Annotated in this window: 52 protein-coding genes (2 of these 52 running past the window's edge); 19 read left to right on the top strand and 33 right to left on the bottom strand. The window is 71.6% G+C overall.

Annotated elements, in window-relative coordinates; all coding sequences use genetic code 11:
• Positions 1–728: the 3' portion of an SAM-dependent methyltransferase gene (locus AB0J74_RS07685; protein ID WP_363445780.1), read on the top strand. The gene continues 430 nt to the left of window position 1, outside the view; only the last 728 of its 1,158 coding nucleotides appear in the window; its start codon lies beyond the left edge, outside the window; its stop codon occupies positions 726–728.
• Here AB0J74_RS07685 and AB0J74_RS07680 read toward each other — a convergent pair.
• Positions 725–1,123 (bottom strand): hypothetical protein, encoded by a 399-nt coding sequence (locus AB0J74_RS07680; protein ID WP_363445778.1) that lies wholly within the window; start codon positions 1,121–1,123, stop codon positions 725–727. The two genes, AB0J74_RS07685 and AB0J74_RS07680, sit on opposite strands and share 4 nt — an antisense overlap.
• A gap of 347 nt (positions 1,124–1,470) precedes the next feature.
• Between AB0J74_RS07680 and AB0J74_RS07675 the strand changes: the two genes are divergently transcribed.
• Entirely contained in the window at positions 1,471–1,878 is a 408-nt protein-coding gene (locus AB0J74_RS07675) for a helix-turn-helix domain-containing protein (RefSeq protein ID WP_363445776.1), read from the top strand.
• A 3-nt stretch (positions 1,879–1,881) separates the two neighbouring features.
• Here the strand turns inward: AB0J74_RS07675 and AB0J74_RS07670 are convergent, their stop codons facing one another.
• From AB0J74_RS07670 to AB0J74_RS07660, 3 genes are read right to left on the bottom strand one after another with little or no spacing between them, the layout of a single operon-like run.
• Entirely contained in the window at positions 1,882–2,871 is a 990-nt protein-coding gene (locus AB0J74_RS07670) for a hypothetical protein (protein WP_363445774.1), read from the bottom strand.
• Positions 2,864–3,082: a heavy-metal-associated domain-containing protein gene (locus AB0J74_RS07665; protein WP_363445773.1), complete on the bottom strand. Its 219-nt coding sequence runs from the start codon at positions 3,080–3,082 to the stop codon at positions 2,864–2,866. The genes AB0J74_RS07670 and AB0J74_RS07665 overlap by 8 nt, the downstream gene beginning before the upstream one ends.
• Positions 3,083–3,103: 21 nt before the next feature.
• Complete coding sequence (locus AB0J74_RS07660) at positions 3,104–3,415, bottom strand: metal-sensitive transcriptional regulator (RefSeq protein ID WP_363445771.1); 312 nt, start codon at positions 3,413–3,415, stop codon at positions 3,104–3,106.
• Between the two features lie 121 nt (positions 3,416–3,536).
• Between AB0J74_RS07660 and AB0J74_RS07655 the strand changes: the two genes are divergently transcribed.
• A complete protein-coding gene (locus AB0J74_RS07655) occupies positions 3,537–4,478 on the top strand; it encodes an NlpC/P60 family protein (RefSeq protein WP_363445769.1) in 942 nt (313 codons plus the stop codon).
• Here the strand turns inward: AB0J74_RS07655 and AB0J74_RS07650 are convergent.
• The 10 genes from AB0J74_RS07650 to AB0J74_RS07605 form a co-directional block, all read right to left on the bottom strand.
• Entirely contained in the window at positions 4,475–6,571 is a 2,097-nt protein-coding gene (locus AB0J74_RS07650) for a DEAD/DEAH box helicase (RefSeq protein WP_363445767.1), read from the bottom strand. The two genes, AB0J74_RS07655 and AB0J74_RS07650, sit on opposite strands and share 4 nt — an antisense overlap.
• 40 nt (positions 6,572–6,611) lie before the next feature.
• Positions 6,612–8,204 carry an asparagine synthase-related protein gene (locus tag AB0J74_RS07645; RefSeq protein WP_363445765.1) on the bottom strand — a complete coding sequence of 531 codons (1,593 nt, stop codon included), beginning with the start codon at positions 8,202–8,204 and terminating at the stop codon, positions 6,612–6,614.
• 9 nt (positions 8,205–8,213) lie between these two features.
• A complete protein-coding gene (locus AB0J74_RS07640) occupies positions 8,214–9,107 on the bottom strand; it encodes a DUF5715 family protein (RefSeq protein ID WP_363445763.1) in 894 nt (297 codons plus the stop codon).
• 514 nt (positions 9,108–9,621) lie between these two features.
• Complete coding sequence (locus AB0J74_RS07635) at positions 9,622–10,407, bottom strand: hypothetical protein (RefSeq protein WP_363445761.1); 786 nt, start codon at positions 10,405–10,407, stop codon at positions 9,622–9,624.
• A gap of 121 nt (positions 10,408–10,528) precedes the next feature.
• On the bottom strand, positions 10,529–11,644 hold the full coding sequence (locus AB0J74_RS07630) for a branched-chain amino acid ABC transporter permease (protein ID WP_363445759.1): 1,116 nt from the start codon (positions 11,642–11,644) through the stop codon (positions 10,529–10,531).
• A complete protein-coding gene (locus tag AB0J74_RS07625) occupies positions 11,641–12,531 on the bottom strand; it encodes a branched-chain amino acid ABC transporter permease (RefSeq protein WP_363445757.1) in 891 nt (296 codons plus the stop codon). The genes AB0J74_RS07630 and AB0J74_RS07625 overlap by 4 nt, the downstream gene beginning before the upstream one ends.
• Entirely contained in the window at positions 12,531–13,259 is a 729-nt protein-coding gene (locus AB0J74_RS07620) for an ABC transporter ATP-binding protein (RefSeq protein WP_363445755.1), read from the bottom strand. Before AB0J74_RS07620 ends, AB0J74_RS07625 begins: the two co-directional genes overlap by 1 nt.
• Positions 13,256–14,008, bottom strand: coding sequence for an ABC transporter ATP-binding protein (locus tag AB0J74_RS07615; RefSeq protein WP_363445753.1), 753 nt, complete (start codon positions 14,006–14,008; stop codon positions 13,256–13,258). Before AB0J74_RS07615 ends, AB0J74_RS07620 begins: the two co-directional genes overlap by 4 nt.
• A gap of 11 nt (positions 14,009–14,019) precedes the next feature.
• Positions 14,020–15,213, bottom strand: coding sequence for a substrate-binding domain-containing protein (locus AB0J74_RS07610; RefSeq protein ID WP_363445751.1), 1,194 nt, complete (start codon positions 15,211–15,213; stop codon positions 14,020–14,022).
• Between the two features lie 82 nt (positions 15,214–15,295).
• A complete protein-coding gene (locus AB0J74_RS07605) occupies positions 15,296–16,411 on the bottom strand; it encodes a glycerophosphodiester phosphodiesterase (protein WP_363445749.1) in 1,116 nt (371 codons plus the stop codon).
• A 68-nt stretch (positions 16,412–16,479) separates the two neighbouring features.
• Between AB0J74_RS07605 and AB0J74_RS07600 the strand changes: the two genes are divergently transcribed.
• Both AB0J74_RS07600 and AB0J74_RS07595 read left to right on the top strand, forming a co-directional pair.
• Positions 16,480–17,814 (top strand): potassium transporter TrkG, encoded by a 1,335-nt coding sequence (locus tag AB0J74_RS07600; protein WP_363445747.1) that lies wholly within the window; start codon positions 16,480–16,482, stop codon positions 17,812–17,814.
• A complete protein-coding gene (locus AB0J74_RS07595; RefSeq protein WP_363445746.1) occupies positions 17,807–18,472 on the top strand; it encodes a TrkA family potassium uptake protein in 666 nt (221 codons plus the stop codon). The genes AB0J74_RS07600 and AB0J74_RS07595 overlap by 8 nt, the downstream gene beginning before the upstream one ends.
• Here AB0J74_RS07595 and AB0J74_RS07590 read toward each other — a convergent pair.
• The 7 genes from AB0J74_RS07590 to AB0J74_RS07560 form a co-directional block, all read right to left on the bottom strand.
• Positions 18,469–20,079, bottom strand: coding sequence for a serine/threonine-protein kinase (locus AB0J74_RS07590; RefSeq protein ID WP_363445744.1), 1,611 nt, complete (start codon positions 20,077–20,079; stop codon positions 18,469–18,471). The genes AB0J74_RS07595 and AB0J74_RS07590 overlap by 4 nt on opposite strands.
• A gap of 86 nt (positions 20,080–20,165) precedes the next feature.
• A complete protein-coding gene (locus AB0J74_RS07585; RefSeq protein ID WP_363445742.1) occupies positions 20,166–21,710 on the bottom strand; it encodes a fused MFS/spermidine synthase in 1,545 nt (514 codons plus the stop codon).
• A gap of 25 nt (positions 21,711–21,735) precedes the next feature.
• Positions 21,736–22,755 carry a hypothetical protein gene (locus tag AB0J74_RS07580; protein ID WP_363445740.1) on the bottom strand — a complete coding sequence of 340 codons (1,020 nt, stop codon included), beginning with the start codon at positions 22,753–22,755 and terminating at the stop codon, positions 21,736–21,738.
• A gap of 109 nt (positions 22,756–22,864) precedes the next feature.
• A complete protein-coding gene (locus tag AB0J74_RS07575) occupies positions 22,865–23,635 on the bottom strand; it encodes an inositol monophosphatase family protein (RefSeq protein WP_363445738.1) in 771 nt (256 codons plus the stop codon).
• Positions 23,636–23,680: 45 nt separating this feature from the next.
• A complete protein-coding gene (locus AB0J74_RS07570; RefSeq protein WP_363445736.1) occupies positions 23,681–24,133 on the bottom strand; it encodes a response regulator in 453 nt (150 codons plus the stop codon).
• Complete coding sequence (locus AB0J74_RS07565) at positions 24,130–25,764, bottom strand: ATP-binding protein (protein ID WP_363445734.1); 1,635 nt, start codon at positions 25,762–25,764, stop codon at positions 24,130–24,132. Before AB0J74_RS07565 ends, AB0J74_RS07570 begins: the two co-directional genes overlap by 4 nt.
• Complete coding sequence (locus tag AB0J74_RS07560; RefSeq protein WP_363446584.1) at positions 25,761–26,939, bottom strand: fused response regulator/phosphatase; 1,179 nt, start codon at positions 26,937–26,939, stop codon at positions 25,761–25,763. Before AB0J74_RS07560 ends, AB0J74_RS07565 begins: the two co-directional genes overlap by 4 nt.
• A gap of 181 nt (positions 26,940–27,120) precedes the next feature.
• Here AB0J74_RS07560 and AB0J74_RS07555 point away from each other — a divergent pair, with 181 nt between their 5' ends.
• Positions 27,121–29,514, top strand: a complete 2,394-nt coding sequence (locus AB0J74_RS07555; RefSeq protein ID WP_363445732.1) for a M28 family peptidase — start codon at positions 27,121–27,123, stop codon at positions 29,512–29,514.
• Between the two features lie 80 nt (positions 29,515–29,594).
• Here AB0J74_RS07555 and AB0J74_RS07550 read toward each other — a convergent pair whose 3' ends face one another.
• The 4 genes from AB0J74_RS07550 to AB0J74_RS07535 form a co-directional block, all read right to left on the bottom strand.
• Positions 29,595–31,043, bottom strand: a complete 1,449-nt coding sequence (locus AB0J74_RS07550) for a hypothetical protein (RefSeq protein ID WP_363445730.1) — start codon at positions 31,041–31,043, stop codon at positions 29,595–29,597.
• Between the two features lie 77 nt (positions 31,044–31,120).
• Entirely contained in the window at positions 31,121–31,375 is a 255-nt protein-coding gene (locus AB0J74_RS07545) for a Smr/MutS family protein (protein ID WP_363445728.1), read from the bottom strand.
• Positions 31,372–31,737 carry a tetratricopeptide repeat protein gene (locus AB0J74_RS07540; protein ID WP_363445726.1) on the bottom strand — a complete coding sequence of 122 codons (366 nt, stop codon included), beginning with the start codon at positions 31,735–31,737 and terminating at the stop codon, positions 31,372–31,374. The genes AB0J74_RS07545 and AB0J74_RS07540 overlap by 4 nt, the downstream gene beginning before the upstream one ends.
• A 19-nt stretch (positions 31,738–31,756) precedes the next feature.
• Positions 31,757–32,509, bottom strand: coding sequence for an ROK family protein (locus AB0J74_RS07535; protein WP_363445724.1), 753 nt, complete (start codon positions 32,507–32,509; stop codon positions 31,757–31,759).
• 81 nt (positions 32,510–32,590) lie between these two features.
• On the opposite strand from AB0J74_RS07535, the gene AB0J74_RS07530 reads away from it, so the two are divergent.
• Genes AB0J74_RS07530 through AB0J74_RS07510 form a run of 5 tightly spaced genes read left to right on the top strand, consistent with a single transcriptional unit; the run spans position 32,591 to position 37,063 of the window.
• Positions 32,591–34,213: an ABC-F family ATP-binding cassette domain-containing protein gene (locus tag AB0J74_RS07530; protein ID WP_363445722.1), complete on the top strand. Its 1,623-nt coding sequence runs from the start codon at positions 32,591–32,593 to the stop codon at positions 34,211–34,213.
• Between the two features lie 37 nt (positions 34,214–34,250).
• Complete coding sequence (locus tag AB0J74_RS07525; RefSeq protein ID WP_363445720.1) at positions 34,251–34,577, top strand: metalloregulator ArsR/SmtB family transcription factor; 327 nt, start codon at positions 34,251–34,253, stop codon at positions 34,575–34,577.
• 54 nt (positions 34,578–34,631) lie between these two features.
• On the top strand, positions 34,632–35,201 hold the full coding sequence (locus AB0J74_RS07520) for an NAD(P)H-dependent oxidoreductase (protein ID WP_363445718.1): 570 nt from the start codon (positions 34,632–34,634) through the stop codon (positions 35,199–35,201).
• A 24-nt stretch (positions 35,202–35,225) separates the two neighbouring features.
• Positions 35,226–36,221: an ATP-binding cassette domain-containing protein gene (locus AB0J74_RS07515; RefSeq protein WP_363445716.1), complete on the top strand. Its 996-nt coding sequence runs from the start codon at positions 35,226–35,228 to the stop codon at positions 36,219–36,221.
• Complete coding sequence (locus AB0J74_RS07510; RefSeq protein ID WP_363445714.1) at positions 36,218–37,063, top strand: ABC transporter permease; 846 nt, start codon at positions 36,218–36,220, stop codon at positions 37,061–37,063. The genes AB0J74_RS07515 and AB0J74_RS07510 overlap by 4 nt, the downstream gene beginning before the upstream one ends.
• 314 nt (positions 37,064–37,377) lie before the next feature.
• On the opposite strand, the gene AB0J74_RS07505 is transcribed toward AB0J74_RS07510, so the two are convergent.
• Together AB0J74_RS07505 and AB0J74_RS07500 are read right to left on the bottom strand one after the other, a co-directional pair.
• On the bottom strand, positions 37,378–40,545 hold the full coding sequence (locus AB0J74_RS07505) for an AAA family ATPase (protein ID WP_363445712.1): 3,168 nt from the start codon (positions 40,543–40,545) through the stop codon (positions 37,378–37,380).
• 38 nt (positions 40,546–40,583) lie between these two features.
• A complete protein-coding gene (locus tag AB0J74_RS07500; protein ID WP_363445710.1) occupies positions 40,584–41,804 on the bottom strand; it encodes a hypothetical protein in 1,221 nt (406 codons plus the stop codon).
• 76 nt (positions 41,805–41,880) lie between these two features.
• Here AB0J74_RS07500 and AB0J74_RS07495 point away from each other — a divergent pair, with 76 nt between their 5' ends.
• The 5 genes from AB0J74_RS07495 (at position 41,881) to AB0J74_RS07475 (ending at position 47,899) form a co-directional block, all read left to right on the top strand.
• Positions 41,881–43,071, top strand: coding sequence for a citrate synthase (locus tag AB0J74_RS07495; RefSeq protein WP_363445708.1), 1,191 nt, complete (start codon positions 41,881–41,883; stop codon positions 43,069–43,071).
• 113 nt (positions 43,072–43,184) lie between these two features.
• Positions 43,185–44,780: an ATP-binding cassette domain-containing protein gene (locus AB0J74_RS07490; RefSeq protein ID WP_363445706.1), complete on the top strand. Its 1,596-nt coding sequence runs from the start codon at positions 43,185–43,187 to the stop codon at positions 44,778–44,780.
• Between the two features lie 9 nt (positions 44,781–44,789).
• Complete coding sequence (locus AB0J74_RS07485; RefSeq protein WP_363445704.1) at positions 44,790–45,185, top strand: TOBE domain-containing protein; 396 nt, start codon at positions 44,790–44,792, stop codon at positions 45,183–45,185.
• Between the two features lie 10 nt (positions 45,186–45,195).
• Positions 45,196–47,211, top strand: a complete 2,016-nt coding sequence (locus AB0J74_RS07480; RefSeq protein WP_363445702.1) for an FAD-dependent oxidoreductase — start codon at positions 45,196–45,198, stop codon at positions 47,209–47,211.
• A gap of 103 nt (positions 47,212–47,314) precedes the next feature.
• Entirely contained in the window at positions 47,315–47,899 is a 585-nt protein-coding gene (locus AB0J74_RS07475) for a TetR family transcriptional regulator (RefSeq protein WP_363445700.1), read from the top strand.
• Between the two features lie 691 nt (positions 47,900–48,590).
• On the opposite strand, the gene AB0J74_RS07470 is transcribed toward AB0J74_RS07475, so the two are convergent.
• Positions 48,591–48,887: a DUF1905 domain-containing protein gene (locus AB0J74_RS07470; RefSeq protein ID WP_363445698.1), complete on the bottom strand. Its 297-nt coding sequence runs from the start codon at positions 48,885–48,887 to the stop codon at positions 48,591–48,593.
• 95 nt (positions 48,888–48,982) lie between these two features.
• Here AB0J74_RS07470 and AB0J74_RS07465 point away from each other — a divergent pair, with 95 nt between their 5' ends.
• Positions 48,983–49,957 (top strand): aldo/keto reductase, encoded by a 975-nt coding sequence (locus AB0J74_RS07465; RefSeq protein WP_363445696.1) that lies wholly within the window; start codon positions 48,983–48,985, stop codon positions 49,955–49,957.
• Here AB0J74_RS07465 and AB0J74_RS07460 read toward each other — a convergent pair.
• Positions 49,954–50,913 (bottom strand): ATP-dependent DNA ligase, encoded by a 960-nt coding sequence (locus tag AB0J74_RS07460; protein ID WP_363445694.1) that lies wholly within the window; start codon positions 50,911–50,913, stop codon positions 49,954–49,956. The genes AB0J74_RS07465 and AB0J74_RS07460 overlap by 4 nt on opposite strands.
• A 180-nt stretch (positions 50,914–51,093) precedes the next feature.
• Positions 51,094–51,447: a hypothetical protein gene (locus AB0J74_RS07455; RefSeq protein ID WP_363445692.1), complete on the bottom strand. Its 354-nt coding sequence runs from the start codon at positions 51,445–51,447 to the stop codon at positions 51,094–51,096.
• A 151-nt stretch (positions 51,448–51,598) separates the two neighbouring features.
• On the opposite strand from AB0J74_RS07455, the gene AB0J74_RS07450 reads away from it, so the two are divergent.
• Both AB0J74_RS07450 and AB0J74_RS07445 read left to right on the top strand, forming a co-directional pair.
• Positions 51,599–52,231 carry a TetR/AcrR family transcriptional regulator gene (locus AB0J74_RS07450; RefSeq protein ID WP_363445690.1) on the top strand — a complete coding sequence of 211 codons (633 nt, stop codon included), beginning with the start codon at positions 51,599–51,601 and terminating at the stop codon, positions 52,229–52,231.
• A 71-nt stretch (positions 52,232–52,302) separates the two neighbouring features.
• Positions 52,303–53,823, top strand: coding sequence for an MDR family MFS transporter (locus AB0J74_RS07445; RefSeq protein WP_363446582.1), 1,521 nt, complete (start codon positions 52,303–52,305; stop codon positions 53,821–53,823).
• A gap of 83 nt (positions 53,824–53,906) precedes the next feature.
• Here AB0J74_RS07445 and AB0J74_RS07440 read toward each other — a convergent pair whose 3' ends face one another.
• The 3 genes from AB0J74_RS07440 to AB0J74_RS07430 form a co-directional block, all read right to left on the bottom strand.
• Positions 53,907–54,755: an aldo/keto reductase gene (locus AB0J74_RS07440; protein ID WP_363445688.1), complete on the bottom strand. Its 849-nt coding sequence runs from the start codon at positions 54,753–54,755 to the stop codon at positions 53,907–53,909.
• 82 nt (positions 54,756–54,837) lie between these two features.
• Complete coding sequence (locus AB0J74_RS07435) at positions 54,838–55,707, bottom strand: aldo/keto reductase (protein ID WP_363445686.1); 870 nt, start codon at positions 55,705–55,707, stop codon at positions 54,838–54,840.
• Positions 55,708–56,614: 907 nt separating this feature from the next.
• On the bottom strand, positions 56,615–56,786 hold the final stretch of the coding sequence (locus AB0J74_RS07430; RefSeq protein WP_363445684.1) for a hypothetical protein. 356 nt of this gene lie beyond the right edge of the window; only the last 172 of its 528 coding nucleotides appear in the window; its start codon lies off the right edge, out of view; it ends in the stop codon at positions 56,615–56,617.

Raw genomic sequence — 56,786 nt, 5'->3', positions numbered from 1 at the left:
TCGGCGGCAGCGCCGCCAAGCGGCGGCAGGTCGACGCGTTCCTGCGGGCGCTGGCCGCGACGCTGCCCACCGAGGGGCTGCCGAGCCCGTTGCGGGTCGTTGACCTGGGTTGCGGCAACGCCTATCTGACCTTCGCGGCCTTCCGCTATCTCACCGCGCCGGTCGACGCCGGAGGCCGGGGGCTCGACGTCGAGATGGTCGGCGTCGACGTACGCGAGGACCAGCGGGACCGGAACAACGGGCTGGCCGAGAAACTGGGCTACGCCGACCGGCTGCGGTTCGCCGCCGGCACGATCCTGGAGGCGGCCGTCGAGCCGGCCCCGCACCTGGTGCTCGCCCTGCACGCCTGCGACACCGCCACCGACGAGGCGCTGCACCGGGCGGTCGGTTGGGGCGCCGAGTGGATCCTGGCCGCGCCCTGCTGCCACCACGACATCGCCGCGCAACTGCGGCAGAAGCCGGCACCCGGCCCGTACCAACTGATCACCGCTCAAGGGATCCTGCGCGAGCGATTCGCGGACGTGCTGACCGATTCGCTGCGCGCCGCCCTGCTGCGCGGGCAGGGCTACAAGGTCGACGTGACGGAGTTCATCGACTCGGCGCACACGCCGCGCAACCTGCTGCTGCGGGCCCGGCTCACCGGCACACCTACACCCCGCACCGAGTACGACGAGCTGGTCACCACCTGGCAGGTGCGGCCGCGGCTGGCACAGCTGCTGAACAGCTAGCGCCGGCGCTCGCGGTCGCCGCCCTCGCGGGTGGCCCAGCCGCCGGAGTCGTCGGGCACCGCGCTCGGAAAGCGCAGCACGTTGCCGGGGTCATCGGCGCCCTGTGCGGCAAACGCGGACCAGGAGATCTCGACGAGCATCTTGCGTGTCTCGGCATGCCGGTCGGCGGCATTGGCCTGCAACGCCAGCCGAATGCCGAGGGCCACGCCGGCCAGCGTGGTGGTGATCGCGCCGGCCGTGGCGAACAGATGCCACCCGCCGACCTGGCCACCCTGGATCGCGAGGATCAGCAGCCAGGCCCAGAAGCCCAGCGCGAATATCCCCGCCTTTACGACGAAGAAGAGGCTTATCGCGCCCGGTCGATAGGGAGCCGGGCGGTCTTCTGGTGGGGCCATAGTCGCATCCCGTCGTTCTTTGCTCTCGGGGCGTGAGCATAGACGACGGGTAACGGCCTCGTAAGACGGTGAAACGGGGGACGCCCGCGGTGTGGTGTCTCGCCGACCCCCCGCCGGCGGGACACCACACCGACACGCCACAAACCCAGAGCTCGTGGCCACAGCGCCGGACCAGGCGGGGCGGAACGCCATGAGCGGGTCCCGCGGACGGGGCCGGGTCCGGTACCCGGTGACTCTAGAACAGTCCCGCGGATGGGACTAATAGGCCGAACGGCCCGTTGCAATCTCGGCCGCGCGGGTTACCCTTTCCGGTGACGATTCTCGACCGCGGGGAGGGCGACAGGCCGATGGCCACAGATGACTCGCCGCAGGCAGCGTTCGCACGCTTCGTCCGGCGGGCCGTCGACGATGCCAAGAACGCCCGCGGTTGGACGGTCAACGACCTGGCTTCCGAGACAGGTGTCGGTCGATCCACGTTGTTCCGCTGGCTGGCCGGCGACTGGCACGACTATCCCGAGCTCGCCAAGGTGCAAAACTTCTGCGCCGCACTCGACGTGCCGGTGTCGGCGGCGTTCCGGGCGCTCAACATGCCGGGCCGCAGCCCGGGCGTGACCGCCCGGCCCAGCCGGGTCGACAAAGACCTCCAGGTCATCCTCGACCGGCTGACCGACCCCACGGTCTCCACCGCGGAGAAGCGGCACATCCGCGAGGCCCTGCGCCGCCTGGCCACCCGGCCGATCCGCAAGTCCGCGTAGGCCCTAAGCGATCTTCATGGTGAACGACGCCGTGTGCACCTGGCCGGCGACCTGGAAGTCGAAGAACGCCCGGTAGCTGCCCGGGCTCGGTGCGGCCAGCCAGAACTTGACGGTCCCGGGCACCCGCTGCTCGTCGGGGTGCACGTGCAGATAGCCGAGGTCGCCCTGGCGGAGCACGACCAGGTGCCCGTACGAGCCGAGGTAGGGCTCGAGATCGGTGACCGGGCTGCCGTTGCGGAACACCCGGAACTGCAACGGTTGGGTCGCGCCCACGGTCGGGGTGCCCTCGAAGGTGACGGTGAACTCACCGGCGGTCGCCTCGCGTGCCGCGGCGGGCAGGGCGACGGGAGCGTAGTCGCCGGCCACCACCAGGTCGGTGCCGAGCGTCGCGGCGATCTGCGCGCCCGTCGGGTCGACCACGGTGAAGTCGGCGAACGCCCGCCACAGGCCCGGCGAGCCGAGCGTCAGCGGGATGCTCCAGGTGCCGTCGGCCGCCATCGTCGGGTGCAGGTGCTGATAGCCGGACAGGTCGCGGCGGGCCACCACCAGGTGCATCTGCTTCTCGTGGACGACCGCGAACTGCTTGACCGGCTGCCGGTCGGTGCCCTGCACGGTGAACCGGAACGGGGCGGCCTTGCCTGCGGCGAAGTCGGTGGCGGCCGGGACCAGGGTGTAGCCGCTGCCGCTCAGGCTCAGCCCGCCCAGGTCGGCGCCGGCCGTCGCGGTCATCCCGCCGGCGGCACTGTGATCGTGCGGTGCGGTGCCGGGCGCGTGGGTGTGGTTGGCCGGGTCCATGGTCATGCCGGCGGCGGCGCCGGCACCGTCGGCGGGTGCCGAACCGTCGCTGGTCAGCTTGCCCAGGCCGAAGCCGCCGACCAGCGCGAAGACCAGGCCGGCGACGAACAGGCCGACGCGCAGCCCGGAGCGGTCGGAGCCGTCGGTCGGTGGCGGCGCCGCGGCGCCGCGGGTCTTGGTCGGCGCGGCCTCAGGCATCGGCGGTGGCCAGCTCGTAGCCGGCCTCGTCGACCGCGGCCCGCACGTCGCCGTCGGCGAGGGGTGCGTCGCTGGTCACCGCGACCGCGCCGGTCGCCAGGTCGATCCGCACGTCGGTGACGCCCGGCAGGGCACTGAGCTCACCGGTCACCGCACTGACGCAGTGCGAGCAGGTCATGCCGGTGACGGTATAGGTCGCGGTGCTGGACATGAGAAAGCCTCCCGGGGCGGTTCAGGAGCGGACGAGCCGGGCGATCGCGTCGGACGCCTCTTTGACCTTGGCGGACGGGTCGCTGCCGTTTTCGGCCGCCTCCATCACGCAGTGGGCGATGTGCCCTTCGAGCAGGCCGACGGCCACGGCCTGGAGGGCCTTGGTCGCGGCGGAGATCTGAGTGAGGACGTCGATGCAGTAGGTGTCCTCTTCGACCATCCGATGGACGCCGCGGACCTGCCCCTCGATCCGCTTCAGGCGACCCAGCAGGGCCTGCTTGTCGGCGGCATACCAGTAGGGACCGGACGCGGAGGTCTCGTCGTTCGTGGTCATGACCCGAATATACCCCCCGGGCGTATCCCCTGGCCAGCCCGATATGCCCGGATCGTGGCTTCTGCCGGGGGCAAATCGTTAACCGTGCGTGCCGATCATCACACGAGGTGCGCGCCGCGCATTGACCACGGCCGCCGCCGTGCTCGCCCTGCTCGGTCCGCTGGCCGCGCCGGCCGCCGCCGAGCCGAATGCCGACCAGCTCAAAAAGCGCCTGCAGGCCGCCACCGAGCAGCTCGAAAGCGTCGTCGAGCAATACAACGACCTGCGCCTGGAGGTCAAGCGCGGTCGGGCCGAGGCCGAGCGGGTGCGGGCCCGGATCGCGCCACTGGAGCAGGCCGCGCAGGCCCGCAGCGCCGAGGTGGGAACCCTGGCCGCGGCCGCGTACCGGGCCGGGCGCGCGGCGAACGTGATCGGGCTGCTGGACGCCGGTTCGCCGCAGGAGTTGGGCAGCCGGCTCGCCATGCTGGAGGCCTTGGGAACCCGGCGCAGCCGGGCGATCGAGTCGCTGGCCACGGCCAACCGCGAGGTGACCGCGGCACAGGAGACGCTCAACACGCTCGCCGCCAAGGAGCAGGTGCAGGGCAACAAACTGCTGGCCAAAAAGCGGCAGATCGAGGGCGAGATCGCCCGGCTCGACGAGATGCGCTTCGACCTCGGCATCACCGACCCGGGGCCCATCCTGGCCAACCCGCCGCCGCTGCCGCCGGGCGCCGCGAGCACCGCCGTCCGGTTCGGCTACGCACAGCTCGGCAAGCCCTACGTGTGGGGCGCGTCCGGCCCCGAGGGCTATGACTGCTCCGGCCTCACCGCGGCCGCCTGGGCCGCCGCCGGGATCAGCCTGCCGCACAACGCGCGGGCCCAGTACGGCGCGGTCAACCACATCGGCCGCGGCCAACTGCGCCCCGGCGACCTGGTCTTCTACTACGGCAACATCCAGCACGTCGGGTTGTACGTGGGCGGCGGCCGGATCATCCACGCGCCCCAGTACGGCGAGCGGATCCGCTTCGACCGGGTCGACTACCAACCCGTCCACGGGTACGGGCGCCCCGGCAGGAGAAGCTAGCCGGCGACCGCCAGCGCGAACGGCAGCACGGCCGGCGCGCCCGCGGCCCGCAGCGCTCGGGTCACCAGGGTCATCGTCCAGCCGGAGTCGACGAGGTCGTCGACCAGCAGCACCGGACCGTCCACGGCGGACAGTGCCGCAGCCAGGTCGGGCCCGATCTCGAACGCGTCGTGCAGGGCCCGGACCCGCTGCGCGCTGTTGCCGCGGGCGCCGCCACCGGACGGCGGCGCCTGCGGCCCCGGCTCGACCAGCCCGAGCATCCGCAGTCGGCCGATCTCGGCGATCCGGGCGGCCAGCGAGGCGACCAGGGCGGGACGGCGCCGCGACGCGATGCCGACCACCGCGACCGGCCGCCGCTCCCACGGGTCGGAACCGCGCGACCAGTCCTTGAGCACCTCGACCACCGCGCCGGTGACGTCGTCGGGCACGGGCCCGTCGGCTGCGTCCGGGCTGACCAGCTCGCGCAGCCGGCCGCCCCAGCCAAGGTCGGAGAGTCGCCCGACCGCCCGGCCCGGCGCCGCCTGGTCGGCTGGCGAGATCTTGCCGCGCACCTCGTCGAGCCCGGTCGGCCAGAGCTTCTTCGGCGCGATGTCGACCCCGGCCCGGCCGAGGAACGCGTTCGCGGCGGCCAGCGCCGGCGCCGACACCTCGGCCGTGACGAACGGGCCGGCGCACCGGTCGCAGCGGCCGCACGGCGCCGCACCGGGATCGTCGAGCGTGCGGCGCAGGAACTCCATCCGGCAGCCGGTCGTCGCGACGTACTCCCGCATGCTGTCCTGCTCGCGGGTCCGGGCCGCGGCGACCCGCTGCAGCCGGGCGGTGTCGTAGACCCACGGCTCGCCGGTGGCCACCCAGCCACCGCGCACCCGGCGGACCGCGCCGTCGACGTCGAGCACCTTGAGCATCATCTCGAGGCGGGTGCGGCGCAGGTCGACCATCGGCTCCAGCGCCTGCGTCGACAGTGGACGGCCGGCGGCCTCGAGCGCGTGCAGCACCTCGCGCACCTGCTGCTCGGGCGGGAACGCCAGCGAGGCGAAGTAGCGCCAGATCGCCGCGTCTTCCCGGCCCGGCAGCAGCAGCACGTCGGCGTTGCGCACGGCCCGGCCGGCCCGGCCGACCTGCTGGTAGTAGGCGATCGGCGACGGTGGCGCGCCGAGGTGCACGACGAAGCCGAGGTCGGGCTTGTCGAAGCCCATGCCCAGCGCCGACGTCGCGACCAGCGCCTTGAGCTTGTTGTCGAGCAGGTCCTGCTCGGCCTGCTGGCGGGCGGCGTCGTCGGCCTGCCCGGAGTAGCTGGCCACCGAGTAGCCGCGCTGGCGGAGGAACTCGGCGGTCTCGGTCGCCGCCGCGACGGTCAGCGTGTAGACGATGCCGGAGCCGGGCAGCGTGTCGAGATGGTCGGCCAGCCAGGCCAGCCGCGCCGCGGGCGACTCCAGCGACAGCACGCCGAGGCGCAGCGAGTCGCGCTCCAGCGGGCCGCGCAGCACGAGCGCGTCGCCCAACTGCTCGGCCACGTCGTCGGTGACCCGCTGGTTGGCGGTCGCGGTGGTGGCCAGCACCGGGGTGCCCGCCGGCAACTCGGCGAGGAAGGTGCGCAGGCGGCGGTAGTCGGGGCGGAAGTCGTGGCCCCAGTCGGAGACGCAGTGCGCCTCGTCGACGACCAGCAGGCCGGTGGTGGACGCCAGCTTGGGCAGCACGTTGTCGCGGAAGTCGGGGTTGTTGAGCCGCTCTGGGCTGATCAGCAGCACATCGACGGCGCCGGCGGCGATGTCGGCGTGGATCGCGTCCCAGTCGTCGAGGTTGGCCGAGTTGATCGTGCGGGCGTGGATGCCGGCGCGCTCGGCCGCCTCGACCTGGTTGCGCATCAGGGCGAGCAACGGCGAGACGATCACGGTGGGCCCGGTCGACCCGGCCGAGCGCAGCAGCGCGGTCGCGACGAAATAGACGGCGGACTTGCCCCAGCCGGTGCGCTGCACGCACAGCACCCGGCGTTTCTCCTCGACCAGCGCCGAGATCGCCCGCCACTGGTCTTCGCGCAGCCTCGCGTGGTCGCCCGCGAGCCGGCGCAGGATCTCTTCAGCCCGCTCCCTCACCCGGACAGTTCTACCAGGGGTGAGGGAGCGGCCGCTCAGATCAGTAGGGCGCTCGCGCGCCGGTGAACCAGCGCAGCGCCCCTGCGAAGTCGCGGGCGTGCTCCATCAGCGTGTAGTCGTGCCGCACGGCCGACTCGCGGATCGCCGCGTCGAGGTCGTTGTTGCACTTCATCAGCACGCTGTCGAAGTCGCGCCGGATCGGTTCGAGCAGCCCGTATCCGAAGGAATGGTGCACCCGGGCGTAACGGGCCTTGTAGAGCCGGGCCCGCTCGTGCAGGCCCGACGAGTAGGACATCGGGTTCTTCGGCCGCTGCCGGATGTAGTCGGGCAGGATGTCAGCGAACGCCTCCCGCAAGATCCACTTCTCCTTGCCGCTGCGCATCTTCAGCGACAGCGGCATCCGCATCGCGAGTTCCACCACGGCCAGGTCCAGGAACGGCACCCGGGCCTCCACGCCCTGCCCCATGCTGGTGCGGTCGACGCGCTGCAACTCCGTACGACACAGGTTGCGGATCTTGTGCAGGAAGAGCCGGCGGGCCGCGGCCGGGCCGACCTCGTGATACATCGGGTAGCCGCCGAACAGCTCGTCGGAGCCGTCGCCGGTGAGCACCACCTTGACGCCGGTCTCGTGCACCCGGCGGAACAAGGGCACCGAGACGACGGCGTTGATGATGTCGCCGTACTCGGAGAGCTCGCCCATCCGGATCGCTTCCCGGATCTCGCCCATCCGCACGTCGCGCGGCCGGAGCTCGACCACCTCGTGGTGCACACCGAGGTCGCGGCAGAGCCGCTTGGCATAGTCGAGGTCCGGGCTGCCCGGCGCGCCGACCGTGAAGGCGACGCAGTCGGGGTGCATCTCGCGCACCTGGAGCAGCGTCAGCGAGCTGTCCAGGCCGCCGGAGAGCACCACACCCACGGTCAGGTCCGTGTCGACGCGGCAGCGGATGCTGTCCTGCAAGGCGGCCCGCATCAGCTTGGCCGCCTCGTCCGGGTCTTCGATCGGCACCTGGTCCTCGCCGAGCCGGAGCAGGTCGACATACGGCGTCAGCCGCGGCCCGGTGACCGGCGTGGCCCAGCCGTGGTGGCCGGGCGGCACCTCGGTGACCCGCGCACCGACCGGCACCAGCGCCTTGACCTCCGACGCGAGGTGGATCCGCCCGCCGCGCCGCGACCAGTAGAGCGGCTTGACCCCGAGCGGGTCGCGGGCGATGAACACGCGCCCGGTGGCCCGCTCGACGATCGCGAACGCGAACTCGCCGCGCAGCTTGCCGACCGCGGCCTCGCCCCACTCCAGGAACGCCTCGAGAACGACCTCGGTGTCGCTCTCGCTGCGCAGCTCACGCCCGGCGGCGATCAACTCGGCGCGCAGTTCCCGATAGTTGAAGACCTCGCCGTTGTAGCAGAGCACCCAGGCCTCGTCGGGCGAGACCCAGGGCTGCACCGCCCGGTCGCGGTCGACGATCCGCAGCCGCTGGGTGCCGGCGAGCAACCCCGTCGCCGGCCCCCCACCGATCGTCCGCAGATCCTCCGGCAGCTCTTCCTGGATGTCGCCGCGTGGCGTCAGGGATTCGAGCATCCGCCGGAACAGCGCGGGGTCGGCATCGTTGCCGACGATGAGCGCGATACCGCACAAAGTCTCGGGTCACCTTCTCCCGGTTTCGTAGTGGGTGGCGAACTCACGTCGCAGTTCGGCGACCGCGACCGGGCTGACGCAGACGTGCCAGGCCTGCCCCTCGTCGATCACGTTGACATCGCCGGCCGCCTGCCGGTCGAGCAACACCTTCTCCAACGCGGTACGCGCGGAGAACCGCTCGAACCAGGCCATCTCCACGTCGACCGCCCAACCCACGCAGTGCGCGCTGGGCGACATCGCCGCGTACCCGAGGTCACGCAGGTGCTGCTGGTGCCGCACGCTGCGGGTCATGCTGGTCACCCAGAGCGCCGGAGTGTGCAGCGGCGCCTGCTTCTGGAAGTCGGTCGCGATCTGGCCGAGCAGCGCGATCGTCTCCGGCCGGCTGTAGGTGAACCGCAGGCCGGCCGTCCGCGGCCAGCGGTCCGGCGCGACCCGCCTTGCCACCGCCCGCACCGCGCGGGTGGCGAACGTCTTGGGCTGGCGCCGGTAGCGGAACGGCAGCAGACCCGCCCGCCGCAGCTTCTCGATGTCGACCAGGTCCGGCGACGTGAGCACGTCGGTCGTGGTGGCGAACGGTGTGGTCTGCCCCCACCACATCGCCTCGACCTGGGCGAGCAGGAAGATCCGCACCTGGGCCGCCAGGTCGACGGCCGAACTGCGGGTGCTGGGCTTGTAGTTGCGGACCTCTTTGAGCAGCCATTCCACCGTTCCGGTGAGCCCGCGGGGCGTCACCGAGAGCACGGCGGTGAAGTTAGGCTCTACGAGCCTTTCGATCAGGATGGTCTCGGCCTTGGCCGTGTCGCCCGGGTCGCTGTGCCCCGCCAGTTCGATGAGCAGGTTCTCGACCGCGTCCCGATAGGCGACGAGGTCGGGCCCGGTAGCCGCAGGTCGCGGCGTAGGCAACCGTTTTCGCTGCTCGTTCCTGACCGCGTTTCCGGGTATTCGAGTTGTCATCTGGGCCCCCCGTCCTTCCCCCGTAACAGGCGGGTATTCCGGAACCGAGCCTAATGACATCTTTCGTCCCTGTGAGGACGAATGCCGGTTGTGAGCGAGTTTCGCCCTTTTTAGGAGGTTTAAGATCAAAATCCGGAGCCAACCCGGCTCCGTCAGGCCGGACCTCAACGGCAAAGTTCTGATCCGTTCCCGGGTCCGCCGGGGGCACTACCGTCGCTCCCGCCGGACAACGCTCGCTCCGCGACGCTGCCAGGCCCGCAGTTGGTCACGCCCCCTTCTCCTATCAGTTGCCCTTGGCCTGCCGGGTTTCGACGCCCTTGCTATGCGCACAGCCATCCCGCGCCACGCGCGGGCGGCGGGTCAGGAGCGCGTGGGGACTATGTCCCGAGGCTCGGCTTCATCGGCAAACCGGCCGCCCGCGTTTGCAGCGAGTTGGGCGCTTGTCAGGCCCGTTCGCTGGCCCTCAGCGGACCTCGACACGGTAGGCGATCGACGAATTTTGGGAACCGTCGGACCAGTGCAGCCCGATGACCTTCGTGAAGCCGGGAAACTGATAAACGATGCCGGAAGGCCGATGCACGGCACCGTCGAACGGTCCGCCGTCGCCGGCGGCCGGGTTGAAGAGGGAGATCCAGAACTCGAGGCCGCCGATCGAGCAGCTTCCGCCGCCCAACTGGTCGCCGCCGAACATGTGGATCGGCTGGAATGCCATCTCCCGGCGGAGGTCAAGGACGATGTCCGGCCGGTGCCGCATCCACAGTCCCCAGCGATGCGGCCATGGCGTCTCGTCGAAGACTAAGGCTGCGACCTGAGCAAGATCTGGAGGGTGCAGTTGCTCGGAGCGGGACGTGAAGACCTTGGCCACCGACTGGGCCACCAGGCATTTGAGCAGCCACTTCTCCAGCAGGTCGCCGGAGATGTCGATCTGCTCGTTTTCGGGCGTGAATCCGACTGCGTTGATCTCCGCCCGCAACAGACGCTGCGTAAGAAACAGCAGGCGGGCGTGCGCATCCAGGTGCGAAAGGTCCGAATTGTGCCGGCGGCAGAGCACATTGGACCCGAATTTCCGGCGGGAGATACTCACATCCGCTCTGCCACCCGTATGAGCGACGCTACGCAGGTGCTCGATCCCGAGGACGCCCAGAACTGTCTCGCTGACGTAGTGCTCAAGACTGATCTTCTGGTCGCAGCCGCCGCGGCTCGACGCCCAGCAGCGCGGGTGCCGGAAGTTGCCTGTCGTCACGGTCATTGCCCTCGCGATCATTGCCTGTTCCAGGCGCGACCGGTCCCTTTCCGGCCGTGACCGCGCTGGCTACTACAAACGATATCCAGTCCTGCCGCGGCATCCTTGCGCTGCAAGGCGCCGTCGCTCAACGGCGCTCTTGGGGCGGGCGGCGGCTGAGGGCGGCGCGGATCGGAGCAACGCGGGTGGCCAGGCTGGCCAGGCCGCCCGGGAAGAAGTAGACCGCCAGGATGAAGATGGCGCCGAGGACGAACAAGGGCTGGGACAGCGGGCCCGGCAGGTCGGTGGCCAGGTGGGTCAGGCGGTTGTCCAGGTACATGTAGAGGATGCCGCCGATGACCGGGCCCCAGCGCGTGCCCGGGCCGCCCAGCACGACCATCACCAGCAGCGACAGGGTCAGCTCGGAACTGGTCACGTGCGGCGAGGCGCCGCCGACGACCAGCACGTAGACCACGCCACCAAGGGCCGCCAGGCCGCCCGCGAGCGTGAACGCGACCAGCTTGTAGCGGTAGGGATCCAGCCCGAGCACGCCCACCCGCCGCTCGTCGTCGCGCAGCCCGGCCAGCACCCGGCCGGTCGGCGACCCAGCCACCCGGGCGACCACGAACACCACCACGGTGACGTAGGCCAGGGCCAGCCAGTAGAGGTTGACCGTGTTGGCCACCCCGAGCAGGAAGTCGGGCAGCCCGTCGCTGGCGATCGGCAACCCCTCCTCGCCGCCGGTCAGGCCGCCGAAGTCGCGAGCCACCAGGATCGCACCGACCTGGGCGAACGCCAGCGTCACCATCGCGAACGCGATGCCGGCGGTGCGCAGCGCGATCGCGCCGAGCAGCGCGGCCAGCGTGGTGCTGCCGACCAGGGCGAACACCGCCGCCTGCCAGAGCGGCAGGCCGGCGCGGGTGACCAGCACGTCGGTGCCGTAGATGCCGGCCGCGAAATAGAGGGCGTGGCCGAACGAGAGCAGCCCGGTGCGGCCGAACAGCAGGTCGTAACCCGCGGCCAGGCCGCCGAACACCAGGCAGGTCGCGAGGAGTTGCAGCGTGCCGGGCGAGTTGAGCTCACCGTCGAAGATGCCGGGCAACCGGACGTTCGAGTAGGGCAGGATCGCGGCCACGACCAGCGCCACCAGCGGGCCGAACGCCATCAGCCGGCGCCAACCGGTGCGCCGGCCAGGCGCGGTGTCCAGTTCCGGCGGTGTCGCCGCGGGCGGCGCCTCGGCGCTCACCGGGACAGCCTGGGTCATGCCGTGACCGCCCTTCCGGCGATGCCCTGCGGCCGGACCAGCAGCACGATCGCGAGCAGCGCGACCACGCAGATGTCGCCGAGTCCGGCGGTGCCGTAGTAGTTGACGAACTGCTGCAGGAGACCGACCGCGACAGCGGCGTACGCGGAACCGACCACCGAGCCCATCCCGCCGATCACGACGACGATGAACGCGAAGATCAGCAGTGATCCGCCCTGCGCCGGCGAGACGGACCCGAAGTAGACCCCGCCGAGCGCGCCGGCCAACGCCGCCGCCGCGCCGCCGATCGCGAAGACCAGCGTGAACGCCTTGCGCACGTCGATGCCGAGCGCGGTGACCATCTCGCGGTTCTCCACGCCGGCCCGGATCACCAGGCCGACCCGGGTGAACCGGAGGAAGAGCAGCAGCAGCGCGAGTACGGCGGCCGCCGCGAGCACCAGCAGCAGCGACGCGTTCGGGATGTGGGCGTCGCCGATCGCGGTCACCCCACGGGTCCACGATGGGCGGGGGAACGGCCGCGGGTCGGCACCCCACGTCGCCTGCAGCAGCGCCACTCCGGCCAGCGAGAGCCCGACCGTGACCAGCACCTGCTCGATCGTCCGGCTGTAGAGCGGCCGGATCAGCACGAGTTCGACCAGTGCCGCGACCGCCGCGCCGGCGACCACGCCGAACGCCGCGGCCAGCACGAACCCGAGCCCTGTCGGTCCGGCGCCGGGCATGTGGTCGGCTGCCCACCAGGTCGCGTAGGCGCCGACCGACAGGAACAGCCCGTGCGCGAAGTTGAGCACGTCGGCCAGGCCGAAGACGAGCGAGAGCCCGGAGGCGACCAGGAAGTAGAGCGCGGCCAGCCCGAGCCCGGTGAGCGTGAGCAGGATCAGCGTCGACATCAGGCGTGCACCCCGGCGGAACCGACACCCAAGAGCGCCCGGGTCAGCGAAGCCTCGCCGAGCAGCCGGTCGGCCGTGCCGGTCCAGGCGACCCGGCCGGCGGCCAGGACGACCGCGTCCCGCGCCAACCGGCGTACGACCGCCAGGTTCTGCTCGACCAGCAGCACCGGCACCTGCTCGGCGACCGCTTCGAGCGCCTCCGCCACCTCCGTCACCACCTTCGGCGCCAGACCCTTCGTCGGTTCGTCGACCAGCAGCAGCCGGTTGTCAGCGAGCAGCACCCGCCCGATCGCGAGCATCTGCTGTTGACCGCCGGAGAGCGTGCCGGCCCGCTGCTTGCCCCGCCGCGCCAGCTCGGGAAAGAGCGCATACACCCGGTCGTACGCCGGAACCGCGCCCTTGCGCTCGGCCAGCCGCAGGTTCTCGGCCACGGTGAGCCCGGCGAACACGCAACGGTCCTCGGGCACGTAGCCGAGCCCGCCGCGGACCAGCCGGTGCGTCGGCGTGTGCAGTGCGTCGACCCCGCCGATCCGCGCTGACCCGGAAACCTCGCCGCCGCGCGGTGTCAGGCCGACGAGCGCGCGCAGCGTGGTTGTCTTGCCGACCCCGTTGCGGCCGAGCAGCGCGGTCACGCCGGACGGCGCCACGGTGAACGAGACGCCCTGGAGGATGTGCAGCCCGGCGATCCGCACGCTCAGCTCGTCGACCCGCAGGATCGGCTCGGTCATAGCCCCTCACCCAGGTAGGCCTCCTGCACGCCCCGGTGTGCCATCACGGCTTCCGGGGTGTCGCAGGCGAGCAGCGCGCCGTGGTGCATCACGGCGATCCGGTCGGCCAGCTCCAGGATCACGTCCATGTGGTGCTCCACCATGAGGACCGACCGGCCAGTGGCTTCGGCACCCCGGGTGAGGCCGCGGATCACCGCGACCAGTTCGGGCACGTCTTCGGCACTGACACCGGCCATCGGCTCGTCGAGCAGCAGCACGGTCGGTTCGCCGGCCAGCAGCAGGGCGATCTCCAGCTTGCGCTTCTCGCCGTGCGCGAGGGTGCCGGCCAGCACGTCGCCGCGGTGGCCGAGGCCGACGGTGTGCAGGGCCCGGTCGGCTGCCTCGGCCACGTCCGCGAACGACGCGGCCCGCCGCCACAGCGCCATCGAGCCGCCGCGGTGCGCCTGGACGGCGAGCCGGACGTTCTCGCGTACCGGCAGCGATCCGAAGACCGACGACGACTGGAACGTCCGCCCGAGACCGCGCCGCGCGCGGCGGTGCGGCGGGAGGGCGGTGACGTCGTCACCGCCCAGCCAGACCGTGCCCGCTGTCGGCTTGCGCAGCCCGCTGACCAGGTTGAACAGCGAGGTCTTGCCGGCGCCGTTGGGCCCGATGACGCCGAGGAACTCGCCGGGGGCGAGGGCGATGTCGACACCGTCGACGATCGCTACCTCGCCCACCCGCCAGGTCAGCCCCTGCGTGCGGAGCACGGCCAACTCGCTCAGCCCTTCATCGCGGCCGCCGGCGGGGCGACCTCCTCGGGCGCGAGCGTCTTCTCCAGCTTGGCGGTGTCGCCGCTCAGCGTTGCCTGGAACATCGGCTGGAGCAGGGCGTGGTCCTCGGCGCGGACGGTCAGCTTGCCCTTGACCCCGTCGAAGCTCCAGCCCTCGAGCGCGCTGACCATCTTGTCGACGTCGTCGCCGCCCTCCTGGACCGCCCTTACGACCATCTGCGCCGCCGTGAAGCCGTCGGGGTGGAACAGGTCGAGCGTGCCGCCGACGGCCGCGCGGGCCGCCTGGGCCGCCGGGTTGTCGCTGGCACCGTCGAAGTAGTGCGACAGGAACGAGATCTTCGCGCCGGCCGCGCCGAAGGTCGGCCAGGACGCCCGGATGTCGAGGCCGGTGACCACCGTGGTGCTGGCCAGGATGCCCTGCTGGTCGAGGGTCTGCCACATCGCCGGCGCGGTGGTGCCGGCCCAGGCGACGAACAGCAGGTCCGGCTTGGCCGCCTTGAGCTGGCTGGCGAACGGCGTGAACTCGGTCGCGCTGACGGGGGCGAGGACGCTGGTCACGGTGGCGCCGGCGCCGCCGATGACCGCCTTGACCGCGGCCTCGTTGCTCTTGCCGAACGCGCTGTCCTGCCCGAAGACCACGACCTTCTTGCCGGCCGCGTCGCCGATGAACGACTTGGCCGTCATCACGTCCTGGTAGGACTGCCGGCCGGAGCGGAACGTGTATTTGTTGACCCCGGTGATCGCGTCGGTCGCGGCCGGGCCGGAGATGCAGAGCACCTTGTTCTGCGCCGCGAGCGGCGCGACCTGCAGCGCGACGCCGGACGCGGTCGAACCGGCAATGATCTTGGTGCCCTTGCCGATCAGGTCCTTGACCGCGGCGACCGCCTTGGCCGGATCGCCGGCGTCGTCGACCTCGGTCACCTCGATGGCCCGGTCGCCCACCTTGTTGGTGCCGTTGGTGGCGTACGCGAGACCGGCCCGGAAGCCGTCGATGTACTGCTTGCCGTAGGAGGCCAGCGCCCCCGTCTGGGAGTGGACGATGCCGACCTTGACCGGGGCCGTGCTGGCGCCGCCACCCCCGGTTGCCGTCTCCTGCGGGCTGCCGCAGGCCGTGGCGGATACCGCCACCGCTATCACTGTCGCGGCGGTGACGAACGCCCGCCGCATCGCCTTTACCGTCATGGCGACACACGGTAGGGGCCATGGTGTGACCCCTACCATGTGGCGCACGCCCATATATACGGCGGCGGGATGTGCCGGCGGCTTAGCGGTGCGTCGATGCGGGCAGCGCCGCGCGGGCGGCCACCGCGGTATCGGGCTGGTCGCTGAACACACCGTCGAGGCCGAGCGAGAAGAACAGCTCGTACTCGGAGGTGATGTCGCCGCGCGCGTTCGGGTCGGTGCCGATGCGGTGGTCGACCGCGAGGAACTGGTTCTCCGCCCGGAACGTCCAGGCGTGCACGACCAGCCCGGTGCGGTGCGCGTCGCGGATCACCGCGGTCGGTGCCAGCAGCCTGCCGGCGGCGTCGCGGGGCACCAGCAGGTTCTTGTTTGCGCCGATGCCGTCGGCATACCCGGAGATCCAGCGCAGGTTGGCCGGCGAGACCAGGTCCTGGTAGGTGCGCGGGTCGCCGGCGACGACGAAGTCGTAGGGCCGGCCGGTGGCGTCGATCAGCTGGGCCAGCCGCACGTCGGTCATCCTGGCCAGCTTGCGCAGGTTGGCCGTCTCGAACGACTGGATGATCACCGGCGAGCTCTTCCGGGTCAGGTCGTTGGCCCGCAGGGTGCGCACCAGCGGCTCCTCCAGCGCGAGCCCGATCGACTGGAAGTAGGTCGGGTGCTTGGTCTCGGGGTAGATGCCGATCGTCCGGCCGAGCCGCTTGCTCTCGGCCCGGGCCAGGTCGATGACCTCCTGGAGGGTCGGGATCGGCAGCTGGCCGTCGAACGCCGTGTTGGCCACCCGCACCTGCGGCAGCCGCTCCTTGGCTCGCAGCGTCCTGAGCTCGGCCAGGGTGAAGTCTTCGGTGAACCAGCCGGTGACCGCGAGCCCGTCGATGGTCTTGGTGGTCCGGCGCGCCGCGAACTCGGTGTGGTCGGCGACGTCGGTGGTGCCGGAGATCTCGTTCTCGTGCCGGGCGACCAGCTCGCCGTCCCTGGTGGACACCAGGTCGGGCTCGATGAAGTCGGCACCGAGCCGGATGGCCAGCCGGTAGGACTCGAGCGTGTGCTCGGGCCGGTAGCCGCTGGCGCCGCGGTGGCCGATGACCAGCGGCTCGTCGATGTCGTGGCGCTTGTCGGCGAGGGCGGCGGCGGGGGCGATGCCCGTGGTCGCGATCCCCGCGCCGGCGAGGGTGAGCGAAAGTGCGGTACGTCGTCGCATGGGCCGCAGTCAATCGATGTCCGGCGACCGGGGCTTGACGCGTCGGTGAACGTGGTAAGAAATGCCTGATGCGCCGCCGCCTGCAGCACCCCGCCCGGCTCGTGCCGTTGGCGTTCCTCGGCGCGGTCGTGATCGGGACGCTGCTGATGATGCTGCCCGGTGCCCGTGTCGAGCCGGGCGGCGCGCCGTTCGTCACCGCGCTGTTCACCGCCACCTCCGCGGTCTGCGTGACCGGCCTGGCGGTGGTGGACACGGCGACCTACTGGACCGGGTTCGGCCAGGTGCTGCTGACCGTGCTCACCCAGATCGGCGGCTTCGGCATCATGGCGATGGCGACGCTGCTCGCGCTGCTCGTCTCGCAGCGGCTGGGGCTGCGCAGCCGGCTGATGGCGCAGGCCGAGGACTCGTCGCTCAAGCTCGGCGACGTGCGCTCGGTGCTCGGCCGGATCGCCCTGACCATGGCCGGCTTCGAGATCACCATCGCGGTGATCGTCGGCGGACGGTTCTGGCTGGGGTACGACTACCCGCTCGGCAAGGCCGCCTGGTACGGCCTGTTCCACGCGGTCCAGGCGTTCAACAACGCCGGCTTCGCGCTGTTCAGCGACTCGCTGGTCGGGTTCGTCGACGACGCCTGGATATGTCTCCCGCTGACCATCGGCGTGATCGCGGGCAGCATCGGCTTCCCGGTGCTGTTCGAGCTGTTCCGCGAGATCGGCCGGCCGTCGACCTGGTCGACGCACACCCGGCTGACCGTCTTCGGCGGCATCGTGTTGCTGTTCTTCGGCTTCTTCTCGCTGCTCGGGCTCGAGTGGAACAATCCCGACACGCTCGGGCCGCTCGGCGTCGGTGAGAAGATGCTCGCCGCGTTCTTCCAGGACGCGATGACCCGGTCGGGCGGGTTCAACACGGTCGACGTGGGCGCCTTCCACAGCGAGACGCTCGCCGTGTCGACCGGGTTGATGTTCATCGGCGGCGGCAGCGCCAGCACCGCGGGCGGCATCAAGCTGACCACGTTCTTCCTGCTGGCCTTCGTGATCCTGGCCGAGCTGCGCGGTGAGCCCGACGTGGTGATCGGCAAGCGGCGGATCGCGGAGAGCACCCAACGCCAGGCGATCACCGTCGCGCTGCTGGGCGTGGGCCTGGTCGCCGCCGGCACGTTCGCGCTGCTGGAGGCGACCGGCGACGTCTCGTTCGAGGCGGCGGTCTTCGAGGTGACCTCCGCCTTCGCCACCGTCGGGCTGTCCACCGGAATCACGCCGAGCCTGCCCACGACCGGGCAGCTGATCCTGGTTGTGCTGATGTTCATCGGCCGGGTTGGGACAATCGCGGTAGGGTCGGCGATCGCCCTCAACACCCAGCGCCGGCTTTACCGATACGCGGAGGAGCGACCCATCGTTGGCTGACATCGGACGTGACGACAACGTCGTGGTGATCGGGCTCGGACGGTTCGGCGGCGCGGTCGCCGGCACACTGCAGAAGCTGGGTCACGAGGTGCTCGGCATCGACAACGACCCCAAGCTGGTGCAGGAGTGGTCGGAGCGGCTCACCCACGTGGCCGAGGCCGACTCGACCGACGAAGACGCGCTCCGCCAACTCGGCGTCCCCGACTTCACGCACGCCGTGGTCGGCATCGGCACCCACATGGAGCAGAGCATCCTGACCGTGCTCGCGCTGGTCGAGGTCGGCGTGCCGCACATCTGGGCCAAGGCCATCTCGGCGAAGCACGGCAAGATCCTCTCGTCGGTCGGCGCGACCAAGGTGATCTATCCGGAGTCGGCGATGGGCGACCGGGTCGCGCACCTGATCACCAGCCGGATGATCGACTTCATCGAGTTCGACGACGACTTCGCGATCGCCAAGACCCGAGCGCCGCACGCGAAAGTCGGTCAGACGCTGGCTGACCTGCAACTTCGCACCAAGCACGGTGTCACGGTCGTTGGTGTGAAAGAGCCGGGCAAGGAGTTCGCGTTCGCGGGCCCCGACACCGTCATCCCGGAGAACGCCACGCTGATCGTCTCCGGTCCCGCGACGAAGGTGCAGAAGTTCGCCGCGACGACCTAGCCTTTTCCGGGGCCGCCGGGGCCCTTCGGCTCCTTCGCCTTGTCGTCCTTGGGGCCGGGACCCTTGCCGCTCGGGTCGTCCTTCTTCGGCTTGGGCGGTGCCGGCTCGTTCCCGGCCGCCCGGCCGGCGCTGCGGGTGGCCGTCTTCCCGGCGCTGGTCGGCGCCGTGGCCGCCGTGGCCGTCGACAGCCTCGGGGTGCAGAACTCGCCGTCGAGCCGGAACTCGACCGGGAACGCGTTGGACCGCGCGTAGCTGCCGGTCAGCCGCATCCCTTTCGCGCCTCCCGCCGGCACCGCGCCCGACCCACCGGCCGGGCGGACCACCACCGTGCTGCCCTGCTGCTCGACCTTGGCCGAGGCGGCCCCGGTCAGCTTCTGGTCGCCGGGGAAGGTGAACGCCAGCGACCAGTCGGTCACCGGAGCCTTGCCGGCGTTGACTACGGTCAGGTCGGCGTCGAAGGCCCGGCCGGAGTCGCGCCGCAGCGCGTAGCGGACCTCGCACGACGGCGGTGCCGGTGCGACGGAGGCGGGTGCGGCCAGGACCGTGGAGGTGCCGATGGTCGGCCCGCCGTCGCGGGTGGCGGCCAGCATCCCGCTCGCACCGAGCGCGACCACGAGGGCGGCGGCCGACAGCACCAGCCGGCGCCGGCCGGCCAGCAGGTCACGCACCGACGGCCGCGCGGCGGAGGCGATACCAGCCGCCGGCACGAACCCGCGGGCCGCGTCGGTGGTCGGCTCCTCGGTCCGGGGCAGGATCGTCGTGCCGCCGGTGACCAGGGCACCCGGCGCGGGCGCCGGCGAAACCGGCCGGGGCACGTAACCACCCGCGGCGGCGAGCGCCTCGACCACCTCGGAGCTGGTCGGCCGCTCGTCGGGCGCCTTCGCGAGGCAGCGCATGCAGAGCGCGGCCACGGCCGGGGGCATGCCGTCGATCTCCGGTAACGGTGCCGGCTCGGCGTAGAGGTGCGACCGGAGCAACTCGGTGCTCGACCGGCCGGGCCACGGCAGCCGGCCGGCGAGGCAGCGGTAGAGCAGCAGGCCGAGCCCGTAGACGTCGGCTGCCGCCGACACCTGGCCGCCGTCGAGGCGCTCGGGCGCGATGTAGGCGGGCGTGCCGAGCAGCGAGCCGTCGGGCCCGACCTCACGCTCGCCGACGACCGCGGAGATGCCGAAGTCGAGCACCTTGGCGCCGACCGCGGTCAGCATCACGTTGCTCGGCGTCACGTCGCGGTGCACGACGCCGCGGGCGTGCGCCGCGGCCAGCGCCGAGGCGATCTCGGTGCAGATGGCCACCGCGTCCGCCCACGGCATGGGCGTGGTGACGGCGGCCAGCGGCACGCCGTCGACGAGTTCCATCACGACGTAGGGCGCGCCGCGGGACTCGCCGTAGTCGTAGACGTTGGTGATGTGCGGGTGGCTCAGCCGGGCCGCGGCCTGCGCCTCGGTGCGGATCCGCTGGCGGAACACCCGGTCGGCGGCGAGCGACGGCGCGAGCACCTTGACCGCGACCTGGCGGCCGAGCACCTCGTCGTAGCCGCGCCAGACGACGGACATCCCGCCCGCGCCGAGCCGCTCGACCAGCCGGTAACGGCCACCAACCCCACCCATGAGATGAACTCTTGCCCGCAGGCGCCCGGTTCGAACCTGCCCGGTCACTTTCGGTCAGCCGACGCACCCTGAGGCGGGGCCGCGGCTCAGCCGCCGTTGGCCAGCAGCTGGTCGACCGGCGCGTACTCGTCGGTCAGCGGTTTGGCGTCGCCGACGAACGCGGCCAGCTCGGCGCCGGTGACGATGGTGGCATGTCCGCCGTCGTCGTCGGCGCCGATCTGGGTGGCGAGCTGGTCCATCGGCAGCGGTGCCGGCGAGGCCACGATGACGAAGTTGGAACCCTGCTCACCGGCCAGCGAGGCGGCCGGCGCGATCAGGGCGACGTGCGGGAACGCGGCGGCGACGGTGGCCACCTCGGCCTTGATGAAGCGCAGCGGCGGATAGTCGATGACGTTCTGCGCGTAGACGCCGTCGGGCCGGACCACCCGGCGGATGTCGGCGGCCATCTCCCGGGTGGCCAGGTGCCAGGGCACCACGAGATGCCCGAACGCGTCGCCGATCACCAGGTCGGCGCTGGCCGTCGGGCGCTTCGCGAGCAGCATCCGGGCGTCGCCGACCTTGGTGGTCAGGTCGGGGCCCTGGCGCACCCCGAGTTCGCGTTCGTCGAGGGCGACCAGCGCGCCGTCCAGCTCGTACACCTCGTTGCTGGTGCCGGGTCGGGTGGCGGTGAGATAGCGCGGCATCGTGAAGCCGCCGCCGCCGAGGTGCACCGCGTCGATCCGCTCGCCGGGCGGCTTGACCGCGCCGGCGACCGCACCGAACCAGCGGGTGTAGGCGAACTCCAGGTAGGTCGGGTCGTCGAGGTCCACGAAGGAGTGCCGGGCGGAGTTGAGGAACAGTGTCCGACCACCCTCGCGGGCGGGGTCCGGCACGACCGCCGCGCAGTGGTAGGCGGTCTCGATGTCGCACGGCGTCGGCGCGGCCGCGGACAGCCCGGCGCCGGCCAGGCCGACGACCGCGAGCAGCGCGCCGGCCCGGCTGGTGCCGGCCAGCGGCAGCCGATCGGCCCGGCGGAGGTAGACGCCGAGGGCCAGGCCGGCGACGCCGAGCGCGACCGCGAGGCCGATCAGGATGACCGAGGTGGGCAGCGCGGCGACCAGGATGAAACCGGTGACCAGCGTGGCGGTCACCGCGCCGAGGGTGCCGACGCTGCTCAGCTTGCCGACCACCTGGCCGGTGTTGCGCAGGTCGCCGAGCTGGAGCTTGACCACCAGCGGGGTGACCGCGGAGAGCAGGAACGCGGGGATGAACACCGCGAGCGCGGTGAGCAGCAGGATGCCGCTGACCGCACTGCCGCGCAGGGCCTCGCCGGCGTAGCGGACGATCGGCAGCGTCACCGCGGTCGCGATGCCGGCCAGCACCAGCGCGCCGGGCAGCAGCGTGCGCGGGTTGTGCCTGTCGGCCACCCGGCCGCCCGTCCAGGCACCGTAGGCGATCGCGGCCAGCGCCACCCCGATCACCGAACTGGTCACCTGGAGGGTGACCCCGAGATAGGGGCCGACCAGTCGCAATGCGACCGTCTCCAGGACGAGAACCGCGCCGCTGGCGAGGAACACGAGGAAGGCGGCGAGGCCGCCGGGGAGCGGCCGGCGCTCAGACGTATCGACCGCGATCGCGGCGCTCTGATCCATTTTGTCAGGGTACGGGGACAACCCGTTACAGCATGGAGAGGTGCACGTGGTTCGTGTGGTTGGCGGCGGGATCGCTGCCGCCGTCGTAGGACTTCCAACCCGTGCCCGGCATCCAGATCCGTCGATACCAGATGACGTACATCACGCCGAGCGCGTCGGCGTTCTTGATGAAGTAGGACGCCAGGTTGTCCCCGTAGGTCTTGTCGCCGCCGGTCGCGCTCTTGTTCTCGAAGCCGCCGGCCGCCGCGGAGAAGTCGCACGCCCGGCCCTTCGGGTGCTCCCCGCCGCCACCGGAGCGATGACAGGAGACGTAGCGCTTGAACCCGTCGGACTGCGCTTCCCGCATGGCGTGCAGCGTGCGCGGCGTGATGCAGCCGGTCGCCGGGGTCGGGTCGTCGACCGAGCAGGACTCGGTCGGCCACGAACCGTCGGCGTTGCGCTTGGCCGGCTGGGCCGCCGGTGAGTTGGGATTGATGTAGCCGGCGCTGGTGGCGCCGCCACCGACACTGCGCAGCGCGCGCTCGGCGTCGGCCTTGCGCTGAGCCAGCGTCGCGACCTGCTTCTGCTGCTCGCGCACTTCGGCGTCGAGTTGCGCCTTGGCCAGCTGGGCGGCCTCGTGCGCCTCCTGATAGCCGCGCAGGGCGCCGGCGTCGCGCTGCGCCATCAGCTCCAGGCTGCCGGCGCGGGCCAGGAAGTCGTCGGGCGAGGCGCTGTTGAGCAGGGCGGACAGCGTGGTGAGCCGGCCCGTGCGGTAGGACTCGACGGCCATCACCCCGACCTGGGTGCGCATCACGTCGACCTGCGTGTCGAGCGCGGCCACCTCTTTGTTGATCCGGAAGGCCCGCTTCTTCGAGTCGTCGAGCTTGCGCTGCGCCTCGATCTGCCCCTTGGCCGCGGCTTCGAGGTTGTCACGCAGTTTCTTCTCGTCGTTTTCCTTGGGCGCGGGGTTGGGCGCGGCGAACGCGCCGGCTTGTGGCGCACCGACCGCGACGACCACGGTCGCGAGCAGCAGGGCGAGCAGGGAGACCCACCGGCGCCGCGTCACCGTCCGAGGCACTGCGATTCCCTTCCGTCACAATCGATCCCCCGTTGGCCGCCGGACAGAGTACCCGATCGGCAGCCGCCCGGCGCTCCTCGGAATCGGCCGCCGGCGATCAGGGGATCAAGGCGCCGGCCACCGCCTGCCAGGTCTGCTCGTCGGCGGCCGCCAGCAGCCCCTCGCCCGGATCCGGGCTGACCGCGTAGTCGGCGCCGTCGAGCCGGCGCACCACTCCGCCCGCTTCGCGCACCAGCAGCGCGCCCGGTGCGTGGTCCCAGGGCCAGGTCCGCCAGAACATCGTGAACTGTTGCTTGCGGGCGATCAGGTCGAGGTACTCGCGCCCGGCGCAGTGCTGGCCACCGGTGACCTCGCCCAGCCGGCGCTTCCCGTTCGTCACCTTGGCCCGCAGGTCGGCCGGGTAGTAGGTGGCCGGCGCGATGCCGCGGATCTCCGCAGTCGGCAGCGGCGTGGCCGGTTCGACCCGCTGGTCGTTCAGGAACGCTCCGCCGCCGGCGATTGCGTGGCCCATGAGATCGTCGATCGGGTCGTAGATCCAGGCGCCGACCGGCTGCCCCTCCTCCACCAGCGCGACCATCACGCAGAACGGCGTGCGGCCCGAGGCGTAGTTGGCGGTGCCGTCGATCGGGTCGACGATCCAGGCGGGCGCGTCGCCGGCCACCCGCCGGAGCACCGCCGGATCGGCGGCGACCGCCTCCTCGCCGACCACCACCGAACCGGGAAGCAGGTCGAGCAGGCCGGCGGTGAGCACCTCCTCGGACCGGCGGTCGGCGACGGTGACCACCTCACCGGGACCCTTCTCGCTGATCTCGGAGGCTCGCAGGTGCTGGAATGACGGGAGGACGACGGTGGCGGCGGTCTGCCGCACCAGCGCGCCGACCTGACCGTTGAGCTGTGCGTTGATAAGGCGGTCCTAGTTGCGCGGAGGGAGCTTGACGACGCTGACGAAGAACTCGTCGATCTGGCGTACGACCGAGATGAACTGTTCGAAGTCGACGGGCTTGGTGACGTAGGCGTTGGCGTGCAGTTGGTAGCTGCGCAGGATGTCTTCGTCGGCGGCCGACGTGGTCAGCACCACGACCGGAATCTGGCGGAGTTCGTCGTCTTTCTTGATCTCCTCAAGCACCTCGCGACCGTCCCGGCGGGGCAGGTTGAGGTCGAGCAGGATCAGGTCAGGTGACACCGCGTCGGCGTAGCGGCCCTCGCGGCGCAGGTAGGCCAGCGCCTCCGCGCCGTCGGACACCACGGTCAGCCGGTTACGCAGCTTGTGCTCCTCGAACGCCTCCTGCGTCATGAGCACGTCGCCCGGGTCGTCTTCGACGAGGAGCACCTCGATGGGGCTCTTGCCGTCGGCTGGTGCCGTCATGCCGCCGCCTCTTTCATGCCAGGTTGAGCCTCTACGCCGGTCGTGTCGTGGGTGGGTTCGGCCTGCCCGGGCGGCTGTTCCGCCGCCGGGGCGTCGTCGGTCGGGTCGACGGCGACCACCGGGAGGGTGAACCGGATGACCGTGCCCTCCTCGACGTCGGCGTCGACCCAGATCCGGCCGCCGTGGTACTCGACGATCTTCTTGGCGATGGCCAACCCGATGCCGGTGCCCGGATAGGCGTCCTTGGAGTGCAGCCGTTGGAAGATCACGAAGATCTTGTCGGCGAACTCCGGCTCCACGCCGATGCCGTTGTCGGCACAGCTGATCTCCCAGTCGTCGCCGATCCGGCGCGCGGAGACCTCGATCCGGGGCGGCACGCCCGGGCGGCGGAACTTGAACGAGTTGCTGACCAGGTTGGTGAGCAGGTTGGTGAGCAGCGCGTCTTCGCCGAGCACGGTCGGCAGGTCGTGCCAGACGAGCTCGCCACCGGCGTACTCCCGGGCGCTCTCGGTCTGGCTACCCACCACGCTCATCACCTTGTCGAGGTCGACCTCGGTGAAGCCGGCCGTGACCCGGCCGATCCGGGAGAACGCCAGCAGGTCGTTGATCAGACGCTGCATCCGCTGCGCGCCGTCGACCGCGAACGCGATGTACTGGTCGGCGCGCTCGTCGAGCTGGCCGGCGTAGCGGCGCTGCAGGAGCTGACAGAAGCTGGCCACCTTGCGCAGCGGTTCCTGCAGGTCGTGCGAGGCCACGTAGGCGAACTGCTCGAGGTCGCGGTTGGACCGGATCAGCTCCTCCGCCTGCCGCTGCAGCTGGCCGTTGACCCACTCGATCCGCTCCCGCGCGGCGCCGACCTCGGCCAGGTCGGCTGCGATCTGCTGGCGCATCGAGTCGATGTCGGCCGCGAGCCGGCTCAGCTCGGGCGGCCCGGTGCCGGAGATCTTCCGCGAGTAGTCACCTCTTCGCACGTCGCGCACCTGGTCGGCGAGCTCGGTGACCGGGCCGATCACCACCCGGTTGAGCGACAGCAGCAGCCCGACCCCGGCGACGATGATCACGGCGGCCGCCACGACCAGCAGGAAGACCAGGGTGTTGCCGGTGTTGCGGGCCTTGGCGGCGACGCTGTCGCGCAGCTCCAGCATCTGCTGCTGCAGCTCGTCGAGGGAGGCGCGCATCTCGTCGAAACGCAGCCGGGCCTGGTCGGTGATGAAGGTCCGGGCGGTGGCGGCGTCGGGCGCGGCGACGACCTTCTCGGCGACGCTGGACCGCCACGCCTGTGCCTGCTCCTCGACCCGGTCGAGCTGGTGCGCGATGTCCGGGTTGTCGGCCAGCAGCGGGCGCATGCCGGCGACCAGCTCGCGTTCGGTCGCGACGCCGGCCGTGTAGGGGCCGAGGTCGGACCGGTCGCCGCTGACCGCGTACCCCCGGATGCCGGTCTCCTGGTTGAGCAGGGCCGTCTGCAGCGCGGCGGCGTTGGTGCGCAGCGGGCCGGTCTTGTCGAGCAGGGTGTCGAGGTGGTTGCGGTTCTGCGCAGCCACCGCGGCGGCGACGACCGCGATCAGCACCAGCACGACGCCGACCAGGGCGGTCAGGGTCCCTACCCGGCGGCGCAGCGTCCAGCCTCTCATCGGCCACTCCCGGCACTGACCAGCAACATCGCGACGTCGTCAGCCAGCGCCCCGCCGTTGGCGTCTTCGGCCCGACCGACCAGCCAGCCCGGCAGGTCGGCGAGCGCGACGCCGTCGGCCGCGGTGACCAGGTCGACCAGCCCGGGCACGTCGAGCCGCTCGTCGCCGGCGCCCACGCGCCCCTCGATGAGGCCGTCGGTATACATCAGCAGGGACCAGTCATCGCTGTCGAACTCCAGCTCGTAGGCCCGCGGCGGGCGGGGTGCCACACCGAGCAGGAGCCCGTTGGGCGCCGCCACGGGTGCGACCCTACCGTTGCTGAGCAGCAACGGCGGCGGGTGGCCGGCGAGCCGCACGGTGGCGCGGTTGGCCCGCAGGTCGATCCGGACGGTGGCGACGGTCGTGAAGATCTCGCGCAGCCGGCGCTCGCTGATCAGCACCTGCTCCAGCGCCGGCAGCACGGCCTCGTCGGGCACCCCGGCCAGCACCAGCGCCCGCCAGGCGACCCGGAGCATGACGCCCAGCGCGGCCTCGTCGGCACCGTGGCCGCAGACGTCGCCGACGATCAGGTCGACCCGGTCGGGTGTTGCCTGCACCACGTCGTAGAAGTCGCCGCCGATCAGCGCCGCGTGCCGGCCGGGCCGGTAGAACGGGTGCACCTGGATCCGGTCGGTCTGCATCAGCGGCCGGGGCAGCAGGCCGCGCTCCAGCCGCGCCGACTCGGCCTGGCGCAACTCGACCTCGCGCAGCCGCAGCGCGTCTTCGTCGGCCCGCTTGCGCTCGACCGCGTAGCGCAGCGCGCGGGTCAACAGGACCCCGTCGACCTGGCCCTTGACCAGGTAGTCCTGGGCGCCCTCGGCGACCGCGACGACACCGAGGTGCTCGTCCTGCCGACCGGTGAGCACGCACACCGCGGCACCGCCGGACAGCGCGAGCACCTGGCGCAGGCCGTCGAGGCCCTGCGCGTCGGGGAGGCCGAGGTCGAGCAGCACGCAGTCGGCGCCGGCCATCAGCGGGCGCGCTTCGGCCAGGCTCTTCGCGTTGACCAGGTCGACGGCCGCCTCGGCCTCGTCGAGCAACTCGCTGACCAGGAAGGCGTCGGCGTCGTCGTCTTCGATGAGCAGCACCCGCAGGCGCTGCCCGGCCGGCCGCTGGCGGCCGCCCTGAGGCGGCACCGCGACCGTCGCCAACCGCTGCTCGCTCACGTCACCAGCCTCTCGTATGGAAGCTTGCCCCCACTCAACTGACCCCGCGGTAGGCAACCGTATGGCACCGTGCACCCACCGTGCCAGGCGGACCCGCCTCTCGTTCACCCCCTGGTTCTAAGGTGTTCTCACTTTGCGCGAAGGAGGCGTGGTGTCCGCTGACGTTCAGCAGCCGGCCGCAGCGGTTCGAGCCCCGGCCGAGCGGGCGCTGGCCCGCCCGGAACGGCGGGCCCTGACGGCGCTGGTGGCCGTCGTGGTCCTGGGCGCCATCGGTGCGATCTCGTTGCTCGACATCCGCCCACCCGCCCCGAAACCGGTGTCGGCGCCGGCCGACCAGTTCAGTGCCGCCCGGGCCGCCGACCACATCAACACCTTCGCAGCGCGTACGCACGTGGCCGGAAGTGCCAACAACGACACGGTGCGTAACTATTTGGTCAACACGCTGTCGGGTTTCGGACTGCGTACCTCGGTGCAGGACACCGTCGGTGGCGAGGCCGGCGACCTGAGCGGCAGTTCCGGCGCGGCGGCCGTCGCGCACGTCCGCAACGTGGTCGCCGAGGTGCCCGGCACCGACCCGACCGGCACCGTGTTCCTGGTCGCGCACTACGACTCGGTCCAGGTCGGCCCGGGCGGCAACGACGACGGCGCCGGCACCTCGTCGGTGCTCGAGGTGGCCCGCGCGCTGTCGCAGGGTCCCGCCCCGCGCAACAACGTGGTCTTCGTGCTGACCGACGCCGAGGAGGCCTGCCTGTGCGGCGCGCTCGCGTTCGCCTCCGCACACCCGCTGGCCAAGGACGGCGGTGTCGCGCTCAACCTGGAGGCCCGTGGCAGCACCGGTCCGGTCATCATGTTCGAGACCTCGCGCGACAACGCGAAGCTGGTCTCTCTGTTCCGGAGCGCGGCGCCGCACCCGGTGGGCACCTCGTTCGCCGTCGAGGTCTACCGGCTGCTGCCCAACGACACCGACTTCACCGCGTTCCTCGGCAACGACTTCGTCGGCCTCAACTCGGCCTACATCGACGGCGGTGCGGTCTACCACACCCCGCTCGACACCCCGGCCTCCGTCGACCGGCGCACCCTGCAGCAACACGGCGAGAACGCGCTCGGCCTGGTCCGCGCGTTCGGCGCCACCGACCTGACCGACCTGCGCGCCAATGGTGACGCCACCTACTTCCCGGTGCCGGGCACGCTGGTCAGCTATCCCGGCTGGCTGACCTGGCCGCTGGCCGGCCTCGCCCTGCTCGCGGTCGTCGGGCTCGCGCTGCTGACCGTCCGCTCCGGGCGCGCCACCTGGGGCAAGGTCGCCGCCGGCTTCGGCCTCGGCCTGGTGCCGATCGTGGCCGCACCGCTGGCCGCCCAGCTCCTCTGGATGCTGGTCACCGCGCTCCGCCCGGGGTACGCCGACCTGCTCGACCCGTACCGCCCCCTGCTGTGGCGGCTCACGGTGATCCTGCTCGCCGCGACCGTGCTACTGACCTGGTACGCCCTGCTCCGCCGCCGGATCGGCCCGGCCGCACTGGCGCTCGGCGCCTTCGGCTGGCTGGCCGTGCTCGGCCTGGTGCTGGCGGCGGCCACCCCCGGCGGCTCCTACCTGGCCGCGCTCCCCGCGCTGGCCGGCGCCCTCGGTGGGATCGTGGCGCTGCGGCTGCGCGGCGCGTGGACGGCCGTGCCGCTGACCGTCGGGGCCGCGGTCGGCGTGGTCATCCTGGTGCCGACGGTGGTGCTGCTCTTCCCCGCGCTCGGCATGGCGATGGGTGGTGTCGGCGCGCTGTTCGCGACGCTGTTGGGCCTGGCCGCGCTGCCGATCGTCGACCTGCTCCTGCCGGCCGCCGGTGGCCAGCGGGGGCTGGTGGCCCTGCGGGCCCGCCGGCTCGGGCTCGGCGTGCCGGTGCTGGCCCTGGTGGCGACGCTGGCGCTGGCGGGTTCGGCGTTCGCGGTCGACCGCTTCGATGCCGCACACCCGATCCCGACCCACCTGATGTACGCGCTCGACGCCGACACCGGGCAGGCGCGCTGGGTGAGCTACGAGTCGTCGCCGCAGCCCTGGACGGCCGGGTACCTGGCCACGCGGGAGAAGGTCGGCACGCAGTTCCCGGAGATCGGTGCTTCGACCGTGCGAACGGGTCCGGCGCAGGCGGCCGCGTTGCCGCCGGCCGCGCTGACCGTGGTGTCGGACTCGACGGCGGGCGGCGTACGCACGCTGCGGGTGAAGCTCGCACCGCAGCGCCAGGTGCGGCTCGCGGCCCTGCACGTCGACGGTGCGACGGCCACGGTGGACCAGGCGTCGGTCGACGGTTTCGAGGTGCCGGTCGACCGCAGCGGCCCGTGGTCGTTCGGTCTCGTCTTCCACGCGCCGCCGGCCGGCGGCTTCGAGGTCTCGCTGACCCTGCGCCCGGCCGGGGCCGGCCCGGTCCGCTTCCGTGTCGAAGACGGCAGCGACGGGCTGGAGGCCTTGCCCGGCTTCAAGCCCCGGCCGGCGGGCGTCGGTGTGCTGGGCAGCCACAGCTCGGAACTCGTCCTGGTGGTCAAGAGCTACCTGCTGTGAGGCTTTGCTCCGCACCCCTGTGGGAAGCGCCCGATCGCTTCCGGTGAGGGTGCAGAGCAAAGCCTCGACCAACGTGTGCGTCAGGCGGCGCGGTGGCGGCCGATCAGGCGCGGCAGGCGGCGGCGCCGGCGGCGGATCAGGGCCGTGCTCACGCCGGCGAGCCCGAAGGCCAACAGGACCGCGGCCAGGCGCAGGACGCCGCCGGTGAGACGGCCGTCGTCGGACCGCAGGGTGACCGCTCCGGGTGCTGAGCTGCCGGTCGGCGCCGGCGCCACTGGCGGTTCCTGCTCGACCGCGCCGCTGGGCCCGTTGTCGACCTCGGCCGAGGTGGCCGAGCCCGCGCCGCTCATGTTGAGCCCGGTCGTGGGGGAGGTCGCCGAGGCGATCGGGTTGCCCGTGGGAAGGTCGCCCGAGGTGCCGCTGTCGGCCAGGTCGCCGGCGTCGCCCATCGCGCCGCCCTGGTCACCGCCGAATACCGGCCCGCCGTCGCCGTACGTGCCGCTGCCGCCGTACGTGCCGGTGTCGCCGTAGGTGCCGCTGCCGCCGTACGTGCCGGTGTCGCCGTAGGTGCCGCTGCCACCGAACGAACCGCTGTCGCCGAGTGAGCCGCTGCCACCGAGTGAGCCGCTGCCACCGAATTCGTTGCCGGGCAGGACGCCGCCCGGGTCGGCCGGGATGGCGCCGTCACCGTAGGTGTTGTCGATGACGCCACCGCTGTTGTAGCCGCCGGTGTCGTTGCCTGGCAGGACGCTGCCGTCGGAGGCGTACGGGCCGCCGTCGCTGTAGGCGTCGGGGACGATGCCCGGCACGACGCCGGCCGAGTAGTCGGTCGTGTCGACCTGGCCCGGATCGCTCGCCGCCGGCGGGATCACCGGTGCCGGCGCGGGCACCGGGTCGGCGTCGGGCTCGGTCAGGTCGACGGTGCCATGCGGCAGGTCCGCGAGGCCGGGCGTACGCGTCGGCGTCGGCGTCGGCGTGGGCCTCGGGGTGGCGGTCGGTGTCGGTGTCGGTGTCGGGGTCGGCGTGGCTGTCGGCGCGGCGAAGGCCTCGCCGAACACCGCCGGCTCGGTCGGGCCGGCCGGCGGCGCCGCCGCCCCGGCGGGACAGGTCTGCGCGATGGCGACATTCCGGGCCGTGCCCGAGATGGCCGCGGTCGCGGCGGCCAGCCGGCCGCCCTTGTCGACCACGAGCCAGGCCGCGCTTCCGTCGATGCCGCCGCCGGCACCGGGCGCCTTCCGCGACACCGCCTGGCCGGCGGGCGCCGTGAAGGCGGCGCTCAGGGCGACGATGTCGCCGGTCCGCACGGGCTCGCCGGGCAGTTCGAAGACCCAGACATCCTTGTCCGGGTACGGGCCACCGCCCAGCTTGGCGTCGCACGCGTGCTTACCGACCTCCGCGGCCGTCGTGGGCACACTGGTCGGCAGCACGTTGACATACATCTCCGCGCTGGCCGCCGTCGGCACGGCGACACCCAGCCCGCCACCCACTGCCGCCGCGGCCAGGGCCGCACCCAGCGATCGTCCTCTCATCCCGCTCCCCCGAATCAGACATGAGACGCACCCAGGTGCGATCGTGCCCGATCGAGGGACAAAATGTGGGGAATTGTCTATTTCCAGCGGAAGTGCACGAACAACCGGCCGAAGTTCTTCGAGTCCTTCTCCACGCGGTGGTAGAGCTGCTTGACGTCTTTCTGGTCCAGGAAGCGCAGCACCTTCTTCTTCAGCGCGCCCGAACCCTTGCCGGGGATGATCTCGACGAGGGTGGCCTTCTTGGCCACGGCCTCGTCGATGATCCCGCGGAGCGCCCGATCGATGTCGTGCCCGCGGTTGTAGATGTCGTGCAGGTCGAGCTTGAGCTTCACCGGGGGTTGACCTTCGACTCGACGCGCTCCAGCGCCTGGGCGTAGTCGCGGTGCTCGGCGTGCATCGCCGCCGCGATCCGCAGGTGGGTCAGCGCCTCCGAGGCGCGCCCCTGCCGTTCCAGCGTGCGGCCCAGCACGTGGTGCGCGTAGTGGTCGCTCGGGTCGCGCTCAACCAGCGCCCGCAACTGCTCCTCGGCCCGGCCGAGCTGGGCCGACTGGAAGTAGGCGCGGGCCAGCAACTGCCGCACGGACGCGTTGTCGGGCTCGGCCGCCACGATCGGCTCCAGCAGCCGCGCCGCACCGGTCGGATCGCCGGCTTCGAAGAACAGGTTCGCCCGGCGGTACTCCTCCAGGAGATCCAATGTGCCACCTCCACCTTCGTCAGGGTCGCCGCAGCGACCACGCCCGCACACCACCGAGGATGCCGGCGGTGTTCGGCACTACGACAACGTCGTCACCCATCCGGGACAGCTGCTCGGGCCGGACCAGCCGGGAGTTGCCCCCACCGAGGTAGAGGCGGTCCCAGAGGAAGACCGGCCGCAGCCCGTCGACCACGGTGCGGACCCGCCGTGACCAGAACGCGTCGCCCAACCGGCGCCGCTCGTGCTCGCCGATGTACGTGTCGTAACTCATCCCCCAACGCACGGGTGCCTGGGAGAATTCCAGGTGCGGTGCGAGCTGCCCGCCGTCGAAGAGGGCGCAGCCGAGCCCGGTGCCGAGCGTTATCACCAGCTCCAGCCCGGCCCCGGCGACCACACCGGCCCCGTGCACCTCGGCATCGTTGAGCACCAGCACCGGCGTGCCGAACGCCTCGGCCAGCCCGGCCTGCGCGTCGAACCCGCTCCAGTCGGCGACCAGGTCGGGATCGACCTTCGTACGCGGGCCGGATCGGGTCACGTAGTGCGGTGTGGCCACCACCACCCCGTGCCTGATCATGCCCGGCATCCCCACCGTGACCCGGTCGGCCGTGGGCAGCCGGGCGCCCAGGTCGAGCAGGGTCTTCACGAACAGCGAGGTGGGCAGGGGGTACGGCGTCGGCACCCGCAACGGCCGGGCCCGCATCGTGCCCGCCTCGTCGAGCACCGAGGCCTTGATCCCACCGCCCCCGCAATCGATGGCCAACGTCGTCACCACACGATCAGTCTGCCGTCCCCCGCCGCGTCGCGGTAACGGAGCGGAAGATCACCTCTTCCCCGGGATAGCATCGGCGGCGCTATGACCACGCTGATCGCCAAGGATCTCGCCGCCGGACACGGCGACAAGGTCCTCTTCGCCGACCTCGAACTGGTGGTCGCCCCCGGCGACGTGATCGGCCTCGTCGGCCCCAACGGCGCCGGCAAGTCGACCTTGCTGCGCACGCTCGCCGGGCTCATCCCGGCCGAACAGGGCAGCATCGCGCTCAATCCGCCCACCGCGACCGTCGGCTACCTCCCTCAGGAGCCCGACCGGCGCCCCGGCGAGACGGTGCGGGCATTCCTCGGCCGGCGCACCGGCGTCGCGGCCGCGCAAGCCGACCTCGACGCCGCGACCGAGGCGCTCACCGAGGGCCGAGCGGGCGCCGACGAGGCGTACGCCACCGGTCTGGATCGTTGGCTCGCGCTCGGCGGTGCGGATCTTGACGAACGCCTCGACGACGTCAAGCTCGGGTTCTCGCCCGACCTGCCGATGACGGCGCTCTCCGGCGGGCAGGCGGCCCGCGCGGGCCTGGCGTCGCTGCTGCTCAGCCGCTACGACATCTTCCTGCTCGACGAGCCGACCAACGACCTCGACCTCGACGGGCTGGCCCGGCTGGAGGAGTTCGTCACCGGCCTGCGCGCCGGCACCGTGGTGGTCAGCCACGACCGCGAGTTCCTCGCGCGCACGGTCACCCGGGTGCTCGAACTCGACCTGCACCAGCAGCAGATCAACCACTTCGGCGGCGGCTACCAGTCCTATCTCGACGAACGCGAGGTGGCCCGCCAGCACGCCCGCGACGACTACGACGAATACGCCCAGACGAGGTCCAACCTGGAGGCGCGGGCGCGCACGCAGCGCAGTTGGATGGAGAACGGCGTCCGCAACGCCCGGCGCAAGTCGAAGGACAACGACAAGATCGGCCGCAAGTTCCGCGCCGAGGCGACCGAGAAGCAGGCCGCCAAGGCCCGGCAGACCGAGCGACTGATCGAGCGCCTGGAGGTGGTCGACGAGCCGCGCAAGGAGTGGGAACTGCGGATGACCATCGCCGCGGCACCGCGCGCCGGCGCGGTCGTGGCCACCCTGCGCGGGGCGACCGCGCACCGAGGCGGCTTCACCCTCGGGCCGGTCGACCTCCAGATCGACTGGGCCGACCGGGTGGCGATCACCGGCCCCAACGGCTCCGGCAAGTCGACGCTGCTGGCCGCGCTGCTCGGCCGCCTGCCGCTCGACAGCGGCGACGCGCACCTGGGGCCGGGCGTGGTGATCGGCGAGGTCGACCAGGCCCGCGGCGCCTTCGTCGGCGACGAGCCCCTGGTCGACGCGTTCCGGGCCGCCGTGCCCGGGATGCCGCCCGAGGAGTCGCGCACCCTGCTGGCCAAGTTCGGCCTGCGCAGTGACCACGTGCTGCGCCCCGCGGCGACCTTGTCGCCGGGCGAGCGCACCCGCGCCGGGCTCGCCCTGCTCCAGGCCCGCGGCGTCAACCTGCTCGTCCTCGACGAGCCGACCAACCACCTCGACCTGCCGGCGATCGAGCAACTGGAGTCCGCACTCGACGGCTATCCGGGCACGTTGCTGCTGGTCACCCACGACCGCCGGATGCTCGACGCGGTGAGCGTCAACCGCCGGCTGGCCGTCTCCGCCGGACGCGTATCCGAGCTTTAGGCTTGACTTATATAAACCGCTGCTAGACAGTCGAGACGTGCACGCGTTCGACGTCCTCGGCGACCCCGTCCGGCGACGGATCCTGGAGTTGCTGGCCGACGGCGAGCAGGCGGCCGGCGAGATCGGCGCCGTGATCCAGGCCGAGTTCGGCATCTCGCAACCCGCCGTCTCGCAGCACCTGCGGGTGCTCCGCGACAACGGCTTCACCACCGTGCGCGCGGCCGGCACCCGCCGGCTCTACGCGGTCGACGCGACACCGTTGCGCGAGGTCGACGCCTGGCTGGAGCGCTACCGGCGGTTCTGGAGCCAGCGCCTCGACGCGCTTGAGACCGAAATCGCCCGGGGCCGCCGGGCCCGCCGCTAGATCGGATCTAGCGGAGCGTCTCGCGCCTTCCCCATGAGAGGGGAGGTGGTCACCATGACCGAGGCGCCGTTGCGGTTGGCGGTGATCATCGGGAGCACCCGCGAGGGCCGGGTCGGCGACCGGATCGCACGCTGGTTCGCCGGGCAGGCCAGTGGCCGCACCGACCTCTCGGTCGTGCTCGTCGACCTCGCCGAGTTCGCGTTCCCGCCCGGCTACCCGGCCCGGGCGACACCGCAGATGTCGGCGTTCGCGGCCGAGGTCGGCCGCGCCGACGCGTTCGCCGTCGTCACACCCGAGTACAACCACAGCTTCCCGGCCTCGCTCAAGCAGGCGATCGACTTCGCCTACGACGAGTGGCACGCCAAGCCGGTCGGCTACGTCTCCTACGGCTGCCGGTCGGCCGGCCAGCACGCGGTCGACCAACTCCGCACCGTCTTCACCGCCCTGCACGCGGTCAGCGTCCGCGACGGCGTCGGCGTCGACCTGCTCGACGGTTGCGCCGACCTCGACTCCCGGCTGGCCGGCGACCTCCCGGCGCGGGCCGCCCAGGTGCTGCTCGACCAGCTCTGCTGGTGGGGTCGCGCGCTGAAGGCCGCCCGCGCCGCACACCCCTTTGTCTCCTGAAACTTGTCAACGGAAGGAACGACCATGAGTGACCGCCCAACCGGCCCCGCGATCGAGGCGACGGGCTTGGTCAAGACGTTCGGTGAGACCCGCGCGCTCGACGGCATCGACCTTTCGGTGCCGGCCGGCAGCGTCTACGGCCTGCTCGGACCCAACGGCGCCGGCAAGACCACGGCGGTGCGGGTGCTGGCCACGCTGTCCCGTCCCGACGGCGGCACCGCGCGGGTGTTCGGCCATGACGTGGTGCGCGAGGCCAACGCCGTGCGCGGCAAGGTCAGCTTGACCGGCCAGTACGCCTCGGTCGACGAAGACCTGACCGGCCTGGAGAACCTGATCCTGCTGGGCCGCCTGCTCGGGCACCGCAAGCCGGCGGCGCGAGCGCGGGCGGAGGAGTTGCTCGCGGCGTTCGGCCTCACCGACGCGGCCGACCGCCAGGTGAAGAAATACTCCGGCGGGATGCGCCGCCGCATCGACATCGCGGCGAGCATCCTCAACACACCCGAACTGCTGTTCCTCGACGAGCCCACGACCGGCCTCGACCCGCGCAGCCGTAGCCAGGTGTGGGAGATCATCCGCTCCGTCGTCGCACACGGCACGACGGTCCTGCTGACCACCCAATATCTCGACGAGGCCGACCGGCTCGCCAGCCGGATCGCGGTGGTCGACCACGGCAAGGTGATCGCCGAGGGCACGCCGGGCGAGCTCAAGTCGTCGATCGGCTCGGGCACCATCCACGTGCGACTCCGCGACGCGGCCGCCCGGGCGAAGGCGCAGGAGGTGCTGGCGCGCGCGCTCGGCACGTCGGTCGAGCCCGAAGCCGACCCGGTCTCGCTCAGCGCCCGGGTCGACGGTTCCGACTTCGAGGCCAGCACCCAGGCCGCGCGGGCCCTGTCGGAGTTGGCCGCGGCCGGCATCGTCGTCGACGACTTCTCACTGGGCCAGCCGAGCCTCGACGAGGTCTTCCTGGCCCTGACCGACCGCCCCGCCACCGACCACTCGGAAATGGAGACCGTCCGATGAGCACCACCGCCACCGATGTCCAGACCGTCTTCGTCCCGTCGCCCGAGACGCTGGGAGCCGTCCTCGCGCCCGGTGCCCGACCGCCCAGGCCGAGCGCGTGGTCGGCGTCGGTGACCTTCGGCTGGCGGGCGATGCTGAAGATCAAGCACGTCCCGGAGCAACTCTTCGACGTGACCGCCTTCCCGATCATCATGACCCTGATGTTCACCTACCTGTTCGGCGGTGCCCTCGCCGGCAGCACCGGTGCCTACCTGCAGTTCTTCCTACCCGGCATCATGGTCACCAGCGTCGTGATGATCACCATGTACACCGGCGTGGGCCTGAACACCGACATCGAGAAGGGGGTCTTCGACCGCTTCCGTACCCTCCCGGTCTGGCGTCCCTCAGCCCTGGTCGGCATGATCTTCGGCGACGTCCTCCGCTACGTCCTGGCCGCCCTGGTCATCCTCAGCGTCGGCCTGATCCTGGGCTTCCGCCCCGACGGCGGCCCGACGGGCGTGATCGCCGGCATCGGCCTGCTGGTCGTCTTCTCGTTCGCCTTCTCCTGGGTCTGGACCATGTTCGGCCTGGTGCTGCGCAGCGAAAAGTCGGTGATGGGCGTCAGCATGCTGGTCCTGTTCCCCCTGACGTTCCTGAGCAACGTCTTCGTGGAGCCGCAGACGATGCCGGGCTGGCTGCAGGCCTTCGTCAAGGTCAACCCCATCACCCACCTGGTCGACGCCATCCGCTCGGTCATGGCCGGCACGCCCGACGGCATGAGCATCATGTGGACCCTGCTCTGGAGCGCCGGCTTCGTCGTCGTCTTCGGCTTCCTCACCATGTACCGCTACAACCGCAGGTAGTTCCCGCTCCCGGATGCGGCCCTCGCGCTACGGCGCGGGGGCCGTTTCACATCCCGGTTCGGGTCCCGGGTCCGCGGTGGTGCGGACCGTTGCTCCCGCCGGAGAACGGGCCGGTCCCTGGCGGGCCCGTCCCTGCCAGGTCCGCGAACCCGGGCCAGAGCCGCCAGCCGATCGGCTCCGTGGGGGCGGATCGGCAGGTGGACGCGGGCTAGAGCCGCCAGCCGATTGGCTCCGTGGGCCGAGCGGCAGGTGGACGCGGGCTAGAGCCGCCAGCCGATCGGCTCTGTGGGGGCGTCGCGGCAGCTGGACGCGGGCTAGAGCCGCCAGCCGATCGGCTCTGTGGGGGCGTAGCGGCAGGTGGACCCGGTCGACACGGCGTCGCGGAGGTGGGTCGCCAGGTCGGGGTGCCGGTCGTCGAGCTTGCGCAGCGTGTCGCGGATGCGGGCGGTCACCGTCTTGCGGGCCCGCTCGGCCTCGTCACCCAGCCGGCGGGTCCGACCGCCCAGGCCGGCCGCCGTGCGGAGTTCGTCGATCAAGGCCCGGCGTTCGGCGTCGAGCGTCGCGAGTCTGGCCCCGTCGCCCCGTTCGGCGGCGGCGTCGATCGCCTCGTCGAGCTCGCCCAGGCGGCGCTTGTAGCGCTCTTTCGCCTCGTCGTCGAGGATCGGGTCGCCGCCCATCCGGCGGGCCGCCAGCAGCTCGGGCCCGGCGGCCGGGTCGAGCAGCACGACCGCGGCGATGTCGTCGCCCGGGTGGCTGAGCAGCTCGTGCAGGTCGCGCAGGCCCTTGGCGTCGGGAAGGTGCACAACCCGACCCCGGAAACCGAGCCGCCACACGTCGCCCTCCCGGCGGAACTCGGCCAAGCCACTGACGTCACCGCTCGCACCGCGGGCTCGGCCCGGCGGGGTGCCGTGGTCGCCGTAGCCCTCGCTCTCCGCGCTGGCCAGGGCGCGTGCCTCCTCGACCACCTCGGGCATGTCGAGAGCGCCCGCGTCACGTTCCACTTCGGACAGTAGCTGGCCTGCCGGCGAACCCTGCGCCAGCCGGGCTGACGCCAGGCCGAGTCGCGCGAGGGCCGACCACGGGCGGGCGCCCAGGCGGTCGGCCGCCGCGTGGGCGCTGGTGAACGCGGCCTCGGCCGACGACCACCGGCCCTCGGCCGCGTCGAGGCGGGCCAGCCAGAGGTCGACCGGGCCGCTGATGTCACAGCCGTAGAGCGAGACCAGCCACTCGCCGGCGTGTGGCCCGAGCGCCCCCCTGGCTCGGGCGCACAGCTCCGGCTCGCGGGTGAGGATCGCGAGCTCGGCCACCAGCCGCATCAGCAGGGCCTCGAGCCAGCGCGGATAGCCGCGCGACGACGTGTCGACCTCGGCCAGGTGGCGCAGGCCCGGGCCTGGGTCGCCCTGTGCCGCGGCGGTCAGGGCCGCCATCAGCGGGTAGTAGGGCGGATGCGCCCGCGCTGTGCCGTCGAGCACCTCGCCGGCCTCGGCGTAGCGGCCGCGCAGCATCAGCAGCGCCCAGCGGATGTGTTGGCCCATGTAGGCGTTCTCGTCGCCGTCGAGCAGCGCGGCCAGCTCGGCGTGCAGCGCCGCCGCCTCGGCGAAATCGCCGCGCAGCGTGGCGATGATGCTGCGGTCGATCGACGACATCATCCGGGCCATCGCGGTGCCGGACTGCTCCGTCATCGCATGCAGCGCCTGGAGTTGCTCGTAGTAGGCGGGATCGCCCAGCTCCAGCAGCGCGACCCAGCGCAGCGACGCCGCGAACGCCGCTGACTGCCAGTCGCCGGAGCGGCGGGCCACCGCCTCCATCTCGACCATCAGGGCGTGGCGTTCGCCGGCCGAGCCGAGCCCCCAGATCGAGTCGTGCCGGCTCCACAGGCTGAACGTCAGGGCCTCGTCGTCGCTGTCGGCGCGGGCCAGCATCTCGGTGCGGGCGATCAGGTTGCCGACCACGCGTTCGCGGGTGAGGTCGGGCTCTGTCGAGCCCACGAAGCGGGCGTGTGCCTCGCGCAGCAAGGCCTCGATCGTCGGCGCCTTGCGGCTCGTCGGGCCGTGGTGGCGGTCGGCGACCAGCGCCACCCGGGCCAGCACCGCGGGATCGTCGACCGTGCGGGCCAGCGCGGCCGCGGCCTGGATCTCGGCCCAGGCCTCGTCGCGGGCGACGCCGTGGGACAGCGCCGAGGCCAGATCGAGCTGGATCATCACGCGCCGGGCCGGGTCGTCGGCGCGCTCCAGCGCGCGGCGAAAGTGGTTGGTCGCCTCTTCCGGCGCGAACCGGCTGGACGCGTCGCGGGCGGCGGCGACCAGGTGCTCGACGGCCACCGACGGCTCGACGCAGTCGCCCCCCGCGTAGGCGTGGCGGGCCAGGTCGGCCGGGAACAACCGGCCGCGCAACGCGGGCGTCTCACCGACCGCGGTCACCACCGTCGCGTGCAACCTGCGCCGACCGTCGTCGGACAGTTCGGCATAGAGCGTCTCGCGGACCAGGTCGTGACCGAACGCGAACTGCCCGCCGCCGCGGCCGACCACCAGCCGCGCCGCGATCGCCTCGTCGAGCAGCCGGTCGACCTGTGGCACCGGCGCGGCGACGACGGCGGCGAGCAGTTGTCGGTGGAACTCGTGGCCGAGCACCGACGCCGCGGTCAGCAACGCCACCAACTCGGCCGGAAGCAGGTCGACCCGGCGGCGCACCGCGTCGCGGACGCCCGGCGCGATCGTGGCCAGCGAACCGTCGGCACGCCAGAGCCGCGCGGTCTGCTCGACGAAGAACGGGTTGCCGCCGGTGCGCCGGTGCACCTCGGCCACCAGGTCGGCGCCGGCGGCCCGGCCGGCCGCGCGCTCGATCAGCGCGCCCACCTCGGCCGGCTCGAGCCCGCTCAGCGTCACCGTGGTCGCCTTGGCCTGCAGCGGCAGCAGCACCGGCCGCAGCGGATGGCCGGCCGCCTCGACCTCGACGTCGCGGTAGGTGCCGACCAGCAGCAGCCGCTCGAACCAGGTGTGTTGCGCGGCGAACTCGAGCAGCCGCAGCGTGGCCGGGTCGGCCCAGTGCAGGTCGTCGAAGACCACCATGACCGGCGCATGCTGTGCCGCGGCGGCCAGTGCGCCGGTCACCCCGTCGTAGAGGGTGAACTCGTCGCCGTCGGTGCCCTGGCCGAGCAGCACCGCGAGCCCGCTGCCACCGGCCGCTTCGATGGCCGCCCACCCGTCGGCGCCGGATTGCCGGCGCAGCCCGCGCAGCGCCTGAACCCACGGCCAGTAACCGGGTGCGCTCTCCGAATCCCAGCAGCGCCCGCCGATCACCGTCACACCGCGGCCGCGGGCCTCCTCGGCGGCGCCGGTCACCAGCGTGGTCTTGCCGATCCCGGCCTCGCCGGTGACCAGAACGAACCCACCGTGGCTGTCGGTCAGCCGGTCGATCTCGGCGCGCAGCACCGCCGCGGGGTGCTCCCGCCCGATGACCGTCTCCCCCACCCGGGTCCCCATGACCCATAGACGGTATCGGAAGGCACCGACACAATCCGCTACGAGAGCTGACCGGGGTACAACAGCGCGAGCTGCCGCGGATAGGTGGCGATCAGTCGCAACTCGTCGTCGGTCAGGGGCCGTCCCGTCGAGGCGTTGCACAGCTGCACCAGCTTGAACGTCAGGTCGGGCTCGACCACGTCGACGCCCAGCCCGTCCATGACGTGCCGGAAACCCGCCATCCCGCCGTACTCGCCGGTCAACACCACCCGCCCGGTGCGCGCGTGCCAGTCGGCCGGGTAGGGACCGAGCAGGTCCTCGTCGTACAACTCATAGTTTTTGTGGTCTTTGAGCGCCCCGTCGGCGTGAATGCCCGACTCGTGCGCGAACGCGTTGCGCCCCACTCCGGGCTGGTTGATCGCCAACGGTTGGCCGAACGCGTAGGCGGCCCAGAACGCGAACCGCCGCGCCCAGGAGAGGTCGAGCGGGTCACCGATCAATTCGTGATCCACGCCGAAGCCGTTGCGCAACGCCAGGATCGTTGACACCAGGTCGGCGTTGCCCGAGCGCTCGCCGATCCCGTTGACACAGGTGTTGACCCACGCGTCCAGGCCTGCTTCGAGGTCACCGAGCGCGCCGGCGACCGAGTTGGCCACCGCCATGCCCAGGTCGTTGTGGCAGTGCGTCTCGACCGGCATGCCGACCGCGCTGGCCAGCTTCGCGAACCGCTCGCCGATCCGGCCGGGGGTCTCGCCGCCGATCGTGTCGCAGTAGCGCAGCCGGTCGGCGCCGGCCTCCTTGGCCGCCAGCGCGAAGTCGGTCAGGAACGCGAAGTCGGTGCGCGACCCGTCTTCGGCGTTGACTCCCACGGTGGCAACGCCGGCCTCCTTGGCGGCCCGCACCGCGCCCGCCATCTCGGCGATCACCGCGGCCCGGTCGAACTTGCCGCGGAACTTGTTACGCAACATCTGGTCGCTGGTCGAGATCGACAGGTTGTAGTGTGCGAGCCCCAGCGGCGCCGACGCGACCACGTCGCCGGCGACCGCCCGGCACCAACCCGACAGCCGCAGGTCACCGAACGCGCCCGCCTCGGCGAGAGCGACCTGCGCCCGCACGTAGGGCACCTCGTGGAACAGGAACGGGAAGCCGATCTCGGACTGCGCGACGCCGAGCCGGCCCAGGTAGAAGTTGACCATCGTCTTGCCGAACTTCGACAGCCCGGTCCGGGCGGTCTGCACTCCGTCGCGATTGGTCACGTCGAGGAAATGGATGCGTGGCATAGCCTCAGGTTGACACCGGGCGTTGCGACCAGTCAATGTTGATTAAAATCAACCCAGGCGAGGGTACGGAGACACGATGGAGCAGCTCAAAGGCTGGTTGACGGCGTCCGAGGCGGCCGAACGGCTCGGTGTGAAGCCAGCCACCCTCTACGCCTACGTCAGCCGCGGCGTGCTCGCCCGCCGCCGCGCGCCGGAGGGCCAGAGCCTGTTCGACCCGGCCGAGGTCGAGCGCCTGGCCCGGCGCGGGCGCCCCCGGCGCGCCACCGGTTCGTCGGAGGTGGTGATCGAGTCCCGGATCACCGCGCTCGGGGAGGACCGCCCCTTCTACCGCGGCCACGACGCCCTCGACCTGGCCGGGCGGGCGTCGTTCGAGGAGGTCGCGGAAGGCCTGTGGACGGGCGAGTTCACGCCGGGCGAGCGCGACTGGCGGGCGGCCGAGACCGGGTTGGCCGTCGGGCGGGCCGCCGGTGCGGCGTTGCCCGGCAACGTGTTGCCGCTCGACCGGATCCAGGCGATCGTGCCGGCCCTGGCCGCGACCGACCCGTTGCGCGGCAACCTCGACCCGGCGGCGGTCGTCGACGTCGGCCGGGCGCTGGTCGCCGGCATCGTCGACTGCCTGCCCGCGCGGGGCGCCGCGAGCGGCACCAGCATCGCGGCCCGCCTCGCCGCCCGGCTGGGCGCGGAACAACCCTTCGTCGACGGCGTACGTACTGCGCTGGTGCTGCTCGCCGACCACGAACTGGCCGCCTCCACGCTGGCCGCCCGGGTGGCCGCCTCGGTCCGCGCCGATCCCTACGCGGTGGTGACGGCGGGCCTGGCCACGGTGAGCGGCGCGCTGCACGGCGGCGCCTCGCTGGGCGCCGAGGCGCTGCTCGACGCGGTGCCGGAGCCGGCCGACGCCGGCGACGTGATCGGCCTGCGGCTGCGCCGGGGCGAGCGGATCCCGGGGTTCGGCCACACCGTCTACAAGTCCGGCGACGGCCGGGCCGGCGTGCTGCTGGGCCGGGTGCGGGCGGCCGCGCCGGACCATCCGGTGCTGCTGACCGCCCAGGCCCTGCTCGACGCGGCCCGGCGCCGGAAGTTGCCCGAGCCCAACGTCGACTTCGCGCTGGCGACGCTCACCAAGGCGGCCGGCCTGCCGACCGGTGCCGGCGAAGCGATCTTCGCGGTCGCCCGGGTCGCCGGCTGGCTGGCCCATGCGATAGAGGAGTACGAGCGGCGCACACCGCTGCGGCTCCGCGCCGTCTACATCGGAGCGACGGAATAAAGCGCTTTCCCGGGCGCGACCGATCGGGCTAAGGTCGATGGACCGAGCAGAGAGGGGCAGGGCCGATGCGGATCTGAGGTTGTCGACGCTTTCCGACAACCCGGAGGACCGCCATGTCTCCTGCCATCCTGATCTCCAACCTCACCTTCGCCTGGCCTGACGGCGAGCCCGTCTTCGCCGGCCTCGATCTCGTGATCGGCCCTGGCCGCACCGCCCTCGTCGGCGTCAACGGCGCCGGCAAGTCGACCCTGTTGCGCCTGGTCACCGGCGCGCTCGCGCCGACCGGTGGCGCTGTGCGGGTCGAGGGCACGCTCGGCTACCTGCCACAGGACCTGACCCTCGACGCCGACCGCCCGGTCGACGACGTGCTCGGCATCGCCGCGACCCGGCGGGCGCTGGCCGCCGTCGAACGCGGCGACCCCGACGACGCCTTGTTCGCCGCGATCGGCGACGACTGGGACGTCGATGACCGAGCCCGGGAAACGCTCGACCGCCTCGGCCTCGGCCACGTCGGCCTTGACCGACCGGTCGGCGCACTCTCCGGTGGCGAGGCGGTGCTGCTCGGCCTGGCCGGGCAACTGCTGCGCCGGCCGCGCGTACTCCTGCTCGACGAACCGACCAACAACCTCGACCGCGCCGCGCGACAGCGGCTCTACGACACGGTGACCGCGTGGTCCGGTGTCCTGCTCATGATCAGCCACGATCGCGAACTGCTCGAACTGGTCGACCAGGTCGCCGAACTGCACGAGGGCACGGCGCGGCTATTCGGTGGCACGTTCACCGAATACGAAGCCGCGCTCGCCGCCGAGCAGGACGCGGCCATCAGGGCGGTGCGGGCGGCCGAGGGCGACGTGCGGCGGCAGCGCCGCGAACTGGCCGACGCGCACGTCAAGCTCGCGCGGCGGGTCCGCTACGGGCAGAAGATGTGGGACACCAAGCGCGAACCCAAGGCCATCATGGCCGAGCGCAAGCGACAGGCCCAGGTGTCCGCCGGCAAGCACCGCGGCTTGCACGAAGACCGGCTCGCGGGCGCCCGGGAACGGCTGGCGACGGCGGTGGAGGCGGTCCGCGACGACGCGATGATCCGGGTCGACCTGCCGGCGACCGCGGTGCCGGCCGCGCGCCGGGTGCTCAGCGTCCGCGACGCGGTGTTGCGCAACGGTGCCCGGGTCGACCTCGACATGTTCGGCCCGGAGCGGGTCGCGCTGCTCGGCGACAACGGCTCGGGCAAGACCACGCTGCTCTCCACGCTCGCCGGCCGGCTCCCGGCGGCGGGCGGCACGGTCGAGGTCGCCGTGCCGTTGCGGTTGTTGCCGCAACGACTCGACGTACTCGATGACGATCTGTCGATCGTGGCCAACGTGCGAGGCCTGGCCCCCGCGGCCGGCGACAACGCGATCAGGGCGCGGCTGGCCCGCTTCCTGTTCCGCGGCGCGCGCGCCGAGCGACCGGTCGGCACCCTCTCCGGCGGCGAGCGGTTCCGGGCCACCCTGGCCGCGCTCCTGCTGGCCGAGCCGGCGCCGCAACTTCTGCTGCTCGACGAGCCGACCAACAACCTCGACCTGGCCAGCGTGCGGCAACTCGGCGAGGCGCTGGCCGCCTACCGGGGCGCGCTGCTGGTGGCCAGCCACGACCTGCCGTTCCTGCACACGCTCGGCATCACCCGCTGGATGACGCTGGACGGCGTGTTGCGGGAGTTGCGGCAATAGTCTGTGTGCGTGCTGCGGTTTCGAATCAGCGAGGCGGCTGAGCTGCTCAGCGTCAGTCCCGACACGGTGCGCCGGTGGATCGACGCCGGGCGGCTCCCGGCCGACCGTGACGAACACGGGCACCGGCTGATCGACGGCACCGAGTTGGCCGCGTTCGCACGGGAGCGGCACGAGCAGGCCGAGACCGGCGAGACCTCGGCCCGCAACCGGCTGCGCGGCATCGTCACGGCGGTGGTCAAGGACGCCGTGATGGCACAGGTCGACATCCAGGCCGGCCCGTTCCGGATCGTGTCGCTGATGAGCCGCGAGGCCGTCGACGAACTCGACCTGCGGGTCGGCTCGGTCGCCACCGCCGTGATCAAGTCGACGACCGTCGTAGTGGAGAAGGCGTCCACACGTCGTTAACATCATCGATGTGAAGCCTGTCGATCGCCGCACCGTGTTGCGGGTCGGCGGCGCCGCGGTCGCCGTCGCAGCCGGTGTCACCGGCTTCGCCGACCGGTCGCTGGCCGCCGCGCTCGTCTCCGCCGACCTCGTCGTCTACGGCGCCACCGCCGGCGGGCTGGTCGCCGCCGTCCAGGCCCGCCGGATGGGCCGCACGGTGATCGTGATCGAGCCGTCCACCCATCTGGGCGGCCTGACCACCGGCGGCCTCGGGCAGACCGACACCGGCAACGGCGCGTCGATCAAGGGCATCGCCGGCGAGTTCTATCGAAGGATCCACGCCAGATACGCCGGCACGCCCGTGACCCCGACCTCGCCGGCCCGGTTCACCTTCGAGCCGCACGTGGCCCGCGCGGTGTTCGACGAGATGCTGGCCGAGGCCGGCGTGCCGGTTTACCTCGGCGTGCGGTTGGCCTCGGTCACCCGCTCCGGCAACCGGCTGGTCGAGGTGGTCGGCGACAACGGCCAGACCTACCGCGGCGGGATGTTCGTCGACGCGTCCTACGAGGGCGACCTGATGGCCCGGGCCGGCGTGACCTTCACGGTCGGGCGGGAGAGCAACGCCACCTACGGCGAGACCATCAACGGCGTGCAACTGCGCAGCGGGCATCAGTTCAACTTCCCGGTCTCGCCGTACGTGGTCGCCGGCAACCCGGGATCGGGCCTGCTGCCGGGCATCTCCTCGGCGGTCGTCGGGCCCGCCGGATCGGCGGATGATCTGATCCAGGCCTACAACTACCGGATGTGCCTGACCCAGGCGGCCTCGCGGATCCCGTTCGCCAAGCCCGCGGGCTTCGACCCGGCGCGCTACGAGTTGGCGGCGCGCTACATCCAGGCCGGCTGGACCGGTCCGTTCTTCACCACCCACGGCGTCGGCAACGGCAAGACCGACTCCAACAACAACGGCGCGTTCTCGACCGACTTCATCGGCGCCAACTACGCCTACCCGACCGCGTCCTACGCCACGCGCGACAGCATCGCGGCCGACCACCGGACCTACCAGCAAGGCTTCATGTGGTTCCTGGCCAACGACCCGCGCGTGCCGGCCTCGATCCGGGCCGCCACCGCGACCTGGGGCCTGGCGGCTGACGAGTTCACCGCGACCGGCGGGTGGCCGCCGCAGCTCTACGTGCGCGAGGCCCGCCGGATGGTCTCCGCGCACGTGATGACCGAGCGCAACTGCCGCGGCCAGGAGCCGGTGCCGGATCCGGTGGGCCTGGCCAGCTACACAATGGACTCGCACAACTGCCAACGGGTGGTGGTCGGCGGCGTGGTCAAGAACGAGGGCGACGTGCAGATCGGCGTGCCCGGCCCGTACGGCGTCAGCTTCCGCTCGATCGTGCCCGCCGAGGCGCAGTGCGCCAACCTGCTGCTGCCGGTGTGCCTGGCGGCCAGCCACATCGCGTACGGCTCGATCCGGATGGAACCGGTCTTCATGATCCTGGGCCAGTCCGCCGCGACCGCCGCGGTCCTGGCGCTGTCGACGTCGTCGCCGGTCCAGCGGGTGCCCTACGCGACACTGCGATCCCGGCTGGTCGCCGACGGCCAGTTGATCGAGTGGCCGCCGCCGGCCGCACCCGGCGAGGTGATCGTCGACAGCAAGGGCGCCGACGTGACCCGCGCCGGCACCTGGGTGACCAGCACGGCGACGCCCGGCTACTGGGGCGCCGACTACGAGCACGACGGCAACACCGCCAAGGGCGTCAACCGGTTGCGCTTCCGGCCCGCGCTGCCGGCGGCCGGCACGTACGCGGTCTACCTGCGCTGGACGGCCGACCCTAACCGGGCCAGCAACGTGCCGATCGACATCGTCCACGGCGGCGGCCTGACCACCCGCACGGTCGACCAGCGCACGAGCGGCGGTCAATGGGTCTCGCTCGGCTCCTACGCCTTCGCCGCCGGGACGGCCGGCAGCCTGCTGATCCGGACGGAGAACACGAACGGCTACGTGATCGCGGACGCGGCCCGCTGGGTGCTTACGCCCTGAATGTCCGTTCGGTGAAGCGCGGTTCGGTAGGCTGGGCGGCGTCGGATCCGCACCGTCCAGGACAGGCCCTTCTCTCATGCCCCGTGCCAGCTCAGCAGAGCCGATGACCCGCAAGGTCAAGGCGGCGCAGACCCGCACGGCGCTGCTGGCCGCCGCCCGCACCCTGTTCAGCGAACGCGGCTACCTCAACACCAAGATCACCGACATCACGGCAGCGGCCGGCCGGGCGACCGGCTCGTTCTACGAGCATTTCGCCAGCAAGGAGGAGCTGCTCCAAGCGCTGCTGGCCGAGCTGGACAGCGCGGCCGACGAGCAGGCGGACCTGTCGCACCCCGCCGACCACGACCTGACCGACCGCGCGCAGCTACGCGAGCACCTGGCCATCGCCTGGACGGTGATGACCGACCACCGCCCGGTCACGGTCGCCCTCTTCCAGTCGATGATCGCCGACGATCCGGCGTCAGGCCGGGCCTGGCGCGACCTGACCACCCGCTCGGCAACCCTGCGCGACCACCTGGAACACCTGCGCGAACGCGGCCACCCCCTCCCCGGCGACCCAGAACTGATCGCGGCCGCCATGGCCGCCATGCTGGGCACCCTCAACTACGCCCTACCAAACGCCGATCCAGACACGGTCGTCGACAGCCTCACCAACCTCCTCCTGAACGGCTTGACGGGGCCGCGCTGATTCGCGCCGTTCCTCTCACGCCTGACCACTGAGGCAGCCTGCATCGCAGGTCCACACCGCGCCGCGGCCATCGCGCGGAGCAGGCTGCAGTTCCGGGGCCATCGCAGCCAGCGCGGCCTCTCCAGGCCGCACCGCGACAACCGCGCCGCCGCCCCACAAGGCCACACCGCGACAACCGCGCCGCCGCCCCACAAGGCCACACCGCGACAACCGCGCCGCCGCCCCAGGAGGCCACACTGCGCCAACCGCGCGGGCAGCACCCCAGGTGCACGGCGCACAGCGGCACCGCGCAGATCGCGCCGCAACTCCAGGCCACACGCGACCATCATGCGGAGCACCGAGGGCAAGCCCATTCACGCCAGCGCGCAACCAGCACCTCCACGTCTGCGCCCCGCACCGCGGCCACCGCGCAAACCGCCCTGCGGCCGTCACGCGGCGCGCCCACGGGGCAAGCTCCACCGGAGCCAAGCCGCTGCCATCGCCCCAGGGTCCAGGTCGCGGCCCGCGGCGACCGCGCAGGTCCAGGCCGCGCAGCGGCCACCGCGCGGCCCGCGCCGCAGCCCCAGGCCGCACAGGTCCAAGCCGCAGCCCCTGGTGGCGCAGCACGACGCCCGCCCGGAGGACCGAACTGCCCCAGAACCGGCGCGATCAAGCCACGACCACCCCGGCGGCCGGCGCCGCAGCGCGGCGCTCAGAAGTCGGCCAATTCCACCTCCACGGTGGCGACGTCGCCGACCTCGAGGCCCTCGGCCCGGCGGATCGCCCGCTTGAAGGGCAGCACATAGCCGTCGCCGCCGGGGAAGATCGACGTGCGCCAGGTGCTGCCGCCCACGGCGATCTTCACCCGCAGCGAGCCGAACCCGCGCCGCGCGCCGCCGGTCAGCTCGCGGATCTCCTCCGACGCGTCGGCCGGCAGCGTGACGAAAACCCACGTGTCTTCCCGCCGGGCGTCCCACACCCACAGCGCGGCCTCGAAAACGTAACGCACCGCGTCAGCATCACACCCGGGTCTGACAGTCTCGATCCGGAGCTAGGCTCCAATTGAAGGGCCCCAGCGGTCCGGAAAGAGAGGCGACCACACCGATGAAACACCTTCAGCTCGGCGGCGGCCTCGACGTCTCCCGCCTCGGCCTCGGCTGTATGGGCATGTCCGCCTACTACGAGGGCTTCGGCGACGACGCGGAGTCGACCCGCACCATCCACCGCGCACGGGACCTCGGCATCACGCTGCTCGACACCGCCGAGGTCTACGGACCGTTCCGCAACGAGGAGCTGGTCGGCCGGGCGATCGCCGGGCGGCGCGATGACTACGTGATCGCGACCAAGTTCGGGCAGCTCAGCCACCGCGGCAACGACGTCGTCCGCGAGTTGGACAGCTCGCCGGCCAACATCCGGATCGCCGTCGAGGGCTCGCTGCGCCGCCTCGGCATCGACCACATCGACCTGCTCTACCAGCACCGGGTCGACCCGAGCGTGCCGATCGAGGAGACCGTCGGCGAACTCGCCAAGCTGAATGAAGAGGGCAAGGTCCTCCACATCGGACTGTCCGAGGCGAAGGCGGAGACGATCCGGCGCGCACACGCGACGCACCCGATCACGGCGCTCCAGTCCGAGTATTCACTGTGGACCAGAGACCCGGAAGACGACGTGCTCCCGGTGTTGCGCGAGCTCGGCATCGGCCTGGTCGCGTACTCCCCGCTCGGTCGTGGCTTCCTGACCGGTCAGATCACCAAGCCGAGCGACCTGCCCAGCGACGACTTCCGGAGCACGATCCCGCGGTTCAGCGAAGACAACTTCGCCAAGAACTTCAGGATCGTCGACGAGGTGAAAGCGGTCGCCCGGGACGTGGGCGCCACCCCGGCCCAGGTCGCCATCGCCTGGCTCTACGCGCAGGGCGACGACATCGTGCCGATCCCGGGCACCACGAAGGTGTCCCGCCTGGAGGAGAACGCCGTCGCGGAGAGCCTGGTCCTGACCGACGAGCAGGTCAGCCGCCTCAACGCCATCCGACCGCCGGTCGGCGACCGCTACGCGGACATGAGCTCGATCGACCGCTAGTCCTGCGACCGCCGCTCCCTCGCCCGCCGCTTCCCTTCGTGCATGGCGACCACCCGGGCGATCGGGATGGTGTGCCCCTCCTCGACCAACCCCGGATCGAGCCGCTGCGGCGGCGGCATCAGCGAGGCCCACGGATCAGCGGAGCCGAGCAATGCCGCCGCCGAGTGCACCGTGTAGTCGGTAGGCACGGCCGACTCCAACGCGTCCCACCCGAGCGGGAACGACACCGGCACGCCGGGCCGCAACCGCGGGCTGTAGGCGGCCACCACCGTCGCGCCGCCCGCGCGGGTCGAGTCCAGGAAGACCTTGCCCTCGCGCTGCTCGACGATGAACGCGGTGGTCGCGAGCGCCGGGTCGAGCCGCTCGGCCCGCGCCGCGATCGCCCGGGTCGCCGCCGCCACGTCGTCATGAGCCAGACCATCAGCCAGGGGTACGAACACGTGCGCACCCTTGGCCCCGCTGGTCTTCGCCGCACCCGCCATCCCGCACGCGGTGAGCACCTCGCGCACCAGCAACGCCGCCTGCGCCGCGAGCCGGAACGGCCCACCCTCGGGCGGGTCGAGGTCGAGGATCAGGTGGCTGGGGTGGGCCGGGTCCGCACTGGTCGACAGCGCCGGGTGGTATTCCACCGCGCGCTGGTTGGCGAACCAGATCAGCGTGCGGCGGTCGTTGCACAGCCCGTAGCTGACCATCCGCCGCGACCGGTCGGCCCACACATCGGCCCGCGCCACCCACTCGGGCGTGTATTTGGGCAGGTTCTTCTGCATGAACGGCGGCTGCCCGGGGCGCACCCGCATCACCGACAGCGGCCGGTCGCGCAGCGCCGGGATGATCCGGCCGTGCACCGCGTCGAGATAGTCGACCAGGTCGCGCTTGGTCGCGCCGGCGCCGTCGAACAACTCCTGGTCGAGGTTGGTCAGCGGCACCCCGTCGCGTTCTTCACCTTTGGCGGGCATGTGCCCTATGTTTCCACGCCCACCCGCCGCCGGTACCCACTGTGCGACACCTCGTTCCACCCCCGGCCGCCCCACGACGGCAGCAGCACGGCGCGACGTCCACAAGGGCCACTCGGACGACGCCGTGCCGGAGCGGGAACCGGCGAATCGCGCCAGCCGGTGCGGTCGAACACGCCTGGGTCAGTCCGATGGGGGGCTGTGCAGCAACCAACGCATGACGAGTCCGGCGATGTAGGCCAGTCCGAAGGCTACGAACTGCCACAGCGCATCGTGGCCCCGCCAGGACAGCACGCCCATGTCGCCCGCGACGAAGCCGACGAACAGGAAATAGGTGATCACAGCGAGGCCGAGGCTGTAGCGCCAGTTTGTGATGAGGGCCGCGCCCACGATGGTCGCGATCGTCATGCCGGCCAGCCCGAGGGGTGGTGGAGCGGAGGCGAGCATGATCGCGAGTACGACGACCGCGACCGAGCCGATTCCCAGCTCGAGTCCGGGGGTCACCCTGGGGGTCGACGGGTGCCGGGTTGTTGCCATGTGCCCAGCTCAGCGCCGGCGCAAGCGGTTTTCCACGTTCTTGACGGCTTCGCTACGCACGGTGCGCGCGTCTTGACGTACCCCTGATTGTGGCTTGCTTCACGTTCTAAAAAGTTTCGCATTCTGCAAGATCATCGGGTACGGTCTGCGCGTGACCGCCTCTCCCGCGCTCGGCCGGCGCGATCGCAAGAAGCTGGAGACCCGCGCCGCGCTTTCCGCCGCGGCGCTGCGGCTCGTGGCCGCCAACGGGCTGGAGCACGTCACGGTCGAGCAGATCAGCGAGGCCTGCGACGTCTCGTCGCGCACATTTTTCAACTACTTCGCGAGCAAGGACGAGGCTTTGATCGGCGGCGACGCCGACATCGCGCAGACGCTGGAGATGTTCCGGGCGCTGCCCGCCGGCACCAGCCTGGTGGAGACGCTGCGGCTCGCGTTCGTGCCGGTCATCCTGCGGATGGAGGATCACCGCGAGACGATCAGCCTGCGGATGCGGGTGATCGCCGACAACCCGCAACTGCTGCCCCGGCTGCTCGCCACCGGCGTCGAGTCCGAGATGGCGGTCGCCGCCGCGATCGCCGATCGCCTCGCGCTGCCGCCAAACCACCCGTTCCCCGCCGTGGCCGCCGCCGTCGTGGGCGCCGCTTTTCGGGTCGCGCTGATGCGCTGGGCCACCGAAGACCACCCCGGCACCCTCGCCTCGCTGGCCGACGAGGCGTTCGACATGGTCGCCAGCGGCCTCACCGAGCCAACCCCCGCACCCCATCCCTCCAGTAAGGACAGTTGATGACCGACGTCACCACCACGCCCGACCCGACCGCGGCCGAGCCGTTGGACGGCGACGCCGCACCCGCCCGGATGTCCCGCCGTGAGGTGCTGTCCGCGCTGTCCGGCCTGATGGTCGGTCTGTTCGTGTCGATCCTCGCCTCGACCATCGTCGGCAACGCGCTGCCGCGGATCATTGCCGACCTGCACGGCAGCCAGTCCGTCTACACCTGGATCGTCACCACCGAGCTGCTCGCGATGACCGCCACCGTCCCGCTGTGGGGCAAGATGGCCGACCTCTACAGCCGCAAGCTGCTGATCCAGCTCTCCCTCTGCCTGTTCGTGGCCGGTTCGCTGATCGCCGGCTTCACGCCCAACGTCGAAATCCTCATCGTCAGCCGGGTCGTGCAGGGCGTGGGCGCCGGCGGCATGACCGCGCTCGCGATGATCGTGATGGCCGCGATGATCCCGCCGCGCGAGCTGGGCCGCTACTCCGGCATCTTCGGCGCCGTCTTCGGTGTCGGCACGATCGCCGGCCCGCTGATCGGTGGCGTGCTGGTCGACACGAGCTGGCTCGGCTGGCGCTGGTGCTTCCTGTTCGGCGTGCCGTTCACCCTGCTCTCGATCTACCTGCTCCAGCGCACCCTGCACCTCCCGGTCGTCCGCCGCAAGGTCAAGATTGACTGGCTCGGCGCAATGCTGATCACCGCGGGCGTCTCCACCCTGCTGATCTGGTCGACGCTGGCCGGCAGCAAGTTCGACTGGGCGTCGTGGCAGACGGCGGCCCTGGTCGCGGGCGGCGTGGTGATCCTCGCGCTGGCCGTGCTGGTCGAGTCGCGGGCCGCCGAACCGATCATCCCGTTGCGCATCTTCCGCAACCGCACCGTCTCGCTGACCACCGTCGCGTCGATCCTGGTCGGCGTCGCGATGTTCGGCGGCACGGTCTTCCTGGCCCAGTACTTCCAGGTGTCGCTCGGCAAGTCGCCCACCGTCGCCGGCCTGATGAGCCTGCCGCTGATCTTCGGCCTGCTGGTCTCGTCGACGGTGGCCGGCCAGCTGATCACCAAGCACGGCAGGTGGAAGGCCTACCTGGTCGGCGGCGCGCTGATCATGACGGTCGGCATGCTGCTGCTCGGCACGATCGGCGCCACCACCAGCGTCGTACTGATCTCGGTCTACATGGCGGTGCTCGGCATCGGCGTCGGCATGCTGATGCAAAACCTGGTGCTGGCCGCGCAGAACGACGTGCCGGCGACGGAACTCGGCGCAGCCACCTCGGTGCTGACGTTCTTCCGCAGCATGGGCGGTGCGATCGGGGTAAGCGCCCTGGGTGCCGTGCTGGCCAACAAGGTGACCAGCGGCCTGACCGAGCGCCTGGGCGCACCCGCCGGTGGCGGCTCCGACACTGCGGCCGTGCCCAACCTCGCCGACCTGCCCGAGCCGGTCCGCCGGATTGTCGAAGACGTCTACGGCAACGCCACCGCGGACCTGTTCCTGATCGGCGCGCCGATCGCGTTCCTGGCGGTGCTGGCCGTCGTGTTCATCAAGGAGAAGCCGCTGTCCACGCTGAGCGGCGACGAGCGCCGGGCCCAGGAGGCACCGGCCATCCACTGAACCACCGCAAGAGGCCCCTCGCCGTTACGGCGGGGGGCCTTCCGCGTTCCACGGCGGCGCGCCGGCCGCCGGACAGGGCTGGATCAGGAGGAGCGGGTCAGGCTGGCGATCTCGGCCTGGGAGAGCTTGAGGTCGAGAGCGGCCAGGTTGTCCTCCAGATGGGCGAGGTCGCCCGTACCCGGAATCGGAAGCATGGCCGTTGACCGCCCGAGCAACCAGGCCAGGACCACCTGGCGCGGCGACGCGGAGTGCCGCTCGGCGATCTCGTGGATGGTGGGGTTCTTGTCGAGGTCTTGGATCGGGGCCCACGGCAGGAACACCATCGACTCCTGCTCGCACAGGTCTACGATGGACTCGGAGGCTCGATCGTCGACGTTGTAACGGTTCTGGATCGACACGATCGGCGTCATCCGCTGTGCGACCCGGATCTGCTCCTCGTCCACGTTGGATAGACCGATGTGCCGGATCTTGCCCTGGTTCTTGAGCTCGACGATCGCACCGAGCGAGTCTTCGAACGGCACCTTGGGGTCGGGCCGGTGAAACTGGTAAAGCGGGATCTCGTCGAGCTTCAGCCGGCGCAGCGAGCCCTCGCAGGCCTCGACAAGGTGCTCCGGGCGCCCATCGGCGGGCCAGACCATGTTGGGCCCGGGCCGGATCAGGCCACCTTTGGTGGCGATGACCAGATCTTCCGGGTACGGGTGGAGCGCCTCGGCGATCAGTTCTTCGCTCACGTCGGGCCCGTACGAGTCGGCCGTGTCGATGAAGTTGATGCCGGCGTCGACCACCCGGCGCAGCACGGCGATGGCTTCGGCCTTGTCGGCGGGAGGGCCCCAGATGCTCGGCCCGGTGATGCGCATCGCACCGTAACCGAACCGGTTGACGGTGAGATCCCCACCGACGTCGATCGTCCCCGCGGAACTGGCGTTGTGCATGGTTGCAGACACTCCAATCCGATGTCGGAGGGGTGACCCTCCCGAACTGGAGCCTAGCTCCGCTCCCGCGGCGGCTGCTCGCTCAGCCGGCGGCGAGGTTGGTGATAGCCGCGACGTCGGCCTGCGGGAGGTCCACGTCGAGCGCGGCGAGGTTGTCGTCCAGGTGTCGTGGGTCACTTGTGCCCGCAATTGGCAGCATCGACGGCGAGCGCGCGAGCATCCAGGCCAACATCACCTGCCGGGGCTCGGCCTTGTGCCGCTCGGCGATCTCCAACACCGTCGGGTTCGTGTCGGCACCCTGGATCGGGGCCCAGGGCAGAAACACCATCTGCTCCTGCTCGCAGAGGTCCACAATCGACTCTGACCGGCGGTCGTCGACGTTGTAGCGGTTCTGCACCGACACGATCGGCACGATCCGCTGCGCCATCCGGATCTCTTCTTCGGTCACATTGGACACGCCGACGTGCACGACCTTGCCCTGCTCCTTGAGCTGCGCGACCGCGCCCATCGAGTCTTCGAACGGCACCTTGGGATCGGGCTTGTGAAACTGGAAGAGTGTGATCTGGTCGAGCTTCAACCTGCGCAGCGACCCTTCACACGCCTCGATGATGTGCTCCGGCCGCCCGTCCTTGGGCCAGAACCCGTCGGCCTCGCCGTCGTCGGGCCCGGTGCGCACGAGGCCGGCCTTGGTGGCGATGACCAGATTGTCGGGGTACGGATAAAGCGCCTCGGCGATCAACTCCTCGCTCACATTAGGCCCATAAGAATCGGCCGTGTCGATAAAGTTGATCTCGGCCTCGACGGCCCGTCGCAGGGTCGCGATGGCGTTTTCCTTGTTGGTCGGCGGCCCCCAGATCCCCGGCCCGGTGATCCGCATAGCCCCAAACCCAAACCGATTGACCGTAAGGTCTCCGCCGACGTCGATAGTCCCCGCAGCGCTGGCGTTGGCCATGTCACGCACCCCAATCCCTCGTGAGCGACCTCCCTTCGCAGCCTATCGCCGGCCCTCTCGGGCGGCGATATGAGCCCTTTGTAGGTCCTCCGCGTTTGCCGCCCATTTCTGCGAGGGTTCGGGCGGCCCTGGCGAGGCGGCGAGCTGGGGAGGGTCGCACATCGTGCCCGGGCGCTTCTCTACCCGCTATCTGAGCCAGCGCCCGTGGGCGTTGATCCCGTGGGTGTCGCGGCCAGGGATCAGCCCTTGCTCTGCACCCCCTGTAGGAAGCTGGTCCGGGGTGCCGGCGCTTCCTACAGGGGTGCAGAGCAAAGTGGCCGAACACCACTCGCGGCTCTTGCGCGAGATGTATCTGGCGGCAGCGCAGGGCAGCCCCCCACGAATCGGCCTGCACGTGGGTCGGGTTTCTGGCAGCGGCCCAGGGCACAGGCGCCACGAATCGGCCTACACGTCGGCCGGATATCCGGCTGCAGCACAGGGCACGGCCGCCACGAACTCGGCCCACAAATGGGTCGGGTATCTGGCGACGGCGCAGGGCACAGCCATACGACTCGACCTACACGTCCGGCCGGATATCTCCTGGCAGCGCAGAGTACAGCCCCCACGAATCGGCCTACACGTGGGGCGTGCTCGGTAGCAGCGCCAGGCCCGCCATGTCACCACCGGGCTACGCGTAGGGGTATGGCAGAGCAGAGCACCGCCGCCGCGACCCCGCCACCGCCGCACCACAACCGGGGTTCCGCGCTGAGCGCTTGGTGGTAGCGCCCCGCGGCGGCACTCCCCCGGGCGGCCCGGCCTCGACGTGGGGCAGTACCGCCGGCAGAGCAACAAATCGGGCACCGCCGGAAAGGAGAGGTTGAGAGCCAAGCATCCGACGAGCAGCCTCGGCCTGGAGGCGGTGCGGGCGTTAGTGGCGGGCCAGGCGGAGGCTGCGGTGGGCTGGCCAGTCGAGCGTCAACGTGCCGCCTACCGGGATCTCGCGCCAGCGGGCCTCGGCCGCGTGTAGCGCGGCGACGGCCGATCGGGCCTGGTCGGGCGGTGGCGCGTCGGCTGGACGGGACGCGAACCACTGCGTGGTC

Origin of the sequence: Asanoa sp. NPDC049573 (assembly GCF_040676615.1) — a bacterium.
In the GTDB taxonomy this organism is placed as follows: Bacteria; Actinomycetota; Actinomycetes; order Mycobacteriales; family Micromonosporaceae; genus Asanoa.
Note: the sequence above shows the minus strand (reverse complement) of the source record. Positions and strands in the feature narration are given on the sequence as shown.

What these genes read in the sequence shown, in the direction of transcription:
- AB0J74_RS07665 (WP_363445773.1), bottom strand. Translation starts at nt 3,082, where the DNA reads ATGTCCAGCACCGCGACCTATACCGTCACCGGCATGACCTGCTCGCAC.
- AB0J74_RS07550 (WP_363445730.1), bottom strand. Translation starts at nt 31,043, where the DNA reads ATGAGAGGACGATCGCTGGGTGCGGCCCTGGCCGCGGCGGCAGTGGGT.
- AB0J74_RS07460 (WP_363445694.1), bottom strand. Translation starts at nt 50,913, where the DNA reads ATGCCCGCCAAAGGTGAAGAACGCGACGGGGTGCCGCTGACCAACCTC.
- AB0J74_RS07635 (WP_363445761.1), bottom strand. Translation starts at nt 10,407, where the DNA reads ATGACCGTGACGACAGGCAACTTCCGGCACCCGCGCTGCTGGGCGTCG.
- AB0J74_RS07530 (WP_363445722.1), top strand. Translation starts at nt 32,591, where the DNA reads ATGACCACGCTGATCGCCAAGGATCTCGCCGCCGGACACGGCGACAAG.
- AB0J74_RS07505 (WP_363445712.1), bottom strand. Translation starts at nt 40,545, where the DNA reads ATGGGGACCCGGGTGGGGGAGACGGTCATCGGGCGGGAGCACCCCGCG.
- AB0J74_RS07495 (WP_363445708.1), top strand. Translation starts at nt 41,881, where the DNA reads ATGGAGCAGCTCAAAGGCTGGTTGACGGCGTCCGAGGCGGCCGAACGG.
- AB0J74_RS07440 (WP_363445688.1), bottom strand. Translation starts at nt 54,755, where the DNA reads ATGCACAACGCCAGTTCCGCGGGGACGATCGACGTCGGTGGGGATCTC.
- AB0J74_RS07610 (WP_363445751.1), bottom strand. Translation starts at nt 15,213, where the DNA reads ATGACGGTAAAGGCGATGCGGCGGGCGTTCGTCACCGCCGCGACAGTG.
- AB0J74_RS07515 (WP_363445716.1), top strand. Translation starts at nt 35,226, where the DNA reads ATGAGTGACCGCCCAACCGGCCCCGCGATCGAGGCGACGGGCTTGGTC.
- AB0J74_RS07660 (WP_363445771.1), bottom strand. Translation starts at nt 3,415, where the DNA reads ATGACCACGAACGACGAGACCTCCGCGTCCGGTCCCTACTGGTATGCC.
- AB0J74_RS07445 (WP_363446582.1), top strand. Translation starts at nt 52,303, where the DNA reads ATGTCCCGCCGTGAGGTGCTGTCCGCGCTGTCCGGCCTGATGGTCGGT.
- AB0J74_RS07630 (WP_363445759.1), bottom strand. Translation starts at nt 11,644, where the DNA reads ATGACCCAGGCTGTCCCGGTGAGCGCCGAGGCGCCGCCCGCGGCGACA.
- AB0J74_RS07625 (WP_363445757.1), bottom strand. Translation starts at nt 12,531, where the DNA reads ATGTCGACGCTGATCCTGCTCACGCTCACCGGGCTCGGGCTGGCCGCG.
- AB0J74_RS07475 (WP_363445700.1), top strand. Translation starts at nt 47,315, where the DNA reads ATGACCCGCAAGGTCAAGGCGGCGCAGACCCGCACGGCGCTGCTGGCC.
- AB0J74_RS07670 (WP_363445774.1), bottom strand. Translation starts at nt 2,871, where the DNA reads ATGCCTGAGGCCGCGCCGACCAAGACCCGCGGCGCCGCGGCGCCGCCA.
- AB0J74_RS07520 (WP_363445718.1), top strand. Translation starts at nt 34,632, where the DNA reads ATGACCGAGGCGCCGTTGCGGTTGGCGGTGATCATCGGGAGCACCCGC.
- AB0J74_RS07620 (WP_363445755.1), bottom strand. Translation starts at nt 13,259, where the DNA reads ATGACCGAGCCGATCCTGCGGGTCGACGAGCTGAGCGTGCGGATCGCC.
- AB0J74_RS07510 (WP_363445714.1), top strand. Translation starts at nt 36,218, where the DNA reads ATGAGCACCACCGCCACCGATGTCCAGACCGTCTTCGTCCCGTCGCCC.
- AB0J74_RS07435 (WP_363445686.1), bottom strand. Translation starts at nt 55,707, where the DNA reads ATGGCCAACGCCAGCGCTGCGGGGACTATCGACGTCGGCGGAGACCTT.
- AB0J74_RS07675 (WP_363445776.1), top strand. Translation starts at nt 1,471, where the DNA reads ATGGCCACAGATGACTCGCCGCAGGCAGCGTTCGCACGCTTCGTCCGG.
- AB0J74_RS07455 (WP_363445692.1), bottom strand. Translation starts at nt 51,447, where the DNA reads ATGGCAACAACCCGGCACCCGTCGACCCCCAGGGTGACCCCCGGACTC.
- AB0J74_RS07585 (WP_363445742.1), bottom strand. Translation starts at nt 21,710, where the DNA reads ATGGATCAGAGCGCCGCGATCGCGGTCGATACGTCTGAGCGCCGGCCG.
- AB0J74_RS07465 (WP_363445696.1), top strand. Translation starts at nt 48,983, where the DNA reads ATGAAACACCTTCAGCTCGGCGGCGGCCTCGACGTCTCCCGCCTCGGC.
- AB0J74_RS07590 (WP_363445744.1), bottom strand. Translation starts at nt 20,079, where the DNA reads ATGGGTGGGGTTGGTGGCCGTTACCGGCTGGTCGAGCGGCTCGGCGCG.
- AB0J74_RS07600 (WP_363445747.1), top strand. Translation starts at nt 16,480, where the DNA reads ATGCGCCGCCGCCTGCAGCACCCCGCCCGGCTCGTGCCGTTGGCGTTC.
- AB0J74_RS07605 (WP_363445749.1), bottom strand. Translation starts at nt 16,411, where the DNA reads ATGCGACGACGTACCGCACTTTCGCTCACCCTCGCCGGCGCGGGGATC.
- AB0J74_RS07570 (WP_363445736.1), bottom strand. Translation starts at nt 24,133, where the DNA reads ATGACGGCACCAGCCGACGGCAAGAGCCCCATCGAGGTGCTCCTCGTC.
- AB0J74_RS07565 (WP_363445734.1), bottom strand. Translation starts at nt 25,764, where the DNA reads ATGAGAGGCTGGACGCTGCGCCGCCGGGTAGGGACCCTGACCGCCCTG.
- AB0J74_RS07500 (WP_363445710.1), bottom strand. Translation starts at nt 41,804, where the DNA reads ATGCCACGCATCCATTTCCTCGACGTGACCAATCGCGACGGAGTGCAG.
- AB0J74_RS07680 (WP_363445778.1), bottom strand. Translation starts at nt 1,123, where the DNA reads ATGGCCCCACCAGAAGACCGCCCGGCTCCCTATCGACCGGGCGCGATA.
- AB0J74_RS07490 (WP_363445706.1), top strand. Translation starts at nt 43,185, where the DNA reads ATGTCTCCTGCCATCCTGATCTCCAACCTCACCTTCGCCTGGCCTGAC.